Raw genomic sequence first — 57,671 nt, forward strand, 5'->3', positions numbered from 1 at the left:
CATGTAAGTTCTCCAAGTCGCCAGGGAAACCGGGCGGCGGGGACACGAACCAAGCTCTCGCAGAAGCGATTGAGTGGGTGTCCCACCAAAATAGCTTGAAACAATCGCCGAGGTTGAGCCCGCGGGTAACGTGGGTGATTCCAGAGTGTGTTGCTTGAGAACTCAACAGTGTGCTAGTGAACTAAGCCAGTAGAGCTTATGTTTTGAAACCTCGTATGAGGTTCCTTTGAGAGCATTAATTTGCCTCGATTAAACTATTCATTGATGGAGAGTTTGATCCTGGCTCAGGACGAACGCTGGCGGCGTGCTTAACACATGCAAGTCGAACGATGAAGCCTTCGGGTGGATTAGTGGCGAACGGGTGAGTAACACGTGGGTAATCTGCCCTGCACTCTGGGATAAGCCTTGGAAACGAGGTCTAATACCGGATATCACAACTTTTCGCATGGAAAGTTGTTGAAAGTTCAGGCGGTGCAGGATGAACCCGCGGCCTATCAGCTTGTTGGTGGGGTAATGGCCTACCAAGGCGACGACGGGTAGCCGGCCTGAGAGGGTGACCGGCCACACTGGGACTGAGACACGGCCCAGACTCCTACGGGAGGCAGCAGTGGGGAATATTGCACAATGGGCGAAAGCCTGATGCAGCGACGCCGCGTGAGGGATGACGGCCTTCGGGTTGTAAACCTCTTTCGCCAGGGACGAAGCGCAAGTGACGGTACCTGGATAAGAAGCACCGGCTAACTACGTGCCAGCAGCCGCGGTAATACGTAGGGTGCAAGCGTTGTCCGGATTTATTGGGCGTAAAGAGCTCGTAGGCGGTTTGTCGCGTCGGCTGTGAAATCTGGAGGCTTAACCTTCAGCGTGCAGTCGATACGGGCAGACTTGAGTTCGGTAGGGGAGACTGGAATTCCTGGTGTAGCGGTGAAATGCGCAGATATCAGGAGGAACACCGGTGGCGAAGGCGGGTCTCTGGGCCGATACTGACGCTGAGGAGCGAAAGCGTGGGGAGCGAACAGGATTAGATACCCTGGTAGTCCACGCTGTAAACGGTGGGTGCTAGGTGTGGGCGACATTCCACGTTGTCCGTGCCGTAGCTAACGCATTAAGCACCCCGCCTGGGGAGTACGGCCGCAAGGCTAAAACTCAAAGGAATTGACGGGGGCCCGCACAAGCGGCGGAGCATGTGGATTAATTCGATGCAACGCGAAGAACCTTACCTGGGCTTGACATGCGCCAGACATCCCCAGAGATGGGGCTTCCCTTGTGGTTGGTGTACAGGTGGTGCATGGCTGTCGTCAGCTCGTGTCGTGAGATGTTGGGTTAAGTCCCGCAACGAGCGCAACCCTTATCCTACGTTGCCAGCGCGTTATGGCGGGGACTCGTGGGAGACTGCCGGGGTCAACTCGGAGGAAGGTGGGGATGACGTCAAGTCATCATGCCCCTTATGTCCAGGGCTTCACACATGCTACAATGGCTGGTACAGAGGGCTGCGATACCGCGAGGTGGAGCGAATCCCTTAAAGCCGGTCTCAGTTCGGATCGCAGTCTGCAACTCGACTGCGTGAAGTCGGAGTCGCTAGTAATCGCAGATCAGCAACGCTGCGGTGAATACGTTCCCGGGCCTTGTACACACCGCCCGTCACGTCATGAAAGTCGGTAACACCCGAAGCCCATGGCCCAACCCTTCGGGGAGGGAGTGGTCGAAGGTGGGACTGGCGATTGGGACGAAGTCGTAACAAGGTAGCCGTACCGGAAGGTGCGGCTGGATCACCTCCTTTCTAAGGAGCACAACACATCCACTCGGCCGGGATACCCGGAACCACCGTGGTGGGGTGGGCACGGTTTAACACTCGAATGCAGTGTTGCCGGGCTTGCTCAAGGAATTGTGGAACTACTGGTTATGGTCACTCTTGGTTGGCAATGCCTCCTCTAGTACTGAGCATCTTCGGATGATCGTGGAAAAAGGAGCCGGCGCCTCGGAGGGTGATTGTTTGCTATGCACACTGTTGGGTCCTGAGGCAACACGCCTTAGGGCTTACACAGCCTGGGAATGTGGTTTGTTTCTGGTGTGGTGTTTGAGAACTGTAGAGTGGATGCGAGCATCTTTGTGGTCAAGTTGTTAAGGGCACATGGTGGATGTCTTGGCTTCAGGAGCCGATGAAGGACGTAGGAGGCTGCGATAAGCCTCGGGGAGCTGTCAACCGAGCTGTGATCCGAGGATTTCCGAATGGGGAAACCCAGCACCAGTGATGTGGTGTTACCCGCACCTGAATATATAGGGTGTGTGGAGGGAACGCGGGGAAGTGAAACATCTCAGTACCCGTAGGAAGAGAAAACAACCGTGATTCCGTGAGTAGTGGCGAGCGAAAGCGGAAGAGGCTAAACCGATTGCATGTGATACCTGTCAGGGGTTGTGTAGTCGGTGTTGTGGGACCTGTCTTCTCAGAGCTGACACTCTGGGCATGATGCGGCATGGTTAGTGGAACGCCTTGGGATGGGCGGCCGGAGTGGGTGAGAGCCCCGTACGCGAAAACTGTGTTTGTGTTGTGTGATGGTGCTCCCGAGTAGCAGCGAGCTCGTGGAATTTGCTGTGAATCTGCCGGGACCACCCGGTAAGCCTAAATACTTCCTGAAGACCGATAGCGGACTAGTACCGTGAGGGAAAGATGAAAAGTACCCCGGGAGGGGAGTGAAAGAGTACCTGAAACCGTGTGCCTACAAGCCGTCAGAGCTGTAATGGTGATGGCGTGCCTTTTGAAGAATGAGCCTGCGAGTTAGTGCTGCGTGGCGAGGTTAACCCGTGTGGGGTAGCCGTAGCGAAAGCGAGTCTGAATAGGGCGCTTGAGTCGCGTGGTCTAGACCCGAAGCGGAGTGATCTACCCATGGCCAGGGTGAAGCGACGGTAAGACGTCGTGGAGGCCCGAACCCACTTAGGTTGAAAACTGAGGGGATGAGCTGTGGGTAGGGGTGAAAGGCCAATCAAACTCCGTGATAGCTGGTTCTCCCCGAAATGCATTTAGGTGCAGCGTCGCATGTTTCACCACGGGGGTAGAGCTACTGGATGGTCTAGGGGCCTTACCGGGTTACCGAAATCAACCAAACTCCGAATACCGTGGTGTGAGAGTGCGGCAGTGAGACGGCGGGGGATAAGCTTCGTCGTCGAGAGGGAAACAGCCCAGAACACCAGCTAAGGCCCCTAAGTGTGTGCTCAGTGGGAAAGGATGTGGGATTGCCCAGACAACCAGGAGGTTGGCTTAGAAGCAGCCACCCTTGAAAGAGTGCGTAATAGCTCACTGGTCAAGTGGTCCTGCGCCGACAATGTAGCGGGGCTTAAGCACACCGCCGAAGCTGTGTCATTGACACAATAGATCCACTTGGGCTCTTGAAGTCCTTGTGTAGTCGTGTTGATGGGTAGGGGAGCGTCCTGCACCCAGGGAAGCCGTGGCGGAAGCTAGCGGTGGAGGGTGTGGGAGTGAGAATGCAGGCATGAGTAGCGAATGCAGAGTGAGAAACTCTGCCGCCGGATGACCAAGGGTTCCTGGGCCAGGCTAATCCGCCCAGGGTAAGTCGGGACCTAAGGCGAGGCCGACAGGCGTAGTCGATGGACAACGGGTTGATATTCCCGTACCCGAGCATGTGCGCCCATGACGAGGCGTTTGATACTAACCACCCAAAGCGCGCCGGCGAAGTCTTCGGATGGAGTTGGTGTTGTGGAGCGTGGGACCTGATTTCGTAGTAGTCAAGCGATGGGGTGACGCAGGAAGGTAGCTCCGCCAGGCGATGGTTGTCCTGGTGTAAGCGTGTAGGCCGTCGTGTAGGCAAATCCGCACGGCACTAAGGCTGAGACGTGATGCGTAGCCGTTTGAGGCGAAGTAGAGTGATCCTATGCTGCCGAGAAAAGCCTCTAGTGAGTGCATGCACGGCCCGTACCCCAAACCAACACAGGTGGTCAGGTAGAGAATACTAAGGCGATCGGGTGAACTGTGGTTAAGGAACTCGGCAAAATGCCCCCGTAACTTCGGGAGAAGGGGGGCCAAACATCCTGAAGCCTTTTACAGGCTAGGGGTGGGTGGCCGCAGAGACCAGCGGAAAGCGACTGTTTACTAAAAACACAGGTCCATGCGAAGTCGCAAGACGATGTATATGGACTGACGCCTGCCCGGTGCTGGAACGTTAAGAGGACCGGTTAATCCCTTCGGGGGTGAAGCTGAGAATTTAAGCGCCAGTAAACGGCGGTGGTAACTATAACCATCCTAAGGTAGCGAAATTCCTTGTCGGGTAAGTTCCGACCTGCACGAATGGCGTAACGACTTTCCGGCTGTCTCAACCACAGGCCCGGCGAAATTGCACTACGAGTAAAGATGCTCGTTACGCGCGGCAGGACGGAAAGACCCCGGGACCTTTACTATAGTTTGGTATTGGTTTTCGGTTCGGCTTGTGTAGGATAGGTGGGAGACTGTGAAGCGGTGACGCTAGTTACTGTGGAGTCGTTGTTGAAATACCACTCTGGTCGAATTGGGAATCTGAACCTCGGGCCATGATCTGGTTCAGGGACAGTGCCTGATGGGTAGTTTAACTGGGGCGGTTGCCTCCTAAAGAGTAACGGAGGCGCCCAAAGGTTCCCTCAGCCTGGTTGGCAATCAGGTGTTGAGTGCAAGTGCACAAGGGAGCTTGACTGTGAGACAGACATGTCGAGCAGGGACGAAAGTCGGGACTAGTGATCCGGCACCACCTGGTGGAAGGGGTGTCGCTCAACGGATAAAAGGTACCCCGGGGATAACAGGCTGATCTTGCCCAAGAGTCCATATCGACGGCATGGTTTGGCACCTCGATGTCGGCTCGTCGCATCCTGGGGCCGGAGTAGGTCCCAAGGGTTGGGCTGTTCGCCCATTAAAGCGGCACGCGAGCTGGGTTTAGAACGTCGTGAGACAGTTCGGTCCCTATCCGCCGCGCGCGTAGGATACTTGAGGAAGGCTGTCCCTAGTACGAGAGGACCGGGACGGACGAACCTCTGGTGTGCCAGTTGTCCCGCCAGGGGCATGGCTGGTTGGCCACGTTCGGAAGGGATAACCGCTGAAGGCATCTAAGCGGGAAGCCTGTTCCAAGATGAGGTATCCCACCCTTTGTGGGTTAAGGCCCCCAATAGACCATTGGGTTGATAGGCCAGATATGGAAGCACAGTAATGTGTTGTCGAGTTGACTGGTACTAATAGGCCGAGGACTTGTCTACGAAGGTGTTACGCATCCACTCTACGGTTTCTGAGACACCACACGGCTCCCTGTTTTTTGGGGGGTGTGGTTGTTTCGTAGTGTTTCGGTGGTTTTAGCGTCAGGGAAACGCCCGGTCCCATTCCGAACCCGGAAGCTAAGCTTGACAGCGCCGATGGTACTGCAACCGAAGGGTTGTGGGAGAGTAGGACACCGCCGAACATTTTGTTGGGGAAGGGCCTGGTCTGGTTGAGAACCTTTGGTTCTCCCGGCCAGGCCCTTTTTCTATACCCACACCCCCTTTTCCGGCACCCCGGGTGGCCGGTGCTGGCGGTTTGTCGGGTTGCCGCGGTCGGGGTCGTGTCGACCCTCTAAACACGCGAGCCGACTCTCCAGTCGCTGGTGCCGGCGTTCTGATCACGTGTCGACCCGCGGATCACGCGAGTCGACCCCAGAATCACGCGAGTCTGCGCCCGAATCTTGGGTAGTGGCCTGCGGATCCACGCGAGCCAGAGCCCTCAGTCTGGCGAACCGGCCCTCAATTGCGGATGTTTGCCCCCGGATGACGTGTGCGGGCGCCTCAATCGCCTGAGCCGGCGACTCGACCACGCGAGCCGGCGTCCTCATCCGGCCTCGCGACCCCGGGTGATGCCCGCCTGATCACGGGCGATACCCCGCGGATTACGCGTGATACCTCTGTGAACACAAATGATTCTCAGTGGAGCAAGCGGGATTCACGTGATCAAATTCGGGATTGGCGTGATTGCAGGCGGAACTCGCGTGACCCGCGGGGCATCGCGTGTGATTGGGAGGGCATCACTCGTGATTGGAGGGTCGACTCGCCTACCCGGGGGCGCGGGCCTGGAGGGGCGCGGGTGAGTTACGGGGTGGGGCGGCGGAGGAGGTAGGTGTCCATGATCCAGCCGTGGCGTTCCCGGGCCGCGGTGCGGGTTTCGCGGATTTGGGTTGCCAGGGCGGGGGTCAGGGGACCGGAGAGCAGGATTTCGTCCGGGGTGCCTACGTACGCGCCCCAGTAGATCGTCAGGTCGAGAGACGTGTAGCGGTCGAACGTGGTGTGGGCGTCCAGGAGGACGAAGACGTCGTCGACGCCGTCGGGCCAGCCGGTGGCCAGCAGGCGGCCTGTTGTGAGCTGGACGGCTCGGCCGATCTGGTTCATCGTCGTGCGGTGGCGGGCCACCAAGGCCGAGATGCTGCTGATGCCCGGGATCACCTCGTACTCGAACTCGACCTTTCCCCGCGCCAGCACCGCCTCGATCAGCGCGATCGTGCTGTCGTACAGCGACGGGTCGCCCCACACCAGGAACGCGCCCGTCTGGGACGTGGTCAGCGAGGAGAGGATCACGCTCTCGTAGGCCTCGGCGCGAGCCGCGTGCCAGTCGGCTACCGCTGCTCGGTAGTCCGCCGGCCGGCGGTCTCGGGGTGGGTCCGCGACCAGCACCACGCGGTACGGGCGCGTCACGTACCGGTCGAGGATCTCCTCGCGCAGCCGGACCAGGTCGGCCTTCTCCTCGCCCTTGTCGAGCACGAAGAACACGTCGACGCGGTTGAGGCGGTCCACCGCCTGCACCGTCAGGTGCTCGGGGTCGCCGGCGCCGATCCCGATCGCGTAGATCTTCCGCATTCCGCGAGTCTGCCCCGCGGTGCGATCAACGCCACCACGGGGGCTGATGGAGAACCCCTACCCCCGATGGGTATAAAGGAAGGGGGTACGAAAGGAGCGGTCGATGACCGAAGCGACCTACACCGTCGAGGGCATGACCTGCGGGCATTGCGCCAGCTCCGTCCGCGAAGAGGTCTCCGAGCTCGCCGGGGTCCACGGCGTGGACGTCGACGTCGAGAGCGGGCGCGTCACCGTGACCAGCGACACCCCGCTGACCACCGACGCCGTCGCCGCGGCTGTCACCGAGGCCGGCTACCGCCTGGTGGCCTGAGCACCGTGACCACCGCGCAGTCCGCACGCGTCGAGCTCGCCATCGGCGGGATGACCTGCGCGTCCTGCGCGGCCCGCGTCGAGCGCAAGCTCAACAAGGTCGACGGCGTGACCGCGACGGTCAACTACGCGACCGAGAAAGCCCAGGTCAGCTTCCCGGGCAGCCTCTCCGTCGGTGACCTGGTCGGCGTCGTCGAAGCCGCCGGGTACTCGGCGCGGCTCCCGGAGCCCGACGCGCCGGCCGAAGACGGCACGCTGCGCAAGCGTTTGCTGCTCTCCGCCGTGCTCACCATTCCCCTGCTGGTGCTCGCGATGGTGCCCAGCTGGCAGTTCGACTACTGGCAGTGGGTCTCGCTCGCGCTCGCCGCCCCGGTCGTGACGTGGGGCGCGTGGCCGTTCCACCGCGCCGCCGCGGTCAACCTGCGGCACGTCACCGCCACCATGGACACGCTGATCTCGCTCGGCGTCGTCGCGTCGACGGCCTGGTCGCTGTACGCCCTGCTCTTCGGCATGGCCGGCGAGATCGGCATGCGCCACGGCTTCGAGCTGCTCAGCACCGGCATGGCCGGCGACAACCTGTACTTCGAGGTGGCCGCCGCGGTCACCACGTTCATCCTCGCCGGCCGCTACTTCGAAGCCCGGTCCAAGCGCCGCGCCGGCGCCGCCCTGCGCGCGCTGCTGGACCTCGGCGCGAAGGACGTCACCGTGCTCCGCGATGGTGACGAGCAGCAGGTGCCGATCAAAAGCCTGCAGGTCGGAGACGTTTTTGTCGCTCGGCCCGGCGAGAAGATCGCCACCGACGGCGTCGTGACCGAAGGCCGTTCCGCGGTCGACACCAGCATGCTCACCGGCGAGTCGATGCCGGTCGAGGCCGGCCCGGGCGACGCGGTCACCGGCGCGACCGTGAACGTCGGCGGGCGGCTGCTCGTCCGCGCGACACGCGTCGGCGCGGATACCCGGCTGGCGCAGCTGGCCCGGCTGGTCGAGGCCGCGCAGAACGGGAAGGCCGAGGCCCAGCGTCTCGCCGACCGGGTGTCGGCGGTGTTCGTGCCCGCGGTCGTCTTCGCGGCGCTCGCGACACTGGTCGTCTGGCTCGCCACGGGCGGCAGCGAAGACCAGGCGTTCACCGCGGCCGTCGCCGTGCTGATCATCGCCTGCCCGTGCGCGCTCGGCCTCGCGACACCGACGGCGCTGCTCGTCGGCACCGGCCGCGGCGCGCAGCTGGGCATCGTCATCAAGGGCCCCGAGGTGCTCGAGTCCACCCGCCGCGTCGACACCGTCGTGCTCGACAAGACCGGCACCGTCACCACCGGCCGGATGACGCTGGTCGAGGGGGACGGCGAGGTCCTCCGGCTGGCCGGCGCCGTCGAGGCGGCCTCCGAGCACCCGGTCGCCCGCGCGATCGTGGACGCGGCCCGGGCCAGGACCGGCCCGCTCCCCGCCGTGACGGATTTCCGGAGCACCCCCGGGCTCGGCGTGACGGGCGTGGTCGAGGGGCGGCGGGTCGCCGTCGGCCGGGCGGCCTTCGTGGGTGCGGAAGCCGCCGAGACGGCGGGTGCGACCACGGTGCACGTGGCTTGGGACGGCGAAGTCCGCGGCCGCCTGGTCGTCGCCGACACCATCAAGCCGACGTCGGCTCAGGCCGTCGCTGAGCTGCGGGACCTCGGCCTGACGCCGGTGCTGCTGACCGGGGACAACGCGGGCGCGGCCCGGGCGATCGCGGCCGAGGCGGGGATCGACGAGGTCGTCGCCGAGGTGCTGCCCGAGGACAAGGTCGACGTCGTGAAGCGGCTGCAGGCCGAGGGGCGCGTGGTCGCGATGGTCGGTGACGGCGTCAACGACGCCGCCGCGCTCGCGCAGGCCGACCTGGGCCTGGCCATGGGCACCGGCACCGACGCGGCGATCGAAGCCGGCGACCTGACGCTGGTCCGCGGTGACCTGCGTGCCGCCGGCGACGCGATCCGGCTGGCCCGCCGGACGCTGGCCACCATCAAGGGCAACCTGTTCTGGGCGTTCGCCTACAACGTCGCGGCGCTGCCGCTGGCCGCGCTCGGCCTGCTCAACCCGATGATCGCGGGCGCGGCGATGGCGTGCTCGTCGGCCTTCGTGGTGAGCAACAGCCTCCGCCTGCGCCGCTTCCGCTGAAGCTGAGTGACCTGGCCCGATACGTGGGGTGGGTATACTTGCAGGCAGGGAAGCCAACTACGGGGACGGGTGGGCCATGACGGGTTACGGCAGCGAGCGAGAGGCGTACCTCAAGCGCCTGCGCCGGATCGAAGGACAGATCCGCGGGCTGCAGCGCATGGTCGAGCAGGACAAGTACTGCATCGACATCCTGACCCAGGTCTCCGCGGCGACCAAGGCGCTCCAGTCGTTCTCGCTGGAACTGCTCGACGAGCACCTGGCGACGTGCGTGGTCCAGGCGGCCGCGGCCGGCGGGGAAGAAGCCGACCTGAAGGTGCGGGAAGCGTCGGACGCGATCGCGCGGCTCGTGCGCTCCTGACCCGTGCCAGGTGGGGTCGTGAGTGTTCAGGGCGGTGAGAACCCTCCTGAACACTCACGACCGGCCGTGGCAGATCACCGGACCAGTACGGCGAGGGGCAGGCCGCCCGCGTTGGTCGTGAAGTGGACGATCACCGACGCCAGGACGCCCCGGCCCTGGTGGCGCCACCAGTGCAGGAAGATCCCCGCGACGCCGGCCGCGGCCATCGCCAGGATCTGCAGCACCACCACCGGCGTTGTCCCGAACACCGCGTGGACCGCCGCGTTGCGGCCGATCGCCAGGGCCGGCAGGTAGTGCCAGAGGCCGAACAGCGCCGCCGCGCCCAGGATCGGGGGCCAGCGCCAGCGGTCGTCCCGTGCGCCCAGCAGAGCCGGGAGCACACCGCGGAAGGCGATCTCCTCGATCAGCACCGTGCCGAACAGGATCCGGCCGCAGGTCAGCCAGATCAGCTGGCCGAAGTCGGGGGTGCCGACCCGGCCGTCCTGGTAGACCGTCCGCAGCGCCGGCACGGCCAGCGCGATGCCGAACACCACCGCGACCAGCCCGGCTCCGGCCAGTCCGACCAAGGCGGACCGCCGGAACGAGCGCAAGCCCAGGTCGGACCACGACAAGCCGGCCGCACGAGCCAGGCCGATCAGCGCCGCCGCGGCCACCAGCCCGCACACGGGGTACGCCCAGCCGGGCAGCACGCGGTTGGCCAGCGTCGTCGACGCGGCCAGCGTCACGACCGCCGCGACCAGGGCGAACATCCGCGTCAAGGGATGATGTCCCGCGAGTCGAGCGCGTCGGTCAGCCGTTCGCGCAGCTCGGCCGCGGTGGCCTGCGGGTCGATCGCCGACGGCGGGGACAGCACCTTCGAGATCACCGTCGACAGGTTCTGGTACGCCGGGGTCAGCGGCCGGACGGCGGCGTCGGACAGCGCCGCCAGGATGTCCGGCTTCATCGGGAACCGGGCCGCCATCGTCGAGCCGGGGTCGGCCGGGTCGAGCGGCGCCGGGTCGTCGTAGACCGCGCGCGTCGTCGGGGCCAGGCCGTCCTCGATCGCCTGGTACTTCTGGCTCGCCGGGCTGCGCAGGCACAACGCCGCGTCGAACGCCTCCGCCCGGTGTGGCGAGTACGTGCTGATCGCCAGGTTGAAGCCGCCGATCGTGACGCGGCTCGGGCGCCCCGGGACCACCGACGGGTAGCGGGTCCAGCGGACGTGCCCCAGGTCCTGCGGCTTCTCCTTCGCGTAGGCGGCGTAGACGTACGGCCAGTTCAGCTCCAGCGCGCCCTGCCCGCGCTGGAACGCCTGCCGGACCTCGTCCTCCTTCGAGTTGCCCAGTGACGGGTCGGTGATCCCGGCCGTGGTGAGCGTCTTCAGCAGCTCCAGCGCGCGGACGGCGCCGGCGTCCAGCAGCACGGACTTGCCGTTGTCGGACAGGATGTGCCCGCCCGCCGAGGCGACCAGGGTGTTGTAGAACACCACCAGCCCCTCGTACTGGGCGCCGGTGAACAGGACGTTCGCCGGCTTCCCGGCCGCCTTCAGGGCCTGGGCCTGCGCCATCATCTCGTCGAACGTCTTCGGCGGTGACGGCGTCAGCCGGTCGTCGTACCAGAGCAGCTGGACGTTCGTGTGCTTCGTCGCCGCGTACAGCTTCCCGTTCCAGCGCGCGGTCGAGAGCGGCCCGGGCAGCACGTCCCGCGTCGCCTCGGCCTCGGCCGCGCCGGTCCACGGCACCACCCAGCCCGCCTCGGCGAACTCCGGCACCCAGGTGACGTCCAGGCCGAGCACGTCCAGCGACGGGTCCTCCGCGGCGAGCCGGCGCACCATCTGCTCGCGCTGGCCGTCCGCGCCGCGCGGCAGCTTGTGGTACTCGATCCGGTACCGGCCGGCGGCGGCCGCGTTGCAGGTGTCGACGACGTGCTGGAGGTTGTTCTCCGGCGAGACGTACAGGTTGATCGTCAGGCCCGAGCCGCTGCCGCACGCCGTGAGCGTGCCGCCCACCAGGGCGGCGACCAGTACGGACCGCGTGATCGTCGAGCGCATGGGCGTCCCCTCACCTCGGCCGGCGATCACCCGATCATGGGTGCTGCCCGGCCGGGGGACAAGGGGTCAGCCGACCGCGTCGGAAAGATCGTCCGCGGGCGAGCGTCTCTGCACGGGCACCCGCTTCGACATCGGCAGCGTGGCTTCGGGGTCGGACGCCGCCGGCTTTTCGTCGAGGGCAACGGCCGCCTCGGCCAGCAGGGACCGGCAGCCGACGAGGCTCGCGTGGAGCTTGTCGCGGACCTCGGTGAGCGCCGCGACCTCGCGTTCCGCGGCCGTGACCAGCGTTTCGCCGTGCCGGGTGGCGTCGGTGATCGTCTGCTCGGCCGTGGCCCGGGCCGTGGCCAGCTCGCTTTCGCCGGTCGTGACCAGGGTTTCCGTGCGCTGGGTGGCTTCGGCCACGAGCCTGTCCGCCTTCGCCCGGGCGGCCGCGTCCTGCTCGGCCAGTTCGCTCATCGCCTCGGCGCGGCGGAGCGTCAACGCCCGCGTGTGATCCTCTTCCTGCCGGGCCCGGCGGCGCGCCGCGGCCTCGTCGAGCTCACGGCGGCGCTGCTCGGCCGCCCGCAGGAGTTCTTCGTGCTCGGTGCGCTGCCGCTCGCGGTCGGCTTCGGCCAGGGCGAGGACTTCGTGTTCCTTCTCGGTGAGCCGCACGGCCTCGAGCTCCGCCTCCCGGCGGATCCGTTCGGCGGTTTCCCTTGCCCGACCGGTGATTTCGGTCGCTTCCTCGCGGGTGAGCTCGATCATCCGGCGCGAACGCTCCTGCAGCGCGTCCGGCTCGATCGGGGTCCGGCTGATCCGGTCGATCTTCACCCGGAGCTCACGGTTCTCGTCGGCGAACGCGGCCGCGCGCCGGGCCGCGGCATCGCGTTCGTCGGTGAGTCTGCGGATTTCGGCCTCGGCCCACTCGACGTATTCGACGACCTGCGCGCGGTGAAAACCGCGCCACGCCTGGTCGAATCCGGGCTGCGTGCGCGCCACGTCCTCGCCACCGCCGGGGGCCATGCCTCACCTCCGAATTGGATGGTTTCTCCTCGGCCGCACGTTTTCCTTGCGGTGCCGGGGATTTCCGTGTGCACCCCAGTGTGCCGCAAACCGGCCCCCGCGCGCTGCCCGGGCGGGCGATCATTCGTCGAGCGGTTCCCCGGCGCCGGTGGACGTGCTGCGGACGCCGGGCAATTCGGCGAGTTCGGCGGCCAGGTCGTAAAGATCACCCCGGCCGTCGAGGCGCAGGGTGACGATCGCGATCCGTTGCCCCTCCTCGGAAACTCTGCCATCCAGGGCTTCGCCCCGAGCCGGGGGCTCCGCCACCCGGGGCCCCCAATAGGGTTCGTGGTCGACCTCGACGTGGTGCACCGACCAGCCGCGTCCGGTGCACACCGCCAGCGCCGCGCGCAGCACGCCCTGGCCGTCGACGTAGCTCAAGCGCACCACCGGCGGTTCCTTGCGGTGGCGTGCGACGAACCGCTGCAGCGGCGGCAAACCGCGCGTCACCACGAAGTGCCCGATCGTCGTGCCGACCGCGAGCACCGGCAGGCCGGCGCCGCACGCCGTGCCGACCGCGGCGGTGAGCCAGATCGTCGCGGCCGTGGTCAGCCCGCGGACGGCGTCGCGGCGGACGAAGATCAGCCCGGCGCCGAGGAAGCCGATGCCGGAGACGATCTGCGCGGCGATCCGCGACGGGTCGAGCGCGATGTGGTCGGTGGCGAGCAGGTCGGCGAAGCCGTACTTCGACACCAGCATGAACACCGCCGAGCCGACGCCGACCAGGCTGTGCGTCCGCAGGCCGGCGGCCTTCATCCCGGCCTCGCGCTCGAGGCCGATGGCGACGCTGAGCAGCAGGGCGAGCACGACCGGCGGCAGCAGTTCCCACTGCGCCGACGTGGACCACAGAGTGGGCAAGATCACGACCTCCCGAGGTCTCGCGGGTGCCGGCCACCCGGCAAGCGGGAAGAACCGCCGAGGGCCGTCACCAGGGCATACTGAGCCGAGATCACCGATCGTGCCAGGGCGAGGTGGAGCGCGTGACAACGAGTCGGCCGGCCACGGCCCCGGACTTCGTCGGCTACCCGCAGGTGCGGCGCGGTGTGCGCGCGCTGCTCGACGGGCGGCCCGGCCTGCACCACCGCCCGGTCCCCGCGTGTCCCGAGTGGACCGTCACGGACCTGCTCGGTCACCTGACCGTGATCGCCGAACGTGTCCTCGGCCGGCACGGCGGCACCCCGCCGCCGTCGCCGGTCGCTTCGCCGGCCCTGCCCGCGCTGCTCGACCGCTGGGACGCCGTCGGCGCGGAGCTCGACCCGCTGCTCGCCGCCGCGGGCGGGCGCAGTGGCGAGGTCATGGTGATGGACGCCTACACCCACGAGCTGGACCTGCGCGCCGCGCTCGGCGTGCCGCCGCCCGCCGAGCACGTCGCCTGGGCACCGAGCTTCGACGTCCTGGTCCGGGGCCTCTCCGGCTCGATCGCCGGGCGTGGGCTGCCGGCCCTGCTGATCCGCACCGGCGACGGCGCCGAGTGGACGGCGGGCGAGGGACGGCCGGCGGCGTCGGTGACCGCGCCGGCCCACGACCTCTACCGCGCGCTCGCCGGGCGGCGCTCGCTCGGCCAGCTGGCGGCGCTGGACTGGAGCGAGACGCCGGGCCCGTGGCTGCCGGCCTTCAGCTGGGGACCGTTCTCCCCGCCGCTGTCACCCGGCGTTTGAGCGTCCGGGGTCAGCCGCCGGGCGGCGTGACCGTCAGCAGCGCCGCCAAGGCCAGGACGACGACGCTCAGCACGACCTCCACCACCACGGCCTGACGCAGGCGGCGCAGGTTCGTCGTCACCGTCTTCGTCGCGCCCTCCGCCGGCGCGGTCATGCCCCGGCGCACCACCCGGCGGGAGCGGCTCGCCACCACCAGCAGCAGCGCGAAGCCGGCGATCTTCGCCAGCACGAGCACGCCGAAGCCGGTCGTCCAGAGGGACGACAGCGAGGGCATGATGCGCAGCGCCAGCACCGCGCCGCTGAGCGCGATCGCCGTCACGGCGCCGGCCGCGAGCCGGGAGAACCGCGTCGCGACGGGGGCCAGGTCCTCGTCCGCACCCGGGCGGAACAGGGCCAGGGCCAGCTGGACCAGGCCGCCCGCCCAGATGGCGATCGCGCCGAAGTGCACCAGGTCCGCCGTCACCGAGACGAACATGATCGGGTCGGTGACCGGGTGCCCGGTGGCCGAGAACGTCAGCAGCACGAGGAACCCGGTGACCATGGCCAGGTTCTCGTAGCGGGAGCGCAGCCGGTCGGGCAGGCCGGTCCGCAGGAGCCGGGGCACCAGCACCGCCAGCGCGGCGACCGCCACCAGCCGGAGCAGCAGGAGCTTGCCGTACGCGACGCGCATCGTGTCCGCCAGCAGCCCGGTGTCGAACACGGCTTCGAGGTCACGGCCCGCCGCGTACGGGCCCTGCAGCACGAACTGCGCGACGGTCGTCACCACGACGAGACCGGCGCCCCAGCGCAGCAGCCGCCGGGCCCGGCCGTCGGTGCGGGCGCCCGGCCGGCACACCACCACGAACGCCAGCCCGCCGAGCAGCACCACACCGAGGTAGGCGAACCAGCGCACCACCGTCGACACCGTGTTGACCGTCGTGTCGGTGCCGGTCGCCGCGGACACCGCGCCCGCCGACGTCACCAGCGGCCCGGCGCCGACGACGAACGCGAACGTGCCGCGCACCGGGTGCGAGTCGGCCGAGACGAAGGCGTATTCGACCAGGTAGCTCGCGTCCGGCAGGTTCGGCCGCAGGTGCACCGCGACCTGCTCCGCGACGTCGCCGGGCTGGAACACCGGCCCGGTGTCGACCTGGGTGCCCGCCAGGTCGACGACCTTGATCGACCCGGGCTGGATCCCGACGTTCTCCGAGAGCGTCACCGACACCAGGGACGGCGCCGCGCTCAGGCGGGCGCCGTCCCCGGGGGTCGACGAGACGATCTCGACGTGGGCCGAAGCCGGAGTGGCGCTCAGCACCAGCCAGCCGACGAGGAAGGCCAGCAGGGCCAGCGCGCGCTTCACGACGCGGCGAGGGCGGGCTGCTTCGGCTGCCCGCAGACGCAGCCGGTCAGCTCGTGCTCGGCGGCCGAGGCGCGCCGGTGCAGGATCACCGCGACGATCATCGGGATGGTGACGATCGTGTTGTAGAACAGGTGCAGCTCCACCCGCGGGATCAGCAGCTGGATGATGCTGGTGGGTACCTTCTGCCCGGCCAGCCGCCAGCCCGACTGGGCCTGGATGAACAGCAGCAGGTGCTCGATGTGGTGCCAGAACTGGATGCCCAGCGCCAGGTTCCACCACTGCCGCGAACGGCCCGCGAACCCGTGCCGCAGCACCCACAGGAACACCAGCATCACGAGCGCGTAGCCGTAGTGCAGCCACTCCTGGGAGATCAGCCAGGGGAACGGCATGCCGAGCACGCCCCGGGCCCGCGACGTCGGCCAGCCGAACCCGTAGATCTGGATGGCCTGCACGATGTGCTCGGCCCAGTGCGCGAGAACGATGATCATGAACACCGCGAGCGCCCGGTGGTGGTACCTGCTGTTCAGGTTCCCCAGAAAGCCGGACGGCCGAGTCAGTTCGGACGTCGACATGAATGTGCCCCTTATGTGCGGATTGCGGAAAACGGCGGGTCCGCTGAACTTAGCCGCCCGAAGCGCCGGATCCGTTACTCCGGATTGCCGATTCTGCGGCGCGGGGTTGCGCCGTCCGGGGCTAGCGATCGGGGCCGGCACCTGCGTGGGAGCAGGTGCCGGCCCCGATGCCGCGCCGGTGGAGGAGTTCTCAGTGGAAGGCGAGGCCGTCCGGCAGCTCCGGCTTCGGCGGGATGCGGAACAGCTTCGTGAACAGCTCGAGGTGGGCGTAGTCGCCCTCGATCCGCACCTTGCCCGAGGCCATCGCCTCGGCCGCGGTGAGCTGGCCGTTCACCAGGTCGATCAGCTCCGGGCCCTGCGGCTCGATGACCAGGTCGGCGGCCGGGTGGTCGCCGGAACCGACCTTCAGCGTCCCGTCGTCGATCATCGCGTGGATGATCAGCGAGTCGTGGTGGCGCAGCACGTAGGTGACGCTCACGCCGGCCGCGGCCTCCTGCTGGAACGTCGTGTAGAGCGAGAGGATCGCGGCGTCGTTGGTGAAGACTTCGTCGTCCTTCGGGTGCCCCAGCGACCGCGCGCCCCACAGTCCCAGGTCCAGCAGGATGTGGTCGAGCTCGCTGCCGTACTCGGTGAGCTCGTAGACGAGGCTCGCGTCCAGCTGCGGCAGCACCCGGCGGCGGATGACGCCGGCCTGCTCGAGCTCGTTGAGCCGGGCCGACAGGATGCTGACCGGGATCCGCGGCAGACCGCGCTGCAGGTCGGTGTAGCGCTTCGGGCCGAGCACGAGATCGCGGATGACGAGCATGGACCACCGCTCCCCGACGATCTCGAGAGCGCGCGCCAGGCCGCAGAACTGTCCATAGGTGCGAGTGGTGGTCATACTCGATCCTCACTTGTGCGTCTCGTCGAACGGGCCGGGGCGGAAGCCCGCGGGCGCAGTGCCCTCGCGATCCAGGTTGACGAACCCCGGGCGGTGGCGACCAGTGCGGCACACACCCGTCACACGTGCGTTTCACCCGAAAAGTCGTGCGTTTTGCACGTCCGGTTCGGTGTGTCGCGCACTGGCCGCAGGTCCACGCGCCGGAGAAGAATCGAGGTTCTCGGATCGCGCGCACGGGAATCAGGAGTGCAGATGAGCGGATCAGCCGTGCAACCCGCCCCGCACCGGTCGCGCGCCGCGGCCCCGCCGGCCGCCGGCACCCCCGTGCTCGCCTTCAAACGCCACTTGCGCGCCGAGGTCCACGCCGGCAAGGGCGCTTACCTCTTCTCCGAACAGGGTGTCATAGCGATGCGCGGCGCGCGCATCGAGTCGCTCGCGCCGCTGCTCGACGGCACCCGGGAGCTCGCCGAGGTGCTGCGGGCCCGGCCGGCGGGCATGGCGCCCGAAGAGGTCGCCGCGATCCTGGCCCAGCTGATGGACGCCGGCCTGGTGTCGGTCCGCCCGGCGCCCGCCCCCGCGGTCGACGAGCGGGAGCTGGCCTACTGGGACGCGTGCGGCATCGACGCGGCCTCGATCACCTCCCGGGTCACCCGCCCCGGTGTCCGGCTGGTCGCGATCGGCGAGGACGTCGAGACGAGGGCGGTCGAGCGGGCCCTGGCCGACGCCGCGCTGGAGGTCGCCCCGGCCGGGACGGCGGCCGACGCGGCGGACCTGAGCATCGTGCTGTGCACCGACTACCTCGACCCGCGGCTGGGCGAGCTCGACGCCGAGCACCGGCGCACCGGCCGGCCGTGGCTGCTGGCGCGGCCGTTCGGCGCGCAGGTGTGGATCGGGCCGGTGCTGTGCCCCGGCGAGTCGGCGTGCTGGCACTGCCTGACCAACCGGCTGTGGGGGCACCGGCACGCCGAGGCGTGCGCCCAGGAGCTGCTCGGCCACGAAGGCCCCGCGCGCCGGCCCGCCGCCGCGCTGCCGTCGCTGACCGCCGCCGCGGCGCACCTGATCGCGCTCGAGGCCAGCAAGTGGCTGGCCGGCTATCGCCACGACGGCCAGAACAGCGTCTGGGTGCTCGACACCCTGGACCTGCAGGGCACGTTGCACGAGCTGCGCCGCCGGCCGCAGTGCCCCGGCTGCGGGGACACGACGCTGATGGCCGCGCAGGCGTCGCGCCCGGTCGAGCTGCAGCCCGCCCGCAAGACCACCTCGACCGGCGGCGGGCACCGCACCGCGACGCCGGCGCAGACGCTCGAGAAGTACGGCCACCTGGTCAGCCCGGTCACCGGGATCCTCAAAGAGATCCGGCGCGACCCGGCGGCGCCGGCGTTCGTCAACGCCTACCGGTCCGGGATGAACGTCGCGCGCGGCGTCACCGGCATGGCCGGGATGCAGGCCGGCCTGCGCAGCGAGAACGGCGGCAAGGGCGTCACCCCGATCGACGCGGAGGTCGGCGCGCTCTGCGAAGCCGCGGAGCGCTTCTCCGGCAACTACCAGGGCGACGAGCTGCGGATCCGGGCCTCGTTCGACGACCTCGGGGCGAAAGCGGTGCACCCCAACGACTGCATGCTCTTCGCCGAGCGGCAGTACCGCGAGCGGGCCGGGTGGAACGCGGCGCACGGGCTGTTCCAGCACATCCCCGAGCGGTTCGACCCGGCCGCCGAGATCGACTGGACGCCCGTCTGGTCGCTGTCCGGGCAGCGGCGGCTGCTGCCCACCGGCTACCTGTACTACGGGGTGCCCTCGGCCTGCGGTGTCCGGGGCCTGCACGCGGACTCCAACGGCGCCGCCGCCGGCAGCAGCCTCGAAGACGCCGTCCTGCAGGGCACGCTCGAGCTCGTCGAGCGGGACGCCGTCGCGCTGTGGTGGTACAACCGCACGCCGGTGGCCGGGGTGGACCTCGCCTCCTTCGGCGACGGCTGGCTGGAGGAGATGACCGGCCACTACGCCGGGCTGGGCCGCGAACTGTGGGTGCTCGACGTGACGTCCGACCTCGGGATCCCGGTCTTCGTCGCGGTCTCGCGGCGCACCTACGGCCCGCACGAGCACATCATGTTCGGCTTCGGCGCCCACCTCGACCCGCGGATCGCGGTGCGGCGCGCGGTGACCGAGCTGAACCAGATGATCCCGGACGTCCTCGCGCAACAGCACGACGTGGACGACCCGGACGCGGCGCGCTGGCTGGAGTACGCGACGGTGGCCAACCAGCCGTACCTGCGGCCCGCCGCCGGGACGCGTACGCGGACACTGGCCGACTACCCCTTCCTCCATCGTGCGGACGTGCGTGACGACGTCGCGGCCCTGGCGCGGACGCTGGCGGCGGCGGGCAGCGATCTGCTCGTGCTGAACCAGACCCGGCCCGACGTCGGCCTTCCGGTGGTCAAGGTGCTCGCACCCGGGCTGCGCCCGTTCTGGGCCCGGTTCGCCCCCGGCCGGCTGTTCGACGTCCCGGTGCGGCTCGGCCGGCTGGCCGAGCCGACGCCTTACGAGGGACTCAATCCGTTCCCCATGTTCCTCTAGCACACTCGCGTGCGGAGAACGACGTTTTCCGTCGTGGGTATAGGAGTTTGCGGTGGCTGCCGAGAGCCCGGCCGGGCAGGTCGAAACGGTCCGCCTGTGGTCGTTGACCGAAGACACGTTGGTCGAGGCCGGTGACGACGGTTCCCTCGTCGCGATCACGTGGTGGGGCGAATACGAGTTCCCGGGCACGGCCGACGGCGTGCGCGAGTCGCTCGGGCGGCTCGTGCTCGGCCCGGTGTCGATGGCGAACCTCGCGGTGTCCGGCCCCGCGGCCAGTGACGCGTGGCGGCTGTCCCTGCGGAAGGTGCTCACCCGGCTGTCCGGCTCGGTGGTGCACTCCCTGGCGCTCAACGACGGCCGCGGGCCGGTGCTCTCGGCGATCCCCGTGACGCAGTTCCCGGCGTTCCCCGACGGCCCGCTGCCGCCCGGGCGGCAGGTGCGGCTGTCCCGGTTCACCGCGCTGCGGGCCGAGGACGGCGCGCTGCTGGCCGAGTCACCGGGCGCGCGGTACAAGGTCGCGCTGCTCCGCCCGCCCGCCGTGCTGATCGCGACTTCGCTGGCTTCGCCGAAGACGGTGGCGCAGCTGGCGGTGACCACGGGGGTGAGCGAGGCGGTCGTCGCCGACGTCGTGGAGTTCCTCGTCGCGGCCGGCGTCGTGCTGCTCGGGGACGACGAGGGCCGGTTCACCGACCACGGCGACCCGGACACGACCGTCTGGTCGCACGACGACCTGATGTTCCACACGCGCAGCCGGACCTGGCAGAAGGGCTCGCCGCCGGAGCCCGACACCGTCCGGATCGGCGCCGAGCCGCCGGTCGTCAAGCAGGTCACCGCCGGGCCGACGTTCCCGCTGCCCCGGCCCGACGCCGAGGTGCTCGCCGCCGGGGACCCGCCGCTGACGGCGTTGCTGGAGAGCGACCACATCTGCCCGGAGTTCGGCGAGCGGACGCTGACGGCGGGCCAGCTCGGCGAGTTCCTGTTCCGCACCGCCCGGGTGCGGTCGGTGGGGCCGGCGCACGTGCCCGGCGGGCCGTCGCACGAGGCGTCGCAGCGGCCCTACTTCAGCGTGGCCTGCCTGTACGAGCTGGAGCTCTACGTCGGCATCAACCGCTGCGCCGACCTCGCGCGCGGGATCTACCACTACGACCCGCTCTGGCACACGCTCACGCTGATCAACGACGACGCGGCCGTCCTGGACGCGCTGCTGGACATGTCGATGATCGCCGCGGGCAGCCGCCGCCGTCCCGCCGCGCTGCTGACCCTGACGGCGCGGATGTCCCGCATCGCCTGGGTCCTCGGCGGCGCGGCCTACGCGACGACCCTCCTGCACGCGGGCGCGCTGCAGCAGGTCCTGTACCTGGCGGCGAAGGCGATGGGCCTGGCGGCGCACGCGGTCCCGGTCGACTCCGGCGACCGGGTGGACCGGGCGCTCAAACTCGAGTGGCCGGCCGAGGTCAGCGTCGGCGAGTGCGTGCTGGACTTCCCGGGCTGACGCGGTACCGGTGGGGCGCGTGTGACTTCTGGTGCGGCGGGCTCGGCCTGGGCGGCTGGGTGCCGGGCGTGCCCGACGCGGACCAGTGGTACCCGCGTGGGCCGCCGAACGCCGGTCCGCCCGGACCCGGCCGGACACCCACGAGCAGGCGGCGCCCCGGCCGGGCAGCGGCACCCACGATCGGCACAGTTCGGTCAAAATCCCCCGTGACGGCGACCCGGATCCTCAGGAACGGCTGTTAGATTGCAGTTCTGGGGCACTGGGGAGCGTTTCCGGGGAGGCGCTGCGATGGCTGTTACCGCGAGAGCACTCGACACGAGAGTCCGATCGTCGTATCGGGAGGTGGCAAAGGGAGCAACCGGGGCGAAGTCGCGTTCGGACGCCGCGGCTCGGCTGCCGGGCAAGGCTTTTCCGGCTCGGCTGGTCTACACCATGCACGCCGGCGTCTGCCTGGGCATCGGTGTGCTCGGGCTGCTGGGCCCGCTGCGGGACGTGCGGTCGTGGCCCGTCGCGCTCGTCGCGTGCGGGTACGCCGTGGCGCTGATCGCCGTGCACCTGGTCGGGTTCGGCTACGGGCGGATCCGCTTCCGCGGGCCGGCGCTGGTGCTGCAGGCCGTGCTCGGCCTGCTGCCGATGCTGCAGCTGGGCCCCGACTGGTGCGTGCTCAGCAGCTTCTTCGTGGGCAGTGTCCTGCTGGTGGCCAGGCCCGCCGTGTCGGTGCCGGTGCTCGTGCTCGTCTCGAGCGGGGTCGGCGTGCTGGCGGCCGCGACGGGGGCACCCGGCGTGTCCATTGCGGATGGTCTGCACGGCGTCGCGCTCACGGCCGTGGCCGCGGTGGCCGTGTTCGGCCTGGCCTGGTTCGTCCGGCTGGCGGCCGAACGCGAGGACGTCCGGCGTGAGCTGACCGCCCGGGTCGTCGCCGAGGAGCGGCTGCGGTTCAGCCGGGACACCCACGACCTGCTCGGGCTGAGCCTCTCGGCCATCACCCTCAAGGTCGAGCTGATCCGCCGGCTGGTCGAGGCCCGGCCGGCGCAGGCCCAGCTGGAGCTCACCGAGCTGGTGACGATGTCCCGCAAGGCCCTCGCCGACGTGCGTTCGGTGGCGGCCGGGAAGCGCGAGCTCTCGCTGGTGGAGGAGTGCCGGTCGGCGGCCGCCGTGCTGGCGACGGCCGGGGTGACCGTGCGGTTCGACCCGGCGCAGTCCGTGCAGCTGCCCGCCGCGGTGGACACGACGCTCGCCACGGTGCTGCGCGAGAGCGCCACGAACGTGGTGCGGCACAGCAAGGCTTCGTGGTGCGAGTTCGCCGTCGGGGTGTCCCAGGGCGAAGCGTGGCTGCGCGTGTTCAACGACGGCGTCGTGCCGGGCGAAGCCGAGGACTGCGAAGAGGAGCACGGCCGGGGACTGCGGAACCTGGCCCACCGCGTGAGCCTGCTCGGCGGCGAGCTGACGGCCGGAACCCGGCCCGGTGGCACCCATCTGGTGTGTGCCACCGTCCCCTTGGCACGGTTCGGCGCGGATCCGCGGGACGCTCAGCCGGGGGGCCCGGCGCCGGCGTCGCTCAGAGCCATTCGGCGTCGGTGGCGATCCGGATCGCGTGCACCCGGTTGCGGGCGTTGAGCTTCGTGACCGACGCGGCGAGGTAGTTGCGCACGGTTCCCGGTGACAGGAACAGATCCGCGGCGATGTCGGCGACGTTGCGCCCGCGCGCGGCCAGCGCCAGGATCTCCAGCTCCCGCGGGGTGAGCGGGCAGTCGTCGGCTTCCCACGCCGACAGCGCGAGCTCGCTGTCGATGACGCGCCGGCCGATCGCGACCGAGCGCACGGCGTTGGCGAGCTTGTCCGAGGGCGCGTCCTTGAGCAGGAAGCCGTTCACCTTCGCGTCGAGCGCGCGGCGGACCGTGCCCGGGCGGCCCAGGCTGGTGAGGATCAAGGTGTGGCAGTCCGGCACGTGCTCGTGGAGCTCGGTGGCCGCGGTCAGCCCGTCCTTGCCCGGCAGGTCGATGTCGATGACCGCGACGTCGGGCCGGGATGCCTTGGCGGCGGGCAGGATCTCGTCACCGGAGTCCACTTCGGCGACGACCTCGATGTCGGACTCGAGACTGAGGAGGGCGACGAGGGCGCCGCGGACCATGTCCATGTCCTCGGCCAGCAGAACCTTGATCACATCGGTCCCTCGCTTCCCCCGGTCGTGCATTTCCCCCACGCGGAATTGTACGCCATTGGGCGATCCCGCCGGGGCATTCGCCCGGTGCAGCGGGATGACCCCGGACGGCGAATGGGTTTCCCCCATTCCGGTTCGCGACGGTAGAACTGCCGTCGCCGTGGCGACGGTCAGGTGTCGGCTCCGCACGGATTCCCCTTTCCCCGGATACGGACCCGGCGGGCGTCCCTCCCCGGGACGCCCGCCGGGGGTGGACTCAGACCGCGACCGCCCGGCGGGCCGGCGCGTGCCGCAGGTCGGGCAGCGCCAGCAGCACCGGCGGGTCGAAGCCGTGCCGCGGCCGCAACCGGACGTCGAGCAGGCTCGCCGCGACCCCCCGGTGCACCGTCACGGGCCCGGACAACCCGGTCAGCGGCCGCGGTCCGCGGTCGTCGTGCGGGGAAGAGCCGTAGGCGTGCGAGATGACGTACCACGAGCCCAGGGGCACGTCGGTCAAGGTGTACTGGCCCGCGCCGGGCAGGATCGCGTAGCGCGCGGGCGCGCCCTCGGCGATCTTGGCCGGGAAGAGCCCGACGAACACCTGGCCGGCGTCCCCGCCCGGCGGCCGCCAAACGTTCCCGCGCACGGTCATCTCGGACCCCGGCTGACCGGTGCGTTCGGCGATCCGCGGGGTCATCCCGCGCAGCTGCCGGTACCCCGTGGGGGAGTAGCCGACGCTGCCGCTGAAGCGGGCACTGAAGGTGCCCACGCTGTTGTACCCGACCTGGTGGCTGATGTCCGCCACCGAGATCCCCGTGGTCGCGAGCAGCCGCTTCGCCTCGGCCAGGCGCAGTGCCGAGAGGAACCGCCCCGGCGAGAGCCCGGTCGCCCGGAGGAAGACCCGGGTGAAGTGGAACTTGCTGAACATCGCGGCCCGGGCGAGGTCGTCGATCGTCAGGCGATCGCCCAGGTTGTCCCGCATGGTCATGATGGCGCGTGCCACGGCCTGCCGCACGATCTCGTCCATGGTGGCCGTCCCTCCAGTCCCCAGGCCGGCCGGTGCGCGTTCCCCTGCGAACGCGATCGGCGACGGCGAATTGGTATGGCAGAACTGTAGGTCGGCCGGCGTCTACTTCTTAAGTGCTCAGTGCACCGTTCCGAATGGGTTTCACAGGGCGCGGACATGCGTTTTGCATATGCGCGCCGCAGGGGCGTGACCAGGCCGCTCAACGGGCACATGCACATGTGACATCCGCATGTGCACTGTCGCGCATCGCGCCCGGTCGACCGCGCCGAGTGACCAAAATGGACGCCGTGGCCGCTCCTCGCACCTCCTGATGCCCCGTTCGGCGGCATGCCGGGCACTGCACGGAGTAGGCATAAAGCACGGTGGCCCGATGATGCGGACACTGGCTCGGGAGCCCTTCTCGGCGGACTATTTGAGTCACGTGAAGCTTTCATCTTCGCCACTGGGGAGCACATAATGTCCGCACACTTTTCCGCCGACGTCCGCGCGCTTTTCGACGACCTGGGTATCGAGTTCGGGAACTCGGCGAACGCCGAGACCGGTCTCGTCATCGACCGCTTCGAGCTGTGGGGTGACACCGCGGCCCGCGGGGCCGCTCCCATCCGGGCGAGCATCTGCCGGATGGACGTCCTCGAAGCGGCCTGACCGGGTCTTTTCGCAGCTGATGTCCGCCCGGACGAAGCCGGCTGTCGCCTCCGCGACGGCCGGCTTCGCCGTGTCGGGGCGCAACTCTCGCACGTAAAATCGCCATGTGGAAAATTTCCACCCACGGTGCGCGGCCGTCTTTGCGCTACATCAAGTAGTGGTCCGGTCGCTAAAAGACAATCCAGTCCACCGGCGCCAGTGGTCCGTGTCATTGTGCGTGCAAACCGAGACGGAATCCCCGATTGGGGTAACCGAGGTGCCGGTCGGAATGTTTAACTGGGCTTCTGGGGAATGTGAGTGCGGAGGCGCCTCGTGATCAGAGTGCTCGTGGCGGAAGACATGCACATCGTGCGGGGGGCCCTGGTGGCGCTGCTGCGCCTGGAGCCGGACATCGATGTCGTCGCCGAGGTGGCCACGGGCCTGGACATCCTGCCGATGGCCCGCGAGGCACGGGCCGATGTCGCGGTGATCGACATCGACCTGCCGGGCAAGGACGGCCTGACCGCCGCCGGTGAGCTGCACGAGCAGCTGCCGGGCTGCCGCACGCTGATCCTGACCAGCCTGGGCCGCCCGGGCACGCTCCGGCGCGCGCTGGACGCCAAGGTGGGCGGTTTCCTGCTGAAGGACGCGCCACCGGACCGGCTGGCGAACGCCGTCCGCGGCGTCGTCGCCGGGCGGCGCATGGTCGACGGCGATCTCGCGCTGGCCGCCTGGGACAGCGTGGACTGCCCGCTGACCGGCCGCGAGCTGGACGTGCTCCGGATGACGGCCCAGGGTTACGGGACGGTCGAGATCGCCGCTCGTCTCTACCTCTCGGCGGGCACGGTCCGGAACTACCTGACGACGATCGTCGCCAAGCTCAACGCCCGCAACCGGGTGGACGCCATCCGCATCGCGCAGGATTCCGGCTGGCTCTGAGCCGGGCACGGCGCCGGGAGCCGCCGCGGGGGCCCGCCGAAGCCGCGCACCCGCCTCGACCGGACCCCGGCAACGTCGTGGATTCGCGCTGGACGCCCTCAGCGCCTCTGTAGGCCTTGAGGGCGTCCGGATCCCCGAAGGCGGCCTTCGGAGCGTGAGAGCGGCTGTGAGGCGCGGGAATCGTGTGGCTCGGGACCCTCGGCTGCCTCGCGGGCCGCGCGCGGGTGCCAGGAGACGGGTTCGCCCGCCGGGCTCGTGGACGGATCAGGCCGGGACGACCGCGCACAGCCGGAAGCGGCCGTCGGACTCCACGCCGGCCGTCAGCTCGCCGCCGAGGTCGGCCACGCGGTGGGAGAGGTTGCCGATCCCGCTGCCCGGGGACAGGTGGCGGGAGCCGGAACCGTTGCCCGTGCCGTTGCCGCTCGGGGCCACGACCGCCTTCGCGGCGCGGTCGGGGCCGCCGACCCCGTCGTTGACGATCTCGAGGCTGATGCCGCCGTCGACGCGGCGCATCGCGATCTCGCAGCTCTCGACGTTGCTGTGCCGGAGGACGTTCGTGACGCCCTCGCGCAGCACCACGGCGAGCACGGTGCGCACGGCCGAGGGCAGCTCTTCGGAAAGCGTTTCCATCCGGACCCGGACGTCGGCGGCGGCCAGCACCGAGCGCACCGTGCGGGACTCGCTGTCCAGGGACAGTTCGCGGTAGCCGCTGGCCACCGACCGCACGTCCGACAGCGCCTGGCGGGTCAGGCCGAGGATCTCGGTCAGCTCCCCGGTCGCGCGGTCACGGTCGATCGGGAGGATCCGGGACGTCAGTTCGCTCTTCAGGGCGATGGCCGACAGGCTCATCCCGAGCAGATCGTGCAGGTCGCGGGCGAAGCGCAGCCGCTCCTCGGCGATGGCCATCTCGGCCAGCCGCCGCTGGGTGTGGTCCAGCTCGGTCACCAGCCGGACCAGCCAGAGCAGGCCGAACACCGTCAGCCCGGTCATCACCGTGGCGGCCGTGTAGAAGACCAGTGAGATGTCGCTCGCGCCGGCCGCGTGCTGGATCCACGCGTACGCGGCGGCGTTCAGGGCGAAGAAGGTCCAGCCGGCCACCGGCGGCAGGATCAGCAGCGCCGTGCCGATCAGGAGGCCGGGCACGCTGACCCAGTTGTGCTTGAGCGGCAGCAGCGGCAGGTAGGTCAGGCAGGCCTGGACCAGCAGCATCGCGTAGGTCTGGGCCGAACGCAGCGGCGTCGCCGGCCGGTTGAAGTACGACAGCTGCAAGGCCAGGAGCGCCACGACCGAGCCGACCACCAGGGCGACCTGCCAGGCCTCCGTGGTCAGCTGGAGCACGTGCAGGGTCGCGCCGATGCCCATCAGGCACATCGTCGTCGGCATCAGCCAGCGGATCAGCGTCGACTCGGGCCGGTCCGCCCGGACACCGCCGGTCGCCGGCCCGTCCAGCCGGGTGGGGACCGGGAGCTCGACGCGCAGCCGGAAGCGGCCGTCCGCGTCCATCCCGGCGGTCGCGACACCCCCGAGCGCCGCCACCTCCTCGGGCAGCCTGGTCAGCCGGCTACCCGGCTCGAGCGCCACCTCGTCGGCCGCCACGCCGTCGTTGACGATCTCCAGCGTGACCTTGTCACCCTGCTGGCGCACGTCGATCTCGCAGTGTTCGACGTCGCTGTAGCGGAGCACGTTCGTGACGCCTTCACGGAGCACCTTCGCCAGCATCGTCCGCGCCTGGACCGGGAGATCGCCCTGGTCGAGGTGGACCTGGACGGCGATCTCCGAGGCGGCCAGCAGCGATTCGGCGGTGCGGGACTCCTTCTCCAGCGACAGCTCCCGGTAGCCGTGGGAGACGGCCCGGACGTCGGACAGCGTGCGTTGCGCGGTCGCCGTGATCTCCGCCAGTTCGACCATGGCCAGGTCGGCGGACTTGCGCATCAGGTGGTGCACGAGCTCGCCCTTGAGCGCGATCGCGGAGAGGCTCAGCCCGAGCAGGTCGTGCAGGTCGCGGGCGAACGCCAGCCGCTGCTCGGCGACGGCCCGCTGCGCCAGTTCGGTGCGGGCCTGGTGCAGCTCGTTCACCATCCGGGCGAGGCGGGTGAGCTGGTAGAACACCAGGCAGTAGAAGATCGAGGAGATCGTGCCGTAGACCGTCGTCAGCGGGTTGCCATCGAAGACCGTGTAGGTCCAGCCGATGCTCGCGCACACCGCGGCGAACGCGGGCAGGGCGTACCGGCGCGGCAGCATCAGCAGGACGACGCCGCCGACGAAGTCCGGCATGTCGGCCCAGAGCAGGCCGAACGTCGGGATCGGCAGGTAGGCCAGCACCACCATCACCGCGAGCAGGACCCGGCTGGTCGTCGAATCCAGCTCGGTGGAGGGGCGGCAGAACCACAGCAGCTGGATCGCCAGCAGCCCGGCGATGCCCACGACGCCGTAGACGGCGTGGAGCGGGTCGACGGAGGTGGGCAGCAGGTTGGCCAGGCCGATCACGGAGAACCCCGCGGCGACCACGACGATGATGCCGGCGGCCAGGACGGTGGCGAGCCGCGGCCGCCGGTCCACCCCGGTGGTGCCCCGCGGCTCGGCGGGCGACGAGAGCGGGGTGGGATCGAGTGCGGCTACCGGAGACATGTGCTGCGGTCCTCCGGCGGGTCGGCGGCGCACAGGTCGGGCCGGGCGGTCCGGGCTGAGCTCTGTCTGCATGCTTCTGGCCGATCCTATCTCATGCCGACCGTCGGTCGGTACGTCGAAGAGTGGCCGTGCCGCAGCGTTTCCCGCCGGATCGGGCCGTTCTGGTCCAATACTGGTTCAGTCGCGGTGGTGATCGCCCGTGACGCCGACGAGGTCGAGGAAGTCCAGGTACGGCACGGCGATCGTGCCGAGGTGGAGCACGAAGGGACCGTCCAGGGTGAAAAGGCTCAGCCCGGGGGCGTCGTCGCCGCCGGCGCCTTCGAGGTACCGGGTGGCCGGGAAGTCCGCGCCGAAGCCGGTGCCCGCAGCGGAATAGCACGGCAGGTCCCAGCCGAAGTGGCGGCCGTACTGCGCGAACTTCGCGTACGGAGCGTGAGAAACCAGCACGAGGCGGGTGCCCTCGGTGTGCAACGCCGCGGCGATCTCCGCGGCCGGCACGGCGGCGCCGGGCCGGCTGCGGTCCGGCGCGGGGTGGTGCACGGCGAGCCGGCGGTGCCCGCCGAACAGCTCCGGCAGGCCCGCCGGGCCGGCGGGCCCGACGAACCGGTACTCCGCCGACGGCACGGCGCGGGGCCGGGGCAGCGTCGGTCCGATGAGGTCGGGCAGTACCAGTTCGGTCATGATCGCCTCCGGGGTGGCAGCGCACGGTCGCACCGGGGATTGTGCGTCCTGCGCGGGCCCCCGGTCACCGGTTCGGGGGTGTTCGCAGCAAGGTGGGAGACGCGCGGGCCCGCCGGGCGTACTCCGGGCCCGGGGCCTAGGCTCGCGGGCATGGCCAGGTACTTCGACGTGCACCCGGAAAACCCCCAGCGGCGCGCCATCGGCCAGATCGCCGATCTCGTGCGGCAGGACGGCCTGATCGCGTACCCGACGGACTCCTGCTACGCGCTGGGCTGCCGGCTGGACAACCACGACGGTCTCGAGCGGATCCGCTCGATCCGCAAGCTCGACAAGCGGCACCACTTCACGCTGGTCTGCCAGGACTTCGCGCAGCTGGGCCAGTTCGTCATCGTGGACAACGCCGTGTTCCGCGCGATCAAGGCGGCCACCCCGGGCAGCTACACGTTCATCCTCCCGGCCACCAAGGAGGTGCCGCGGCGGCTGATGCACGAGAAGAAGAAGACCGTCGGCGTGCGCATCCCCGACCACGTCGTCACCCAGGCGCTGCTGGCGGAGCTCGGCGAGCCGCTGGTGTCGAGCACGCTGCTGCTGCCGGACGTGGCCGAGCCGCTCACCCAGGGCTGGGAGATCAAGGAGGAGCTCGACCACGTCGTGGACGCGGTCGTGGACTCCGGCGAGTGCGGGGTCGAGCCGACCACGGTGGTCGACTTCTCCTCGGGCGAGGCCGAGATCGTCCGGCGCGGTGCCGGCGATCCCGACCGCTTCGCCTGAGCCGTCAGTCCACTTCGGACGTCCAGAGTGGATCGCGGCGCACCTGGGCCAGGCCCAGCCAGCGGGTGGCCTCGGCGCCGGTGGCCGTGACCGCCAGTTCGGTCAGCGGGCGCCGGCCGGTGAACAGCAGGCAGAAGTCCTCGGCCGGGCCCCGGACGCGGTCGGCCGCGTCGGCCGGCCCGAACTCCCACCGGTCGCCCGAGGGCGCGGTGAGCTCGAACCGGAACGGCCCGGCCGGCGGTGCGCCGTGGCCGGCGTAGGCGTCGTCGCGGGTGCGGACGCCGTAGTAGGCCACGTGCCCGACGCTGTCGTCGCGCTCCAGCCGCGCGCCCAGCGCGTCGGCGATGTCCTGGCCGCGGGCGAACACCGCGGTCAGCAGGGCCGCCGCGAGCGCCGAGGGCCGCATCGGCCCGCCGGGCCACCGGACGTCCACGGTCGCGGTGGCGAGCAGGTCGGTGGCCTTGCGGTGTTCCGAGCGCCAGGCCACCACGGCATCGCCGAGCATCCCCGAGTTCGTGATGCGCGGCGCGGACGCGCTTTCGTCGCCTTCGACACCGAGCACGATCCGGCGGGCGACGACGGTCAATTCGGCGAGGTGCCCGGTGATGACCCGGCCGACGGGCAGCATCACCGTTGTTTCGTGGCCGCGGATCAGCTCCGCGAGCTTGTCCGCCTCGGAGGCGAGGTCGGCGTGCACGTCTTGCATGGGGGGTGTCCTCCGAGCGGGGTTTTCGAAGCCGAGGCGTAGATGCTGCCCGGATGCCGGGGTCCGTGACCACTCGTGGATTGCGGTGCAGGATCGGTTATGTTTCGCGGGTACCGAACGTGGGGAGAGGGCATGAAGTTCTTGCTGACGATGCACATGAACCCCGAGGTCTGGGACGGCCTGACGGAGCAGGACAAGGACGACGTGATGACCGGCCACGGCGAGTTCATCCGCCGGATCCGGGAGTCCGGCGAGATGATCAGCACCCAGGCGCTCGGCGGCCCGGCCGACAGCGCGGTGGTCCGGGTGACCGGTGGCGTCCCGGCCGTCACCGACGGGCCGTTCGTCGAGTCGAAGGAGTTCCTGGCGGGCTTCTACCTCGTCGAGTGCGAAAGCCGGGAACGCGCCTGCGAAGTGGCCGCGATGATCCCGGACGCGAAGGTCGAGGGACTCGGCATCGAGGTCCGGCCGGTGGTGTTCTTCGCCGACGCGCGGACCGAGTCCGAGTTCACCGGGTGACCGGTCCGGCCGCGCTCGGCGAGCTGCTGCGGCCGCTGGTGCCGCGGGTGCTCGGTGTCCTCGTGCGCCGGTACGGCCAGTTCGACGCCTGCGAGGACGCCGTGCAGGAGGCGCTGATCGCCGCGTCGGCGCAGTGGCCGGCCGAGGGCGTGCCGGACAACCCGCAAGGCTGGCTCGTCACGGTCGCCACGCGCCGGCTGACCGACCTGTGGCGCAGCGAAAGCGCGCGCCGGCGCCGGGAAGAGTCCCTGGCCCTGCGGGAACCCGCGGACGCCGCCGCGGTCGCGGGGCCCGGCGAGGACCGGCCGTCCGATCGGGATGACACGCTCACGGTGCTGTTCCTGTGTTGCCACCCGGCGGTTTCCCCGCCGTCGCAGGTGGCGCTGACCCTGCGCGCGGTGGGTGGCCTGACGACCGCCCAGATCGCGAAGGCGTTCCTCGTACCGGAAGCGACGATGGCCCGGCGCGTCACGCGCGCCAAGGAGAGCATCGCGGCCGCGGGGTCGAGCTTCGGCGAGCCCGCGGCGGCCGAGTACACCGAGCGCCTGCGCGTCGTGCTTCAGGTGCTGTACCTGATCTTCAACGAGGGGTACACCGCGACGTCCGGCACCGACCTGCAGGTGCCCGAGCTCGCGCACGAGGCGATCCGGCTGACCCGCGCGGTGCGCGCCCTGCGCCCGGACGACGGCGAAGTGGCCGGCCTGCTGGCGTTGCTGCTGCTCACCGACGCCCGCCGGGAAGCCCGCACGGGCCCCGGCGGCGAGCTGGTGACGCTGGCCGAGCAGGACCGCGAACACTGGGACCGCGCGATGATCGCGGAGGGCGCGGCGTTGATCGGCCGCACGCTCGGCCGCGGCCCGGTCGGCGTCTACCAGGTCCAGGCGGCGATCGCGGCCCTGCACGACGAGGCCCCGAGCACGGAGACCACCGACTGGGTGCAGATCGCGCAGCTGTACGAAGTGCTGCAGGAACTCGCGCCCAGCCCGGTGGTGACGCTGAACCAGGCGATCGCGGTCTCGATGGTCGATGGCCCGACGCGTGGCTTGGAGCTGCTGGACACGATCGCCGGCGACAGCCGGATGCGGCAGAGCCACCGCCTGGACGCGGTCCGGGCCCACCTGCTGGAGCGCGCGGGCGACCCGGCGGCCGCCCGCGAGCACTACCGCCGCGCGGCGGCGCGCACGGCGAGCGAGCCGGAGCAGCGGTACCTCGAGAACCGGGCCGCACGCCTGGACTGAGCCCCCCGAGCGCCACTTCGGGTGCGTGGGGCGCACCGAACGCCACAGTGGGTGCGCCGGACGCACCCACCGTGGCGTTGGGGCGGCTCCCGGAATCGGGGCCGGCCACCGGAATCAGTGCAGGACGACACCTTCCTGCGGTTCCGGGGCCGCCGTCAGGCGGAACAGGCGGGTGAACAGCTCCAGGTCGCGCAGGTCGCCCTCGATCGAGACCTTGCCCGCGATCACCGCTTCCGCCGGGGTGATCTGGCCGCCGATCACGTCCAGCAGGGCCGGGCCCTGGCTGGAGCGGATGATCAGGTCGGCGTCGGAGTGGCGGCCCTCGGAGACCTTGAGCGCGCCGTCGTCGACCATCGCGTGCAGGATCATCGAGTCGTGGTACTGGATCTCGAACGTCACCTGGACGCCGGCCGCGGCTTCGCTCTGGAACGTCGTGTACAGCGAGAGGATCGCCGCGTCCAGGGTGAAGACGTCGTCCGGGCCCGGGTGGCTCAGCGAGCGCGCGCCCCACAGGCCGAGGTCGAGCAGGATGTGGTCGAGCTCGCTGCCGTACTCGGTCAGCTCGTAGACCAGACCGGCGTCGAGATCCGGGCGGATGCGGCGGCGGATCACGCCCGCCTCTTCCATCTCGTTGAGCCGCGCCGAAAGGATGCTCGGCGGGATCTTCGGCAGGCCGGCCTGCAGCTCGGTGTAGCGCTTCGGGCCGAGCACCAGGTCGCGCACGATGAGCAGGGCCCAGCGTTCCCCGACGAGCTCCATGGCGCGGGCGAGTCCGCAGAACTGTCCGTAGGTGCGGGTGCGTGCGGTCATTGATCCTCATTTCCGTTCGTGCGGTGGAAAGTAAGAGTTAGTGGTGGTCGCCCTCGGAGATGAGGTCGCGGTGCAGCAGCTGCAGCTCGTCGCACGGCTCGACGCCGAGCTCTTCGCTCAGCCGCTTGCGCAGGCTGCGGTAGACGGCCATCGCGTCGGACCGGCGGCCGCTGCGGCCCAGGGCGCGCATCAGCTGTCCGTGCAGCGCCTCGTCGAGCGGGTTGCCCGCGGTCAGCGACCGCAGTTCCCCGATCAGCTCGCGGTGGTTGCCGCTGGTGATCTCGGCTTCGATCAGCATGTGCAGGGTGTTGCGCCGCTGCTCCAGCAGCTCCATCGTGTACGGTGCGAGCACCGGTCCACAGTGGACGTTCGCCAGCGGCGGGCCGGCCCACAGGTCGAGCGCCGAGCGGAACTTGGCGGCCGCGGCCGGGTGCTCGCCGTGGCGCAGCAGGTCCTGGCCTTCCTGCTGGAGCCGGCCGAACCGGAAGACGTCGACCTGGGCCGGGTCGATCCGGAAGACGTAGCCGGGCGCCTTGGTGACGAGCAGCGACTCGTCGCCTTCGGCGAGACCGTTCTGCTCGATGCACCGGCGCAGGTGGTAGATGTAGGTGTGCAGCGTGGTCCGCACCGTCCGCGGTGGATCACTCGCCCACAGCTCCTGCGTGATCGAGTCGACGTGCACCATCTTGCCCGGCCGCATCACGAGCAACGCCAGCAGCTGCAGGATCTTCGGTGTCGTCGGCGCGTAGTCGACGCCGTCGCGCAGCACGCCGAGCGGGCCGAGTACGGTGAACTGGACCACACGTTCGGGTGGTCCGACGGGCTGTTGAGTCACGCCGACCAGTCCGTCCGATAGCTTGTTGTCGGAGTACATGCCGGGCGCCTCCAGTGTTCCTGCTCCGATGTCTCGAGCTCCCCAGTAAGCCTTGTCGAGCCGGATAAGTCCGACCCCGGGCTGTCCACTGTCGAATGTGACAGAGTGGCCGGGCACCAGCCAGTGAGCTGTCCACCAGAGTCAAGATGTGTTCTGCTCGGTGGTCCCGTGCGTTCCGCATGTCCCCCGCGGTCGTGCCGCACCCCTCGTGACCCGCTCGAGCCGGGCAAACCCCAGGTCCCGATCATCTCTGCAGGCCGTCGCGGGGGATCCGTGGCCGCTATCACTCGCCGTATCCGCGCGTCTGTCAGACCGGTCCCGTGCGCCGCGCACGCGCGGGGTATGCGTTACGCACACCCGGAACCGGATCCCCGCACGGGCGCCGCTCCGATCCTGCGGCGGCCTCCTGCGACTCTCCATCGGAGGTCCACCGACCTGCAAGGGACGGCGTCTTACCTGACGGAGATGGATTCTGACGCCGTAGGAAATTCGAGGTTGGACTGATGATCTTGCGATCGGTTGCGTCCGGGGGCGCCGACGGCGGCGAGCAGTCGGCTGGTGCAGAGCGGTACAGGCAGGAGCACGACCATGTGGTTCCGCCGGCCGTGCTGCGCGCGATCGAGATGATCCTGGATCGCTACTTCGAGCCGATCACGTTGTCGGCTCTGGCATCCGAGGTGTACGTGAGCCCGTTCCACTTCTCACGCATCTTCGCCAAGGCGACCGGGGTGACGCCCGGCCGGTTCCTCACCGCGGTGAGGCTGTTCGAAGCGAAGAGGCTGCTGCTGACCACCTCGCTGACGGTGTCGGACATCGTCTGCAGTGTCGGCTACAGCAGCGTGGGCACGTTCACCAGCCGGTTCGTCCGCGCGGTCGGGATGACCCCGACCGAGTACCGCGAACCCGAGGTCGGTGAGCTCCTGGTGGCTCACTCGGCGTACTTCCAGCGGCTGCCGTCGCTGCGGTCCCTGCGGGAGGCCGGCAGTTCTTGCGCGTCCCTGCAGTCGGGCAGCGGACGGCTGACCGTGCGGCTGGCGATGCCCGAGAACGCGGCGCCGGCCAACGTGCTCGTCGGGGTCTTCGCCGACGCCGTGCCGCAGAGCGGCCCGGTGGCGTTCGGCGGCCTCGCCGACACCCTCTCCGGTGAGGTGACGATCGACGGGGTGCCCGAGGGCAACTGGACGGTGATCGCGGTCGCCGACCACGGTCCCGTGCGGCAGACGCAGTCCGGTCCGCCGTTCACCATCGCCACCGGCTCGGCGACCGTCGCCGAGTTCGAGCCGGCCGAAGTGCGGATGAAGCTGCGTCCGCCGTCCCTGATCGACCCGCCGATCGCGATCACCCTGGCGTCGCGCCAGACGCCCGCCGGCCAGCGGATGGTCGCCGCCCAGCGGTCGCACCTGCGCTCCGTGGCCTGACCACCCAGACGAAGACGAGGACTTCCGATGTCGACTTTCTTCGGTGTGCTGCGCAAGCGGATGCTCGCACCGTCCCTGGCCTCCGTCGGTTTCGCGGAGCGCGGTTTCCCCGTCACGCCCACCACGGCGACGGCCCGGCTGGAGGCGGTGCCGCAGGCCGTGGTGTGCGGGTTCGAGTGGGCGATCGAGGGCGCGTCCCTGTGGGAGCTGCAGCGACGGCTCGCGCTCGTCGAACCCGAGCAGCGCGGGTTCGCGTACGAGGGCGCCACGATGGGGTACACGATCCTGGACGCGATGCCGGGCGGCGGCCGCGACCGCACGAAGGCACTGCTGGAGGGCCCAGGGGAGCCGCACATCTTCCTCACCTACATCGGGATCGGGTTCGCGATGGCGCGGCTGCCGCGTCCACTGTGGAAGAACATCCTGCCGGAGCTCGACGGCGTCCACCACCACCCGGTCATGAGCTGGCTGGCGGTGGACGGCTACGGCTTCGACCGGGCGTACTTCGACACCCGCAAGTGGGTCGACGAACAGGCCGAGCCGGCACCGTACCCGTGGGCGGGACGCGCGGACTACTTCTCGCGTGCTTTCGACCAGGGGGTGGGCCGGGCGCTGTGGTTCATCCACGGCGGCGTGCCCGAAGCGGTCGGGGCGGCGGTGGAGGCGTTCGCCGAAGCCCGCCGCCCGGACCTGTGGAGCGGGGTCGGGCTGGCGGCGACGTTCGCCGGCGGCGCGGACAAGGCGGGGCTCGAGACGCTGCGCCGCCTTTCCGGGACGCACTACGCGGAACTGGCGCTCGGGGTGGTGTTCGCGATCAAGGCGCGCACCTACTCGACGTACGTGCCGGAGCACAGCCGGCTGGCCGCGGGCGTGCTCGCGGGGCTCACGGTCGAGGCGGCCGAGGCGCTCGCGGACGGCACCGAGGTGCCGTTCGAGGACGTCGGCCCGGTGCCGCCGTACGAGCTGTGGCGGGCCCGGATCCGCGCCGAGTTCGGTGCGGAGTCCTTGCGCGAAGCCGGCTGAAGCGGGCGCTCGCAACTGTGGAGTAGACCCGTGACCACGGCTTATGTGAGCGTGGAAGGACACAGTGGAACTCGTTATGGAGTCCCGTTCCCACCCGATAAGGGGGAGAGTGCGTTGGGCAATGGTTGGCGTGCGCTCAGGCGCCGAATCCTGACACCGGACGTTTCGGAGACCTCGCTGGTCAAGCGTGGCTTCCACAGGAAGAGCCCAGCCGCTCAGGAATTGCTCGAGACGGTCGGCGAGAAGTTCCTCCTCGGCTACGCGCACGCGGTCGAAGCGCGTTCGCCCGAGCAGGCCGAAGAATGGCTCCAGCAGATTCCCCCGAAGTTCCGCGGGTTCGCCTACGAAGGCGCGGGAATGGGCTACGGCGTGCTCGACGGGCTGCCGTTCGGCAAGAGCTCGAACACCGCCGAGTTCCTGGCCGGCCCGGGTGACAAGCAGAACTACATCATCTACGTCGGCGTCGGCTGGGCGATGGCGCGGATCCCGCGGTTCGCGTGGCCGAAGGCCGAGGCCTTCGACCCGCTGCTGCGCTGGCTCGTGCTCGACGGCTACGGCTTCCACCAGGCGTACTTCAAGACCGCGAAGTACGTCGGGGAGCAGTTCCAGGACCGGAACTTCTCCTGGCCGGACCGGCGTTACGACGGGTACGCGCTGCGCGCCATCGACCAGGGCATCGGCCGGGCGCTGTGGTTCATCAACGGCACCGACGTCTCCCTCGTGGCCAAGGCGATCGAGGCGTTCCCCGAGTCGCGCCACGGCGATCTGTACGCCGGTGTCGGGCTCGCCTCGACCTACGCCTGCGGCGTGACGTCCGAGGAGCTGGGGGAGCTCGTCGACCGGGCCGGGATCCACCACGGCCAGCTCGCGCAGGGAAGCGCTTTCGCGGCCGAGGCCCGGATCCGCGGGGGCCTGCTGATCCCGGAGACCGACGTCGCGACCCGCGCGATCTGCGGGCTGCCCGCCGAGCGGGCCGCGGCGATCACCCAGGAGGTGCGTCCCGCGGTCGTCGTCGACGGCGACGACGTTCCGGCGTTCGAAACCTGGCGACAGCGGATCGCCGAGGAAGTGCTCACCCACGGAGGTAAGAAGAAATGACCGCGACCTTCGGCTGGCTGCGCAAGCAGCTGGCGGGCATCGTGGCGCTGGTGCTGATCCTCGGCCTGTTCCTGGTCGCCCGGCTGCCCAGTGTCTCCGCCGCCGAGCAGGATTCGATGGCGAGCAAGTTCCACTTCACCCCGATGGCGATCGCGCTGCCCGCGGCGACGAAGCAGCAGTCGGTCCGGACGGTGAACAAGGAGTACGAGCACATCTCGGCGTGGATCTCCTCGGTCGGCGCCGCGATCGCGCTCAACGACATCAGCGGCAGCGGCAAGGCCAACGACCTCTGCCTGGTCGACCCGCGCAGCGACCAGGTCGTCATCACGCCGGCGCCGGACTCCGGGCCGCGCTACGCGCCCTTCGCGCTCGACCCGGCGCCGGTGCTGCCGACGTGGGACTACATGGCGCCGATGGGCTGCGTCCCGGGTGACTACAACGAGGACGGCCGGACCGACATCCTGGCCTACTACTGGGGCCGGACGCCGGTGCTGTTCCTGCAGAAGGCCACCGCCACGAAGCTCGACGCCTCGGCCTTCCAGCCGACCGAGCTGGTGCCGGGCAACCACCGCGGGCCGGACGGGAAGTACAACGGTCCACTGTGGAACACCGACTCCGTGACCATCGGCGACTTCGACGGTGACGGGCACGTGGACATCTTCGTGGGCAACTACTTCCCGGACAGCAGGGTCCTGGACCCGAACGCCGACGGCGGCATCACGCTGAACCAGTCGATGTCGCACGCGACGAACTCGGGTGCGAAGTACATCTACCGCTGGACCGGCGCCACGTCCGGGGCGAACCCGACCGCGAAGTTCATCGACGCCTCCCAGGGCATCCCGGAGTCCGCGCGGCTCGGCTGGACGCTGGCCTCCAGCGCCACCGACGTCGACGGGGACAGCCTGCCGGAGCTCTACATCGCCAACGACTTCGGCCACGACCACTTCCTGTACAACAAGTCCACGCCGGGGCACATCGAGTTCGGCGAGGTCACCGGGGTCCGCGGGTTCGACGACCCGAAGTCCAAGGTGCTGGGGCACGACTCCTTCAAGGGGATGGGCGTCGACTTCGGCGACCTGAACCACGACGGCCTCTACGACCTGTTCGTCAGCAACATCACGACGTCGTGGGGCATCGAAGAGTCGAACTTCCAGTTCATGAACACCGCGAAGAGTGCCGCGGACCTGCGCACGCAGCTGAACGACGGCGTCGCGCCGTTCGACGACGTGAGCGGCTCGACCGGGACGGCGTGGTCCGGCTGGGGCTGGGACGTCAAGATCCAGGACTTCAACAACAGCGGGGAGAACCAGATCGCCCAGGCGACCGGGTTCGTCAAGGGCCAGGTCAACCGCTGGCCGAACCTGCAGGAGCTGGCCACGGCCAACGACGGCCTGCTGTCGAACCCGTTCTGGTGGCCGAACGCGCGCCCCGGTGACGACATCGGCGGCGACCAGACGTTCCACTTCTTCGTGAAGAGCCCGGACGGCCGCTACACCGACCTCGGCCCGCAGCTGGGCCTGGCCGTGCCGGTGCCCACCCGCGGCATCGCCGTCGGCGACACCGACGGGGACGGCCTGCCCGAGTTCGCGGTGGCGCGGCAGTGGGAAGCGCCGATCTTCTACCACAACGACAGCCCGAACCCCGGCAAGTTCCTGCAGCTGAAGCTGACCACGGACGCCCCGGTGGCGCCCGGCCCGCTGCCCGCGGCCGGCGTGCCCGCGATCGGCGCCCAGGTCACCGTGACGACCCAGGACGGCAAGAAGTACCTCGGCCGGGTCGACGGCAGCAGCGGGGAGGCCGGCCGGCGCAGCTTCGACGTCCAGATCGGCCTCGGGCAGAACGTCAGCGGTCCGCTCGACGTGCACCTGCAGTGGCGGGACCGGACCGGGCAGCTGCGGACGCAGGACCTGAAGCTCGCACCCGGTTGCCACATGTACCAGCTCGGCACCACGGCGATGGAAGAGATGTGACGGCATGACCACCCCGACGCTCACCAAGGTGGACACGGCGCCACCGAAACGGACGAACAAGGTCGTGACCGCGCTCAAGCGGTTCGCGATGTCGATCACGATCTTCAACATCCTCGGCTACACGATCCTGGGCTTCGAACAGCCGTGGCTGTACCCGTTCATCGCGCTGGCGACCGCGTACACCACGGAGATCCTGCTCGAGATCGTCAACGCCAAGGTGACCAAGCGCGACGTGCGGTTCACCGGCAACGGTTTCAAGGGGCTCATGGAGTTCCTGCTGCCGGCGCACATCACCGGGCTCGCGCTGAACATGCTGACCTACGTCAACGACCGGATCTTCGTGATGATCTTCGGGGTCGTCGTGGCGGTCGGCGCGAAGTGGATCCTGCAGGCGCCGGTGTACGGCCGCATGCGGCACTACATGAACCCGTCGAACTTCGGCATCACGATCATCCTGCTGGTCTTTCCCTGGGCCAGCATCGCCCCGCCGTACCACTTCAGCGAGCAGATCGCGACCTGGGGCGGCTGGCTGATCGTCGCGATCATCCTGATCTCGGGCACGGTGCTCAACGCGCTGCTGACCGGCCGGATGGTCCTGATCGCGGGCTGGCTGAGCTTCTTCGTGATCCAGGCCTTCGTCCGCGGCTGGCTCTTCGGCACGTCGATCCCCGGCGCGCTGGCGATGGGCACCGGGATCGCGTTCGTGCTCTACACCAACTACATGGTGACCGACCCGGGCACGTCGCCGTCGAAGAAGGGCTCGCAGTTCGCCTTCGGGGCCGGCGTGGCGCTGGCGTACGGCTTCTTCACCGCCGTGCACGTCTCGTACGGGCTGTTCCTGGCCACCGCGACCGTGTGCCTGATCCGCGGGGCGTTCCTGTGGAGCCTGCACTTCTCGAACAAGGCGCGGCTGAAGTTCGAGGCCGAGCAGGCCGACCAGAAGGCGAAGCTGGAACTCGCCCCGCCGGTCGAGGAGACCGACGACGGCAAGACCCCCGGAGCCATCGCAGCATGACCGGCTCGCAGCACGAAGCCCGGGCGGCGCGCACCGCGCCGCCCGGGCCGCCGCGCCGGGCGACCTTCCGGTTGCTGAAGCAGCTCTTCACCGACCGGCTCGCGCTCATGGGCGACAACGCCGAGGAGTACGGCGACGTCGTCCGCATCGCCATCGGGCCCAAGACCATGTTCCTGGTCAACCACCCGGACCTCGCCAAGCACGTGCTCGCGGACAACGCGGCGAACTACCACAAGGGCATCGGCCTGCAGGAGGCCCGCCGGGCCCTCGGCGACGGCCTGCTCACCAGCGACGGGGAGACCTGGCGCACGCAGCGCCGGACCATCCAGCCGGTGTTCCAGCCCAAGCGGATCTCCCGCCAGGCCGCCGTCGTGGCGTCCGAAGTGGACGGTCTGATCGAGCGGCTCGCCGCGCGCGAGGGCGCCGGGCCGGTCGAGATCCTGCACGAGATGACCGGGCTGACGCTCGGCGTCCTGGGCAAGACGCTGCTGGACGCCGAACTCGGCGGCTACGAGACCCTCGGCCACTCGTTCGAGGCCGTGCAGGACCAGGCCATGTTCGAGGCGGTCACGCTCAGCATGGTCCCGCAGTGGGTGCCGCTCAAGAAGCAGGTGCAGTTCCGCGCGGCGCGTGACGACCTGCGCCGCATCGCCGAAGAGCTGGTCGACCAGCGGCTCGCGAACCCGGTCGAGAACGGCGAAGACGTGCTGTCACGCCTGATCGCGACCGGCACCGCCGACAGTGCGTCACGCGAACGCATGCGCGACGAGCTGATCACGTTGCTGCTGGCCGGGCACGAGACGACGGCGAGCACGCTCGGCTGGGCGTTCCACCTGGTCGACGAGCACCCCGACGTCGCGCAGCGGCTGCACGAGGAAGCCGTGGAGGTGCTCGGCGACCGGCTCCCGGAGTACGAGGACCTGCGGAAGCTGACCTACACCGCCGCGGTGGTCGAAGAGGTCATGCGGATGTACCCGCCGGTGTGGCTGCTGCCGCGGGTCGCCCAGGCCGACGACGAGATCGGCGGGTACCACGTGCCGGCCGGGTCCGACGTCGTCGTCGTGCCCTACACCCTGCACCGGCACCCGGACTTCTGGACCGACCCGGAGCGCTTCGACCCGGGCCGGTTCGACGCGGCCAACCCGGCCGGGCGGCCGCCGCGCTACGCCTACATCCCGTTCGGCGCCGGGCCGCGGTTCTGCATCGGCAACAGCCTCGGCGTGATGGAGGCGGTGTTCGTGCTGGCGATGGCGTCGCGGGACCTGGAGCTGCGCAAGGTGCCGGGCAAGGTCGTCGAACCCGAGGCGATGCTCTCGCTGCGGGTGCGCGGCGGGCTGCCGATGACCGTGCACCGGCGGGCGGCGGAGCACCGCCGCGCCGCTTGACCCACACCCGACGAGGAGGTAGGCCCGTGGAACCCGAGGCCAAGCCGGAAGTTTCCGAAGAAGAACGCGTCAAGAACCTGACCCTCGAGGCCTACGCGGACACGATCGTGCCGGGGGAGAAGCGGTTCCCGGACGACCACGCGATCGCGGGCGTCTCGCCCGGCCCCGGAGCGGTGGCGGCGGGCGCGCTCGACCTGCTGCACTTCGACGCGACCGGCGTCACCGTGGGCCTGCCCTACCTCGCCCAGTCGCTCAACGACCACGCGAAGTCCTACGCCGGGGAGGCCGGCGTCGAGCTCGACAGCGAGCTCCCGGCGTTCGTCGGACTGCCCTACGCGCACCGCCGCGAGCTGGTGCGCCGGCTGACCGCGCCGGGGCACCCGGAGAAGGACGGCTGGGTCAGCCTCGCGCTGTTCTGCAACATGTCCTTCGACAGCGCGGCGCACCTGCACACCGCCGACGCCATCCGCGACGGCCACCCCGGCCTGCTGGCGCTGGGCTACACGGCGCCGGACGACGACGGGTTCTGGCGGTTCAAGAAGTTCTCCTACGGCCGCAAGCTGGCCGAACTCCACCCGGACACCACGGAATCGGGGAGCCCCGCATGAGCGCGATCGAAAAGACCGACGTCGTCATCGTCGGCAGCGGCTTCGGCGGCTCCATCCCGGCCTACCACCTCGCCGCCGGCGGGGCGAAGGTCGTCGTGCTGGAACGCGGCCCGTGGCTGGCGGCCGCCGACTTCGAGCACGACTACCTGCTCGGCTCGTCCTACACCCGGGCGTTCGACTTCGTCGTCGGCGACGGGATGAGCGTGCTGGGCGGCAACTGCGTCGGCGGCGGCAGCGTCGTGTACTTCGCCGCGATGCCGCGGGCACCGAAGTTCGTCTTCGACCGGCACGGCAGCATCGGCCGCCGGATGTGGCCCTCGGCCATCAGCCGCGACTCGCTCGAGCCGTGGTACGACCGCGTCGACGAGTCGCTCCCGGTGTCCAAACAGGACTGGAGCGACGTCTCCTACTCCGGCGGGCTGTGGGCCGCGGCGTGCAACCACTCCGGCCGCACGGCCAACCCGGCGCCGGTCGCGGTGGACAACGACACCTGCGTCAACTGCAACTTCATGATGGCCGGCTGCAAGTTCGACGCCAAGCGCTCGATGCTGACCAACTACCTGCCGGCGGCGCTCTCGCACGGCGCGCAGATCCGCCCGCTGCACGAGGTCCAGCGGCTGGAGCGCACGGAGGACGACGGCTACCGCGTCTACTTCGACCAGATCGACGAAGAGGACTACCGGGTGCACACCGGCAGCGGGGTGATCGAGGCGAAGATCGTCATCATCGCCGCGGGCGCCGGCGCGACGCCGGTCATCCTGCAGCGCTCGGAGGCGGCACTGGGCACCATGCCGCACGGCGTCGGCCGGTACTTCTCCGGCAACGGCGAGCGGCTCAACACCGCGATCATCGACGAGGACCGCGTCCGCGAGGTGCTCGGGCTGTCCCGTGAGGACGGTCCGGTCTACTCGGCCAACCACATCGGCAAGGGCCCGACCGTCGCGAACTGGGACAAGCTCGACGGCTCGCTGCCGGAGTACGAGCGCTACTCCCTGGAGCAGCTGTACTTCCCGCCCGGCCTGGGCACCATCCTCGCCCAGGTGCCCGGCGGCGAGGAGCCGCGCTGGTTCGGCGCGGAGAAGAAGGAAATCCTCAAGCAGTGGTCCAACTGGCTGACGATCTTCCTGATGACCGAGGACGACAACGAAGGCGTCTTCGGCGCGCCGCCGCCCACCGGCAACGCCTACCGCATCTCGCAGCAGATGCTCGGGCGCGGCCCGCTGCGCTACGAGCCGACCACGAACACCCGGCGCGGCTGGGCGCTCGCGGACGCCGACTGCAAGTCCATCATCGAGAAGGACGGCATCGCGAAGGTGGCGCCGTGGACCAACGACGTCGTCGGCGCGTACACCGTGCACCCGCTGGCGTCCTGCCGGATCGGTGACGACCCGGCGACGTCGGCGCTGTACGCGAACCACGAGCTGCGCAACCACCCGGGCATCTTCGTCACCGACAGCTCGGCGGTGCCGGGCGCGCTCACCGTGAACCCGGCGATGACCATCGCCGCGCTCGCCGAGCGTTCGGTGCCGAGCATCGTCCGGGCCGCGCAGGCCCGCGGCATCGACGTCAAGTACGGCGCGCCGGCCCCCGACGGGTCGATCACGGGCCGCCGGGCGGTGTCCAAGCTGGACCTCGTCGCCGGCAACTGACCGACCACACCCGCGAACTCGCGTACCTGGACGGCGAACACGCGTACCCGGGCGGCGAACTCGCGTACCCGGACGGACGACACGATGCCCGTGGCTGTGTCGTCCGTTCCGGTACGCGTGTCGTCCGTCCGGGTACGCGTGTCGTCCGCTCGGGTACGCGAGTTCGCTTGTTTTCTGGAGGTAGAGATGGCGCCCGGGTTGGTGCGGGTCGCGCTGCGGCGGACCCTGAAGGACGTCAAGCACGTCGAGGCCGTGCGGCCGCGGCGGGCGCGGGGCCTGGTGCGGGAGGTGTACCGGCAGGTCGAACGGGACTTCGGGATGCTCGCGCCGCCGATGGCGCTGCACTCGCCGTCGCCGGAGGTGCTGGCCGCGGCGTGGCTGATGCTGCGGGAGTCGCTGGTCGCGGCCGGGGTGTCGGGCCGGGCGGACCGGGAGGTCGTCGCGGCCGCGGTGTCGGCCGCCAACGACTGCCCGTACTGCGTCGAGGTGCACGCCATGGCGATCGGCTCGCTGGGGCAGCCGGACGCCGCCGCGGCCCTGGCCGCGAACGCGCCGGGCGAGATCGCCGACGACGCCACGCGCGCGCTCGCGGGCTGGGCGCGGGGCGCCGGCGACCTGCCCGAGGGGGTGTCGCCCGCGGCCGCCGCGGAGTTCACCGCCGTGGCGACCGCGTTCCACTACCTCAACCGGGTGGTCACCGTCTTCCTCGGCGACTCGCCGCTGCCGGACCAGGTGCCCGAATCGGCCCGCGGGACGGCGAAGGCCGTCCTCGGGCACTTCCTCCGGCCGGGGACACCGCCGCCCGCCGGGCAGTCGCTGGAGTTCCTGCCGGCCACCGGCGCCGACGGTCCGGACTGGGCCGAACCGGGCAGCACCCTGGCCGACGCCTTCGCGCGCGCGGGCGCGGCCTTCGAGGCGGCCGGCACGGACGTGCTGCCGCCGCGGGTGCGCGAGCTCGTCCGGCGTGAGCTGAAGGCGTGGGACGGCCGGCCGCCGGGGCTGGGCCGGTCGTGGGCCGACGGCCCGCTCGACGAGCTGCCGCCGGCGGAGCGGCCGGCCGCGCGGCTGGCGCTGCTCGTGGCGAAGGCGCCGTACCAGGTCGACGACCTGGTGGTCGCCGCCGCCCGCCGGGACCCGGCCGGCGACCGTGGCTTGATCGAGCTCGTCTCGTGGGCGGCTCACGCCGCGGCCGAGGAGCTGGGCCGCCGCCTTTCCCTGCGCCCACGAGGAGAAGACGTGTCCCGCGACGGCGGGTGATGATTCGGGAGTAGCTGATCGACCGGCCGGTCGAGCGCAGCACCGGGACACAGCCGAGAACGCGCCCGGGGTGCCGTCGTCGTCCCGGCCGATCGACCCGCTCCCCGGCGGCCGCCGCACCGCGGCTCACCCCACCCCCGCCCGTGCGCGGCGGCCGCCGGCCCCGACCTGACTGTCCACAACGGACCGACGATGGAAAGGACATCCGGTGACTGACACGACGGCCGTGATCGCCGACCTGACGACCGAGGCCGAGGGCGTGGACGCGCTCGTCGCCGGTCTTTCCGAGACGGAGTGGGACACCCCGACCCCGGCGCCCGGCTGGACCGTGCGCCACCAGGTCGGGCACCTCGGTTTCATCTTCAAGATCGCGGGCCTCGCCGCGGCGCAGCCGGACGCGTTCGTCGCGATGACGAAGTCGATCGGCGGTGACCTCGACGCCGCCGTCAACGGCGCGCTCCAGGAGTACCTGGGCGGCCCGGCGGAGGTCCTGCTGAACCGCTGGCGCGCCGAGCGCGACCAGGGCATCAAGGCGCTCGCCGCGGTGCCCGGCACCGAGCTGGTCCCGTGGCTGGTCAACCCGCTCCCGCCGTACGTGCTCGCGTGCGCCGGGATGATGGAGGTCTTCGCCCACGGCCAGGACATCGCCGACGCGCTGGGCGTCCGCCCGGTCCGCACCGATCGTCTCGCGCACCTCGTCGGCTTCGCCGTGCGGGTCCGCGACTTCGGGTACCAGGCCCGTGGCCTGACGCCGCCCGAGCAGGAGTTCCGCTTCGAGATCACCACGCCGTCCGGGCGGCTGCTGGCCTTCGGGCCGGAGGACTCGCCCGAGCGCGTCACCGGCAGCGCCGAGGACTTCTGCCTGCTGGTCACGCGCCGGCGGCACCCCGAGGACCTCGACGTGCGCACCGAGGGTGGCCTGGCCCGGCAGTGGCTGGAGCTGGCCCAGGCCTACCGGGGCCCGGCGGGCGAGGGACGCAAGCCGGGGCAGTTCACGGCTTGACTGTCCTGAATGGACGAACGGGGGCGCGGTGGCGGATTTGTCCGCCGTTGCGCAACTGGGCGCCGGGGCAGGCAGAAAGAAGAGGCTAGGGGCGCGGGAGTCCATGCTTGACGGGACTGCGCCGGGTGCCGGCGGCGGAATCCGCCGCCGGCGCCGAACAGAAGACTCGGCCGGGGGCGAGACCCGCGCCGGACAGCACCGGGAACCGTCGCCCCGGGCGACGGACGGGCTCGAGAGCTATATGGGAGTGCGGTGGCATGAGCGTTGAGCGGATAGCGATCGTCGGGATCGGCCTGCGGTATCCGGACGCCCGTTCGCTGGAAGAGCTCTGGGAGAACGTGCTGGCGGGCCGCCGCGCGTTCCGCCGGCTGCCCGACGAACGGATGAACCGGGCCGACTACTACTCATCGGACCCGTCCGCCCCGGACCGGTTCTACGCGCAGAAGGCCGCGGTCCTGCGGGACTTCGAGTTCGACCGCGTGGCCTACAAGGTCGCCGGCAGCACCTTCCGCGCGACCGACACCACACACTGGCTCGCGCTGGACGTGGCCGCGCAGGCCCTGGCCGACGCCGGGTTCCCCGAGGGCGAGGGCCTGCCGCGCGAGGCGACCGGTGTCGTCATCGGCAACAGCCTCACGGGCGAGTTCTCGCGCGCCAACATCATGCGGCTGCGCTGGCCCTACGTCCGCCGCACGGTGGCCGCCGCGCTGGCCGAACGCGGCTGGGGCGACGAGGAGACCGGGTCCTTCCTGCGGGAGCTCGAGGTCCAGTACAAGGAACCGTTCCCGGAGATCAACGAGGACACCCTCGCCGGCGGGCTGGCGAACACCATCGCCGGGCGCGTCTGCAACTACTTCGACTTCGCCGGCGGCGGTTACACGGTGGACGGCGCCTGCTCGTCCTCCCTGCTGTCCGTGGTGAACTCGGCGAACGCGCTGGCCCAGGGCGACCTCGACGTCGCCATCGCCGGCGGTGTCGACCTCTCGATCGACCCGTTCGAAGTGATCGGCTTCGCCAAGACCGGCGCGCTCGCCAAGCGCGAGATGAAGGTCTACGACGCCGACTCGAACGGCTTCTGGCCGGGCGAAGGCTCCGGCATGCTGGTGCTGATGCGCGAATCCGACGCCATCGAGCAGGGCAAGCGCATCTACGCCTCGATCGGCGGCTGGGGGGTGTCCTCCGACGGCAAGGGCGGCATCACCCGGCCCGAGGCGGCCGGGCACCGGCTCGCCCTCAAGCGCGCCTACGACCGCGCCGGTTACGGCGTCGAGACCGTCTCCTACTTCGAGGGCCACGGCACCGGCACCGCGCTCGGTGACGCCACCGAGATCGAGGCGCTGTCGACCGCGCGGCACGACGCCGACCCGCTGGCCGCGCCGGCCGCGTTGTCGACCATCAAGGGCAACATCGGGCACACCAAGGCCGCGGCGGGGGTCGCCGGGTTGATCAAGGCGACCCTCGCCGTGTACCACCAGGTCATCCCGCCGGCCACCGGCCACTTCGACCCGCACGAGAAGCTCACCGGCGACTCCGCCCGGATGTACGTGCCGCGCGAGGCGCAGCTGTGGCCGTCCGACGCCCCGGTCCGCGCCGGTGTCTCGGCGATGGGCTTCGGCGGGATCAACTCGCACGTCACGGTCACCGAGGCGCCCGGCGCCGCGCGCCGTCCCGAGATCGACGAGCGGACCCGCGCGCTGGTCTCCGGCCGGCAGGACGCCGAGCTGCTGCTGCTCGACGCCGACGACGTCGACGCGCTGCGGGCCCGGGTCACCGGGCTGCTGGAGATCGTGCCGAAGCTGTCGATGGCCGAGCTGACCGACTTCGCCGGGCAGCTGGCCGGCGAGCTGAGCGGCAAGCCCGTGCGCGCCGCGGTCGTCGCGACCGGCCCGGAGGAGGCCGACCGCAAGCTGACGCGGCTCTTGGAGCTGCTGGGTGACGACGGGTCCGTCTTCGCCGCCACCGACGGCATCTTCGCCGGCCAGGGTGTCGGGCAGCCGCGCGTCGGCTTCCTGTTCCCGGGCCAGGGATCCGGGCGCGCCACCGACGGTGCCGTGCGCCGCCGGTTCACCGCCGCCGACGACATCTTCCGCGCCGCGGGCCTGCCCGCCGGTGCCGACCACGTCGCCACCGAGGTCGCCCAGCCGCGGATCGTCGCCGGTTCACTGGCCGCGCTGCGGGTGCTGCACCTGCTCGGCATCGAGGCGCACACGGTCGCCGGGCACAGCCTCGGCGAGCTGACCGCGCTGCACTGGGGCGGTGCCCTGGACGAGCGCGCGGTGCTGGGGCTGGCCAAGATCCGCGGCAAGGTGATGGCCGAGACCGCCGCCACCGAGGGTGGTGGCGCGATGGCCGGCATCGCCGCGTCGCCGAGCCGGACCGAGGAGCTCGGCCTGGGCTCCGACGTCGTCATCGCGGGCTACAACGCCCCCGAGCAGACGGTGATCTCCGGCCCGGCCGTCGCCGTCGACCGGGTGATCGCCCGGGCCCACGCCGAGGGTGTCACCGCGACCCGGCTCAAGGTGTCGCACGCGTTCCACTCGCCGCTGGTCGAACCGGCCGCGGCCGCGATGACCGAGCGGCTCGAGGAGATCCCGTTCGCCCGCCTCGAGCGCGCGGTCGTCTCGTCGGTGACCGGCGACGTCCTGCACGCCGCCGAGAACCTGCCTTCCCTGCTGCGCGACCAGATCGTGCTGCCGGTCCGCTTCCGCGAGGCCGCCGCCAAGGTGGCCGAGCGCAGCGACCTGGTGATCGAGGTCGGCCCCGGCCGGGTGCTCTCGGGCCTGTTCGAGGAGATCGCGCCGGGTACGCCGGTGCTGGCCGTCGACACCGACAGCACCACGCTGAGCGCGGTGCTGCGGGTGGCCGGCGCGGCCTTCGCGGCCGGTGCGCCGCTGACGCCCGCGCCGCTGTTCGAGGGCCGCGTGGTCCGCCCGCTGCCCGAAGACGGCGTCTTCAACTTCCTCGCGAGCCCCTGCGAGGCGGCGCCGGAGATCGACAGCGAGCTGGCCGCCGAGCTGGCCCAGGAGAAGGCCGAGTCCGTTTCGTCGGCCGCGGCCGACCACGACGGCAGCGCGAACGCCACGCTCGACCTGCTGCGCAAGCTCGCCGCCGAGCGCGTCGAGCTGCCGCTGGAGACCGTCACCGCGGACACCCACCCGCTCGACGACCTGCACCTGTCCTCCATCACGGTCGGGCAGCTGGTCAACGACGTCACCCGGGCGCTCGGCCGGCCCGCGCTGGAGGGCATGCCGAACTTCGCGACGGTCTGCCTCGGTGAGCTCGCCGAGATGATCGACGAGCTGGCCCAGACCGCGAAGCCCGCCGACGCCAACGGCGGCAGCGAGGTCCCGGGCGCCGGCCCGTGGGTCCGCCCGTTCGCCGTCGAGTACGTCCCGGCACCGCGGCCCGCGGCCGACCTGACCTCGGGTGCCGGCAACGCGCGCTGGGAAGTGTTCTCGACGCCGGGGCACCCGCTGGCCGAGCCGCTGCGCGCGGCCCTGGCCCGCGCGGGCGCCGGCGACGGCGTGCTGCTCTGCCTGCCCGCCGACTGCGACGCGAGCCACACCGGGTTGTTCCTGGAAGCCGGCCGCACCGTCATGGCCGCGGCCAACGGCACGCGGTTCGTCGTCGTGCAGCACGGTCTCGGCGCGTCCGGCCTGGCGAAGACCCTCCGGCTCGAGGACCCGTCGGCCCGCACCACGATCGTCGACCTGGCCGACCCGACCCCGGCCGACCCGGCCGCGGTCAGCGAGGCCGTCCGGCTCGTCGTCGCCGAAGTCGCCGCCACCACGGACTTCGCCGAAGTCCGCTACGGCGCCGACGGCGGGCGCACGGTGCCGCGGCTGGTCGCGGTCGACCCGGCGCCCACCGGCCCGATCCCCGAGTCGCTGGACCCGGGCGACGTCCTGCTCGTCACCGGTGGCGGCAAGGGCATCACCGCGGAAAGCGCGCTGGCGCTGGCCAAGGACTCCGGCGCGAAGCTGGCCCTGCTCGGGCGCAGCGACCCGGCGGACGACAGCGAGCTGGCCGAGAACCTCGACCGGATGGCGGCCGCGGGCATCGACTACCGCTACGAACGCGCCGACGTCACCTCGGGCACCCAGGTCGCGGACGCGATCGCCCGGATGCAGGCCGAGCTCGGCCCGGTCACGGCGGTGCTGCACGGCGCCGGGCGCAACGAGCCCGCCGCGCTGTTCAGCCTCACCGAGGAGGCCTTCCGCAAGACGCTCGCCCCGAAGATCGGCGGCCTCAACGCCGTGCTGGACGCGGTCGACCAGGACCGGATCAAGCTCCTGGTCACCTTCGGCAGCATCATCGGCCGGGCCGGCCTGCGCGGCGAGGCGCACTACGCCACGGCCAACGACTGGATGACCGAGCTGACCCTGCGCTTCGGGCGCAAGCACCCGCAGGCGCGGGCGGTCGCGCTCGAGTGGTCGGTCTGGTCCGGCACCGGCATGGGCGAGAAGCTCGGTGTCGTCAGCGCCCTCAAGCGCGACGGCATCACGCCGATCCCGACCGAGGACGGCATCGCCATCCTCAAGCAGGCCCTGGCCGACCCGGCGGTGCCGCCGGTGCTGGTCGTCTGCGGGCGCACCGGCGGGCTGGCCACGCTGCCGATCCAGCGCAAGGAGCTGCCGCTGACCCGGTTCGTCGACCGCGCGGTCGTGCACTACCCCGGCGTCGAGCTGATCACCGAGGCGGACCTGTCCGACGGGTCCGACCCGTACCTGACCGACCACCTGCTCGACGGGCAGCTGCTCTTCCCGGCGGTGATCGGGATGGAGGCGATGACCCAGGTCGCGGCGGCCACGCTCGACCGGACCGGCACGCCGGTGCTGTCCGACGTGGAGTTCCTGCGCCCGATCATCGTCTCGCCGGGCGGGTCCACCACGATCCGGCTGGCCGCGGTCGCCGCCGACGCCGACACCGTCGACGTCGTGCTGCGCAGTGACGAGACCGGGTTCAGCGCCGATCACTTCAAGGCGCGGCTGAACTTCGCGCGGCCCGCGGAGATCGGCCCGGCCGTGCTGCGGGACACCGACGTCCCGTCGGTCCCGGTGGAGCCGATCACCGAGCTGTACGGCTCGGTCCTGTTCCAGGGCAAGCGGTTCCAGCGGGTCGTGGGCTACCGCCGGGCGAGCGCGCGGCACGCGGTGGCGGAGATCGCCACCACGGCGGACAACACGTGGTTCGCCCCGTTCCTGCCGCAGGAGCGGCTGCTGGCCGACCCGGGCACGCGGGACGCGATGATGCACGCGATCCAGTGCTGCGTCCCGGACGCGACCCTGCTGCCGCAGGGGATCGAGAAGCTCTACCTGGCCGAGCCCGGCGCCCAGCACCCGGAATACGTGCTGCTGGACGCGAAGGAGCGGCTGCAGGACGGCGACAGCTACATCTACGACCTCGACGTCCGGAACCCGGACGGCCGGCTCGTGGAACGCTGGGAAGGCCTGATGCTGCGGGCGGTCCGCAAGACCGACGGGGCCGGGCCGTGGGTGCCCTCGATGCTCGGCTCGTACCTGGAGCGGGCCTGCGAGCGGATGCTCGGCGGCACCCGCGCGGTCGTGCTGGAGCCCGACCCCGCCGGCGTCGAGGTGGGCGGCATCGCGGAGCGGCGCGCCCAGACCGCGCTGGCGGCGAGCCGGGCCCTCGACCGGCCGGTCGAGATCCGCTACCGCCCGGACGGCAAGCCGGAGATCGACGGCGGCGAGATCACCGCGTCGCACAGCTCCCGGCTGACCCTGGTCGTGGCGGGCACCGGCCAGGTGACCTGCGACGTCGAGACCGTGCTCGAGCGCAGCGACGAGGACTGGGCCGGGTTGCTCGGCGAGGACCTGCTCTCGGTCGGCCGGCTGCTGGCCGCCGACGCGGGCGAGTCGGTCGCGGTGGCGAACACCCGGGTCTGGAGTGCGCTGGAATGCGTCCGCAAGACGGGCGCGATGACCGAGTCCCTGACCGTGCGCCGGGTGGAGGCCGACGGCTGGGCCCTGCTCGCCTGCGGCCCGGCCCGGATCGCGACCTGGGCCACGACCGTCAACGACCGGACCGAGCCGGTGGTCTTCGCGGTGCTGCAGGCAGAGGAGAGCTGAGCAATGTCCGACTACTACGAGATCCGCCACACGGTCGGCTTCGAAGAGACCAACCTGGTGGGCAACGTCTACTACGTGAACTACGTGCGCTGGCAAGGCCGGTGCCGCGAGATGTTCCTGAAGGAGAAGGCGCCCGCGGTCCTCGAAGAGGTCCGGCACGACCTGAAGCTCTTCACCCTCAAGGTGGAGTGCGAGTTCTTCGCCGAGATCACCGCGTTCGACGAGCTGTCCATCCGGCTGCGGCTGGAGGAGCTGACCTCGACGCAGATCCAGTTCGCCTTCGACTACGTGCACCTGCACGACGACGGTGAGCGGCTGGTCGCCCGCGGCCGGCAGCGGATCGCCTGCATGCGCGGCCCCAACACGGAAACCGTGCCGTCGCGGGTGCCCGAGCAGCTGCGCGAAGCGCTGGCGCCCTACGCGGTGACGACGGTGAACGGCAAGGGAGCGTGACGTGGCGGACGCCGGGGAAACCATCGACCGGACGGTGCTGAAGCGGCTGCCGACCCCGCCGGGCCGCCGGCACCTGTCCACCCAGACCGGGCTGCGCGAGGTGATGGCGCAGTTCGCCACCGGGGTCACGGTGCTCACGGCCGGGGGCGAGGACGGGCACGGGATGACGGCCAACGCCTTCTCCTCCGTGTCGCTCGAGCCGCCGATGGTGCTGTGCTGCGTGGCCCGGGCCGCCCGGATGCACGACGCCATCGTCAGCGCCGGCTCGTACGCCGTGAACATCCTCGCGGCCGACCAGCAGGAGCTGTCGAAGTACTTCGCCGACTGGCGCCGCCCCAACGGGATGGCGCAGTTCGACTCGGTGAACTGGACGCCGGGCGCGAAGACCGGGTCGCCGCTGCTGACCGGGGCGCTGGCCTGGCTCGAGTGCGAGCTCGAAGCCGTTTACGAGGGTGGTGACCACTCGATCTTCCTGGGCCGGGTGCTGACCTCGAGCCGGGGGTCGGGGGACGACGCCCTGGTGTTCTACGGCGGCCGCTACCACGAGGTCGACGGCCGCGCCCGCGCTGCTTGAGTGACAGGGGGACACGATGTTGGTGGCGGTGACCGGGGGGACCGGTTTCCTCGGTGCGCACACCGTGGCGGCGTTGCTGCGCCACGGGCACCGGGTGCGGGTGCTGGCGCGGGATCCCGCGCGGGTGCCGGCCGCGCTCGTCCCGCTCGGCGTCGCGCCCGGCGCGGTCGAGGTCGTCCGGGGGGACGTCACCGACCCGGCCGCCGCCGCCCGGTTCGTGTCCGATGTGGACGGTCTGCTGCACGCCGCCGGCGTCTACACCTTCGACCCCCGGCGGCGCACCGAACTGCGGCGGGTTAACGAGCACGGCACCGACGTCGTGCTCGGGGCGGCCCGCCGCGCCCGCATCAGCCGGATCGTGCACGTGTCCACGGTCGGGGCCCTGTACCCCGCCGCGGCCGGCACGATCGGGCCGGGCTCCCCGGCCGGCGCGTCACGAGAGCCTTACCTGGCCTCGAAAACGGCCGCCGAGACGATCGCCCGCCGCCACGGCGCGACGATCACCCGGCCGCCGGCGCTGCTCGGCCCGCACGACCCGCACCTGGGCGACCAGAACGCCCGGCTGCGGGACCTGCTGCGCGGTTTGACACCGATCTGGCCGACGGGCGGCCTGCCGATCGGCGACGTCCGCGACAGCGCCGAACTGCACGCGCGCCTCTTCGACGGCGGCGCTTCCGCCGGCCGGGAGTACTTCGGCCCGGGCACGTTCGTGACGACGCGGGAGTACCTGGCGACCGTGCGGGCGGTCACCGGTCTCCGGCTCCCGGCGGTGTTCCTGCCGCCTGCCGCGCTTTCCGGCGTCGGCCGCGCGGCCGACGCCCTCCAGCGGATCTGGCCGCGTCCGGTGCCCGTGCAGTACGGCGCGATCCACGTGTGCGCGGTCGCCGTCCCGGTCGAGGCGGGGGCCCCGGACGCCGGGGTGGCGCCCCGGCCGCTCGCGGAGACCGTGGCGGACACGGTGAACTGGCTGGCCGAGAGCGGCGCCCTCAGGGCGCGGCGGGCCGGCGCGGCTTTCGCACGGGAGAGCGCACTGCGTCGCCGGGGTGCGCCGGAAGCCGGGGACACCGCGGCGGGCGGCGCCGGCCCGGCCGCGCCGCCGACGTCAGCTCCTTCGACAGTCCCAGCAGCCGGATCCGGCACCACCGGGTCCGGACCGATCGGAAAGGCAGTGGCATGACCGCGCACGAGGAGACCGAAGGCACCGCTCGCCCGTTCCGGCTCGTCCGGGAACCGATCGCCGCGCCGGCCGCCGTGCAGGCGACGCCGGAGCCCGCTCCGGAGCCGCCGCCGGTGGTGGCCCGCCCGATGCCGCGTCTCGGCCGCGGCATCGTCTGGAGCACCATCGTCGCCGAGATCGAGCAGGACCACCAGGAGCGCCTCGGCCGCCTTCGGGACGCGGCGTGAGCGGTCCGTCCGACGCCGGCGCCCAGCGCACCGACGAAGCCGACGTGGTGCCCCTGTCCGACGGCGAACGCCGCGGGCCGGGGCACCACCGCCGGTCGCTGCCCGCCGGCGAGGCCCAGGTCATCTCCCTGCACCCGCAGGCCGACCCCGAGCCCGGCATGCCGTTGCTGCGCAAGCGGCGCGACGAACTGGCCGCGCACGTGGCCGACGGCAGGCTCGACGCCGTCCGGCGGCAGCACTCCCTCGGCAAGTTCACCGCCCGCGAGCGGCTGGCCCTGCTGCTGGACGAAGACTCCTTCACCGAGCTCGAGCCCTACCGGCGCCACCAGTCCCGCGGGCTCGGGCTCGAGGACAACCGCCCGTACACCGACGGCGTGGTCGCCGGTTCGGGCACGATCGACGGCCGCCGGGTGTTCGTCTACGCCCAGGACTTCACGCTGTTCGGCGGCTCGCTCGGCGAGGCGCACGCGGCGAAGATCCACAAGGTGCTGGACCTGGCCGTGGCCACCGGTTCCCCGGTGATCGCGCTCAACGACAGCGGCGGCGCGCGCATCCAGGAAGGCGTGATGGCGCTCAACGGCTACGGCGGCATCTTCCGCCGTCAGGTCGAGGCGTCCGGGGTGATCCCGCAGATCAGCGTCATCCTCGGCCCGTGCGCCGGCGGCGCGGCGTATTCGCCCGCCCTGGCCGACTTCACGTTCATGGTGCGCGACACCGGCTGGATGTTCCTCACCGGCCCGGACGTCGTCGAATCGGTGACCGGGCGGCGGGTCACCGCCGACGAGCTCGGCGGCGCCGACACCCACGGCCGGCACTCCGGCGTGGCCACCGTCGTGCACGACGACGAGGAGAGCTGCCTGGCCGACGTCCGGTACCTCGTTTCGCTGCTGCCGCGCAACTACCTCGAGCCGGCCCCGGCCACGCGCGAAACCGGCGCCACCGCCGACTGGCGGCCGCGGCTGGCCGAACTGGTGCCCGCCGAGCCGAACCGGCCCTACGACATGCGCGACGTCTTCTCGGAGATCGCCGACGACGGCGAGTTCTTCGCCCTGCACGAAACCTGGGCGCCGAACGTGCTGTGCGCGCTGGCCCGCGTCGACGGCCGCGTCGTCGGCCTGGTCGGCAACCAGCCCGCCGTGCTGGCCGGCGTGCTCGACGGCCCGGCCTCCCAGAAGGCGGCGCGGTTCGTGCGGTTCTGCGACGCCTTCGGCATCCCGCTGGTCACCCTGGTCGACGTGCCCGGCTTCCTGCCCGGCGTCGACGAGGAGCGCGGCGGCATCATCCGCCAGGGCGCGCAGCTGCTGCACGCCTACTGCGAGGCCACGGTGCCGCGGATCCAGGTCATCCTGCGCAAGGCCTACGGCGGCGCGTACATCGTGATGGACTCCCGGTCGATCGGCTGCGACCTGTCCCTGGCCTGGCCGACCAACGAGATCGCCGTCATGGGCGCGGAAGGGGCGGTCAACGTCCTGTTCCGCCGCGACCTCGCCGCCGCGGCCGACCCGGCCGAACTGCGCGCCCGGCTGGTTCGCGAGTACGTCGCCGAGTACCTGGACCCCCAGTACGCGGCCGAGCGAGGCCTGGTCGACGACGTCATCGACCCGGCCGACACCCGCGGCGCGATCGCCCGCGGGCTCGCCATGCTGCAGGACAAGCGCAAGCCCGGCCCGCAGCGCAAGCACGGCAACCACCCGATCTGAGGTATCCCATGGGGCCAACCGACCCGACCGCGCCCGGCATCCGGGTGGTCCGCGGCCTACCGGACGACGCCGAGCTGGCGGCCCTGATCGCCGCCCTCCTCGCGGCGTCGGCGGCGCCTGCCGAGGCCCCAGCGCGGTCGCCCTGGGCGGACCCGGCCTTCCGCCGGGACACACCCCTGGCGGCCCGCCAGGGCGCCTGGCGGCTGTCGGGGCTGCCCCGCTGACGCCTCTGCCTCGCGGAAAGCCGTGAAGGCCCCTTACCGGCCCAAGACGCCGGTAAGGGGGCCTTCACGGCTTTCGCCTGACCCAGGAGGATTCGCGGCCGCCCTCGCGCTCGCCCGGATGTCCGGGCGCGGCAACTCGCAGTCCGAGACGCCGCGACTCGGCGACCCCGGAACCCGTGGGCAGCCGAATGCCGTGAGGGGCACCCTCAGGGACATCCGGTCCCTGAGGGTGCCCCTCACGGCATAGGCTGGCCAGCCGGCTTTCGCGGGAGCCCCGCCTTCTGCTGCTGGACGGCCGGGAACCGCCAACACACCGCCCGCAGCGGCCAACACACCGCCTGGAGCGGCCAACTCGCCGGGGGCGGCCGATGAGCAGCCGGGCGCGGCCAACTCGCGGCTAGGAACGCCAACACCGCCGGCAGCGGCCAATTCGCTGCCGGCAGCGGCCGACATGCGGCCGAGAACGGCCAAACTCGCTGCCCGCAGCGGCCAACACATGGCCCGGAATCGCCAACACACCGCCCGCAGTGGCCAACTCGCCGGGGGTGCCGGCGTGACGGCCGTTCCTGCGGCTGTGTCGGCCCTTCCGGGCGCCGTGCCG

The 57,671-nt window shown here is 70.6% G+C and carries 44 protein-coding genes and 3 rRNA genes; 32 read left to right on the forward strand and 15 right to left on the reverse strand.

Annotated elements, in window-relative coordinates:
- Positions 1-261 precede the first annotated feature (261 nt).
- The 3 genes from OG494_RS00005 (at position 262) to rrf (ending at position 5,429) form a co-directional block, all read left to right on the forward strand.
- Positions 262-1,777, forward strand: a 16S ribosomal RNA gene (locus tag OG494_RS00005).
- Positions 1,778-2,108: 331 nt separating this feature from the next.
- Positions 2,109-5,229, forward strand: a 23S ribosomal RNA gene (locus OG494_RS00010).
- 83 nt (positions 5,230-5,312) lie between these two features.
- Positions 5,313-5,429, forward strand: a 5S ribosomal RNA gene (gene rrf / locus OG494_RS00015).
- Together the 16S, 23S and 5S rRNA genes form the textbook arrangement of a ribosomal RNA operon.
- A 658-nt stretch (positions 5,430-6,087) precedes the next feature.
- Here rrf and cobF read toward each other — a convergent pair.
- Complete coding sequence (gene cobF, locus OG494_RS00020; RefSeq protein ID WP_328450609.1) at positions 6,088-6,849, reverse strand: precorrin-6A synthase (deacetylating); 762 nt, start codon at positions 6,847-6,849, stop codon at positions 6,088-6,090.
- A gap of 103 nt (positions 6,850-6,952) precedes the next feature.
- Between cobF and OG494_RS00025 the strand changes: the two genes are divergently transcribed.
- The 3 genes from OG494_RS00025 (at position 6,953) to OG494_RS00035 (ending at position 9,661) form a co-directional block, all read left to right on the forward strand.
- Positions 6,953-7,159, forward strand: a complete 207-nt coding sequence (locus OG494_RS00025; protein ID WP_328450612.1) for a heavy-metal-associated domain-containing protein — start codon at positions 6,953-6,955, stop codon at positions 7,157-7,159.
- Complete coding sequence (locus OG494_RS00030; protein WP_328458838.1) at positions 7,156-9,303, forward strand: heavy metal translocating P-type ATPase; 2,148 nt, start codon at positions 7,156-7,158, stop codon at positions 9,301-9,303. Before OG494_RS00025 ends, OG494_RS00030 begins: the two co-directional genes overlap by 4 nt.
- 76 nt (positions 9,304-9,379) lie before the next feature.
- Positions 9,380-9,661 (forward strand): metal-sensitive transcriptional regulator, encoded by a 282-nt coding sequence (locus OG494_RS00035; RefSeq protein WP_072477203.1) that lies wholly within the window; start codon positions 9,380-9,382, stop codon positions 9,659-9,661.
- 74 nt (positions 9,662-9,735) lie between these two features.
- Here the strand turns inward: OG494_RS00035 and OG494_RS00040 are convergent, their stop codons facing one another.
- The 4 genes from OG494_RS00040 to OG494_RS00055 all read right to left on the reverse strand — a co-directional run bounded on the left by OG494_RS00040 (position 9,736) and on the right by OG494_RS00055 (position 13,595).
- Positions 9,736-10,410 carry a CPBP family intramembrane glutamic endopeptidase gene (locus OG494_RS00040; RefSeq protein ID WP_328450619.1) on the reverse strand — a complete coding sequence of 225 codons (675 nt, stop codon included), beginning with the start codon at positions 10,408-10,410 and terminating at the stop codon, positions 9,736-9,738.
- A 5-nt stretch (positions 10,411-10,415) separates the two neighbouring features.
- The gene (locus OG494_RS00045) at positions 10,416-11,690 is read right to left on the reverse strand and encodes an ABC transporter substrate-binding protein (protein WP_328450621.1); all 1,275 of its coding nucleotides are present in this window, start codon (positions 11,688-11,690) and stop codon (positions 10,416-10,418) included.
- 66 nt (positions 11,691-11,756) lie between these two features.
- A complete protein-coding gene (locus OG494_RS00050) occupies positions 11,757-12,692 on the reverse strand; it encodes a M protein (RefSeq protein WP_328450623.1) in 936 nt (311 codons plus the stop codon).
- A gap of 120 nt (positions 12,693-12,812) precedes the next feature.
- Positions 12,813-13,595: an MgtC/SapB family protein gene (locus OG494_RS00055; protein WP_442874366.1), complete on the reverse strand. Its 783-nt coding sequence runs from the start codon at positions 13,593-13,595 to the stop codon at positions 12,813-12,815.
- Positions 13,596-13,711: 116 nt separating this feature from the next.
- On the opposite strand from OG494_RS00055, the gene OG494_RS00060 reads away from it, so the two are divergent.
- Positions 13,712-14,389, forward strand: coding sequence for a maleylpyruvate isomerase family mycothiol-dependent enzyme (locus tag OG494_RS00060; protein WP_328450627.1), 678 nt, complete (start codon positions 13,712-13,714; stop codon positions 14,387-14,389).
- A 10-nt stretch (positions 14,390-14,399) separates the two neighbouring features.
- On the opposite strand, the gene OG494_RS00065 is transcribed toward OG494_RS00060, so the two are convergent.
- From OG494_RS00065 to OG494_RS00075, 3 genes are all read right to left on the reverse strand, one after another.
- Positions 14,400-15,728 (reverse strand): copper resistance CopC/CopD family protein, encoded by a 1,329-nt coding sequence (locus OG494_RS00065; protein WP_328450629.1) that lies wholly within the window; start codon positions 15,726-15,728, stop codon positions 14,400-14,402.
- A complete protein-coding gene (locus tag OG494_RS00070; protein WP_328450631.1) occupies positions 15,725-16,300 on the reverse strand; it encodes a hypothetical protein in 576 nt (191 codons plus the stop codon). The genes OG494_RS00065 and OG494_RS00070 overlap by 4 nt, the downstream gene beginning before the upstream one ends.
- A 190-nt stretch (positions 16,301-16,490) precedes the next feature.
- Entirely contained in the window at positions 16,491-17,180 is a 690-nt protein-coding gene (locus tag OG494_RS00075) for a winged helix-turn-helix transcriptional regulator (protein ID WP_328450633.1), read from the reverse strand.
- Positions 17,181-17,432: 252 nt separating this feature from the next.
- On the opposite strand from OG494_RS00075, the gene OG494_RS00080 reads away from it, so the two are divergent.
- From OG494_RS00080 to OG494_RS00090, 3 genes are all read left to right on the forward strand, one after another.
- Positions 17,433-19,751, forward strand: coding sequence for a TOMM precursor leader peptide-binding protein (locus OG494_RS00080; RefSeq protein ID WP_328450635.1), 2,319 nt, complete (start codon positions 17,433-17,435; stop codon positions 19,749-19,751).
- Between the two features lie 52 nt (positions 19,752-19,803).
- Complete coding sequence (locus OG494_RS00085; RefSeq protein ID WP_328450637.1) at positions 19,804-21,243, forward strand: SagB/ThcOx family dehydrogenase; 1,440 nt, start codon at positions 19,804-19,806, stop codon at positions 21,241-21,243.
- Between the two features lie 342 nt (positions 21,244-21,585).
- A complete protein-coding gene (locus OG494_RS00090) occupies positions 21,586-22,860 on the forward strand; it encodes a sensor histidine kinase (protein ID WP_328450639.1) in 1,275 nt (424 codons plus the stop codon).
- On the opposite strand, the gene OG494_RS00095 is transcribed toward OG494_RS00090, so the two are convergent.
- A complete protein-coding gene (locus OG494_RS00095; RefSeq protein WP_328450641.1) occupies positions 22,802-23,407 on the reverse strand; it encodes a response regulator transcription factor in 606 nt (201 codons plus the stop codon). The two genes, OG494_RS00090 and OG494_RS00095, sit on opposite strands and share 59 nt — an antisense overlap.
- Positions 23,408-23,660: 253 nt before the next feature.
- Positions 23,661-24,410 (reverse strand): AraC family transcriptional regulator, encoded by a 750-nt coding sequence (locus OG494_RS00100; protein ID WP_328450643.1) that lies wholly within the window; start codon positions 24,408-24,410, stop codon positions 23,661-23,663.
- Positions 24,411-24,866: 456 nt separating this feature from the next.
- Here OG494_RS00100 and OG494_RS00105 point away from each other — a divergent pair, with 456 nt between their 5' ends.
- Both OG494_RS00105 and OG494_RS00110 read left to right on the forward strand, forming a co-directional pair.
- The gene (locus tag OG494_RS00105; protein ID WP_328450645.1) at positions 24,867-25,055 is read left to right on the forward strand and encodes a hypothetical protein; all 189 of its coding nucleotides are present in this window, start codon (positions 24,867-24,869) and stop codon (positions 25,053-25,055) included.
- 312 nt (positions 25,056-25,367) lie between these two features.
- The gene (locus OG494_RS00110) at positions 25,368-25,973 is read left to right on the forward strand and encodes a response regulator transcription factor (protein WP_328450647.1); all 606 of its coding nucleotides are present in this window, start codon (positions 25,368-25,370) and stop codon (positions 25,971-25,973) included.
- Positions 25,974-26,237: 264 nt separating this feature from the next.
- Here the strand turns inward: OG494_RS00110 and OG494_RS00115 are convergent, their stop codons facing one another.
- Both OG494_RS00115 and OG494_RS00120 read right to left on the reverse strand, forming a co-directional pair.
- Positions 26,238-28,601 carry a sensor histidine kinase gene (locus OG494_RS00115; RefSeq protein WP_328450649.1) on the reverse strand — a complete coding sequence of 788 codons (2,364 nt, stop codon included), beginning with the start codon at positions 28,599-28,601 and terminating at the stop codon, positions 26,238-26,240.
- A 177-nt stretch (positions 28,602-28,778) separates the two neighbouring features.
- Positions 28,779-29,282 (reverse strand): DUF899 family protein, encoded by a 504-nt coding sequence (locus tag OG494_RS00120; RefSeq protein WP_328450651.1) that lies wholly within the window; start codon positions 29,280-29,282, stop codon positions 28,779-28,781.
- Between the two features lie 150 nt (positions 29,283-29,432).
- On the opposite strand from OG494_RS00120, the gene OG494_RS00125 reads away from it, so the two are divergent.
- Positions 29,433-30,053 (forward strand): L-threonylcarbamoyladenylate synthase, encoded by a 621-nt coding sequence (locus tag OG494_RS00125; RefSeq protein ID WP_328450653.1) that lies wholly within the window; start codon positions 29,433-29,435, stop codon positions 30,051-30,053.
- A 4-nt stretch (positions 30,054-30,057) separates the two neighbouring features.
- Here OG494_RS00125 and OG494_RS00130 read toward each other — a convergent pair whose 3' ends face one another.
- A complete protein-coding gene (locus OG494_RS00130) occupies positions 30,058-30,759 on the reverse strand; it encodes a maleylpyruvate isomerase family mycothiol-dependent enzyme (RefSeq protein ID WP_328450655.1) in 702 nt (233 codons plus the stop codon).
- Between the two features lie 132 nt (positions 30,760-30,891).
- On the opposite strand from OG494_RS00130, the gene OG494_RS00135 reads away from it, so the two are divergent.
- Both OG494_RS00135 and OG494_RS00140 read left to right on the forward strand, forming a co-directional pair.
- Complete coding sequence (locus OG494_RS00135; protein ID WP_328450657.1) at positions 30,892-31,278, forward strand: YciI family protein; 387 nt, start codon at positions 30,892-30,894, stop codon at positions 31,276-31,278.
- Positions 31,275-32,516, forward strand: a complete 1,242-nt coding sequence (locus OG494_RS00140; protein WP_328450659.1) for an RNA polymerase sigma factor — start codon at positions 31,275-31,277, stop codon at positions 32,514-32,516. The genes OG494_RS00135 and OG494_RS00140 overlap by 4 nt, the downstream gene beginning before the upstream one ends.
- A gap of 114 nt (positions 32,517-32,630) precedes the next feature.
- Here the strand turns inward: OG494_RS00140 and OG494_RS00145 are convergent, their stop codons facing one another.
- Both OG494_RS00145 and OG494_RS00150 read right to left on the reverse strand, forming a co-directional pair.
- Positions 32,631-33,326, reverse strand: a complete 696-nt coding sequence (locus tag OG494_RS00145; RefSeq protein ID WP_328450661.1) for a winged helix-turn-helix transcriptional regulator — start codon at positions 33,324-33,326, stop codon at positions 32,631-32,633.
- A 37-nt stretch (positions 33,327-33,363) separates the two neighbouring features.
- A complete protein-coding gene (locus tag OG494_RS00150; RefSeq protein WP_442874367.1) occupies positions 33,364-34,200 on the reverse strand; it encodes an AfsR/SARP family transcriptional regulator in 837 nt (278 codons plus the stop codon).
- A 590-nt stretch (positions 34,201-34,790) separates the two neighbouring features.
- On the opposite strand from OG494_RS00150, the gene OG494_RS00155 reads away from it, so the two are divergent.
- The 17 genes from OG494_RS00155 to OG494_RS00235 all read left to right on the forward strand — a co-directional run bounded on the left by OG494_RS00155 (position 34,791) and on the right by OG494_RS00235 (position 57,070).
- Complete coding sequence (locus OG494_RS00155) at positions 34,791-35,618, forward strand: helix-turn-helix transcriptional regulator (protein ID WP_328450665.1); 828 nt, start codon at positions 34,791-34,793, stop codon at positions 35,616-35,618.
- 27 nt (positions 35,619-35,645) lie between these two features.
- Positions 35,646-36,641, forward strand: coding sequence for a DUF1702 family protein (locus OG494_RS00160; protein WP_328450667.1), 996 nt, complete (start codon positions 35,646-35,648; stop codon positions 36,639-36,641).
- A gap of 114 nt (positions 36,642-36,755) precedes the next feature.
- A complete protein-coding gene (locus OG494_RS00165) occupies positions 36,756-37,739 on the forward strand; it encodes a DUF1702 family protein (protein ID WP_328450669.1) in 984 nt (327 codons plus the stop codon).
- A complete protein-coding gene (locus OG494_RS00170) occupies positions 37,736-39,709 on the forward strand; it encodes a CRTAC1 family protein (RefSeq protein ID WP_328450670.1) in 1,974 nt (657 codons plus the stop codon). Before OG494_RS00165 ends, OG494_RS00170 begins: the two co-directional genes overlap by 4 nt.
- A gap of 4 nt (positions 39,710-39,713) precedes the next feature.
- Positions 39,714-40,724, forward strand: a complete 1,011-nt coding sequence (locus tag OG494_RS00175; RefSeq protein ID WP_328450672.1) for an enediyne biosynthesis protein — start codon at positions 39,714-39,716, stop codon at positions 40,722-40,724.
- Entirely contained in the window at positions 40,721-42,109 is a 1,389-nt protein-coding gene (locus OG494_RS00180) for a cytochrome P450 (RefSeq protein WP_328450674.1), read from the forward strand. Before OG494_RS00175 ends, OG494_RS00180 begins: the two co-directional genes overlap by 4 nt.
- A gap of 26 nt (positions 42,110-42,135) precedes the next feature.
- Positions 42,136-42,717 (forward strand): DUF5987 family protein, encoded by a 582-nt coding sequence (locus OG494_RS00185; protein WP_328450676.1) that lies wholly within the window; start codon positions 42,136-42,138, stop codon positions 42,715-42,717.
- On the forward strand, positions 42,714-44,366 hold the full coding sequence (locus tag OG494_RS00190) for a GMC family oxidoreductase (RefSeq protein WP_328450678.1): 1,653 nt from the start codon (positions 42,714-42,716) through the stop codon (positions 44,364-44,366). The genes OG494_RS00185 and OG494_RS00190 overlap by 4 nt, the downstream gene beginning before the upstream one ends.
- 186 nt (positions 44,367-44,552) lie before the next feature.
- On the forward strand, positions 44,553-45,623 hold the full coding sequence (locus OG494_RS00195; protein ID WP_328450680.1) for a carboxymuconolactone decarboxylase family protein: 1,071 nt from the start codon (positions 44,553-44,555) through the stop codon (positions 45,621-45,623).
- 208 nt (positions 45,624-45,831) lie between these two features.
- Positions 45,832-46,626 carry a TIGR03084 family metal-binding protein gene (locus OG494_RS00200; protein ID WP_328450683.1) on the forward strand — a complete coding sequence of 265 codons (795 nt, stop codon included), beginning with the start codon at positions 45,832-45,834 and terminating at the stop codon, positions 46,624-46,626.
- Positions 46,627-46,883: 257 nt separating this feature from the next.
- Positions 46,884-52,715 carry a type I polyketide synthase gene (locus OG494_RS00205; protein ID WP_328450685.1) on the forward strand — a complete coding sequence of 1,944 codons (5,832 nt, stop codon included), beginning with the start codon at positions 46,884-46,886 and terminating at the stop codon, positions 52,713-52,715.
- A 3-nt stretch (positions 52,716-52,718) separates the two neighbouring features.
- Positions 52,719-53,168 (forward strand): acyl-CoA thioesterase, encoded by a 450-nt coding sequence (locus tag OG494_RS00210; RefSeq protein WP_328450687.1) that lies wholly within the window; start codon positions 52,719-52,721, stop codon positions 53,166-53,168.
- A 1-nt stretch (position 53,169) separates the two neighbouring features.
- Complete coding sequence (locus OG494_RS00215) at positions 53,170-53,742, forward strand: flavin reductase family protein (protein WP_328450689.1); 573 nt, start codon at positions 53,170-53,172, stop codon at positions 53,740-53,742.
- A 28-nt stretch (positions 53,743-53,770) separates the two neighbouring features.
- A complete protein-coding gene (locus OG494_RS00220) occupies positions 53,771-54,919 on the forward strand; it encodes an NAD-dependent epimerase/dehydratase family protein (RefSeq protein WP_328450691.1) in 1,149 nt (382 codons plus the stop codon).
- Positions 54,916-55,146 carry a DUF6222 family protein gene (locus OG494_RS00225; protein WP_328450693.1) on the forward strand — a complete coding sequence of 77 codons (231 nt, stop codon included), beginning with the start codon at positions 54,916-54,918 and terminating at the stop codon, positions 55,144-55,146. The genes OG494_RS00220 and OG494_RS00225 overlap by 4 nt, the downstream gene beginning before the upstream one ends.
- Positions 55,147-55,304: 158 nt before the next feature.
- The gene (locus OG494_RS00230; protein ID WP_442874454.1) at positions 55,305-56,846 is read left to right on the forward strand and encodes an acyl-CoA carboxylase subunit beta; all 1,542 of its coding nucleotides are present in this window, start codon (positions 55,305-55,307) and stop codon (positions 56,844-56,846) included.
- Between the two features lie 8 nt (positions 56,847-56,854).
- Complete coding sequence (locus OG494_RS00235; RefSeq protein ID WP_328450696.1) at positions 56,855-57,070, forward strand: acyl-CoA carboxylase epsilon subunit; 216 nt, start codon at positions 56,855-56,857, stop codon at positions 57,068-57,070.
- Positions 57,071-57,671: the final 601 nt, after the last annotated feature.

Origin of the sequence: Amycolatopsis sp. NBC_00438 (genome assembly GCF_036026695.1) — a bacterium.
Taxonomy (GTDB): Bacteria; Actinomycetota; Actinomycetes; order Mycobacteriales; family Pseudonocardiaceae; genus Amycolatopsis.

What these genes read in the sequence shown, in the direction of transcription:
- OG494_RS00230 (WP_442874454.1), top strand. Translation starts at nt 55,305, where the DNA reads ATGCCGTTGCTGCGCAAGCGGCGCGACGAACTGGCCGCGCACGTGGCC.
- OG494_RS00235 (WP_328450696.1), top strand. Translation starts at nt 56,855, where the DNA reads ATGGGGCCAACCGACCCGACCGCGCCCGGCATCCGGGTGGTCCGCGGC.
- OG494_RS00125 (WP_328450653.1), top strand. Translation starts at nt 29,433, where the DNA reads ATGGCCAGGTACTTCGACGTGCACCCGGAAAACCCCCAGCGGCGCGCC.
- cobF (WP_328450609.1), bottom strand. Translation starts at nt 6,849, where the DNA reads ATGCGGAAGATCTACGCGATCGGGATCGGCGCCGGCGACCCCGAGCAC.
- OG494_RS00040 (WP_328450619.1), bottom strand. Translation starts at nt 10,410, where the DNA reads ATGTTCGCCCTGGTCGCGGCGGTCGTGACGCTGGCCGCGTCGACGACG.
- OG494_RS00160 (WP_328450667.1), top strand. Translation starts at nt 35,646, where the DNA reads ATGTCGACTTTCTTCGGTGTGCTGCGCAAGCGGATGCTCGCACCGTCC.
- OG494_RS00045 (WP_328450621.1), bottom strand. Translation starts at nt 11,690, where the DNA reads ATGCGCTCGACGATCACGCGGTCCGTACTGGTCGCCGCCCTGGTGGGC.
- OG494_RS00120 (WP_328450651.1), bottom strand. Translation starts at nt 29,282, where the DNA reads ATGACCGAACTGGTACTGCCCGACCTCATCGGACCGACGCTGCCCCGG.
- OG494_RS00205 (WP_328450685.1), top strand. Translation starts at nt 46,884, where the DNA reads ATGAGCGTTGAGCGGATAGCGATCGTCGGGATCGGCCTGCGGTATCCG.
- OG494_RS00100 (WP_328450643.1), bottom strand. Translation starts at nt 24,410, where the DNA reads ATGGACGAGATCGTGCGGCAGGCCGTGGCACGCGCCATCATGACCATG.
- OG494_RS00080 (WP_328450635.1), top strand. Translation starts at nt 17,433, where the DNA reads ATGAGCGGATCAGCCGTGCAACCCGCCCCGCACCGGTCGCGCGCCGCG.
- OG494_RS00175 (WP_328450672.1), top strand. Translation starts at nt 39,714, where the DNA reads ATGACCACCCCGACGCTCACCAAGGTGGACACGGCGCCACCGAAACGG.
- OG494_RS00150 (WP_442874367.1), bottom strand. Translation starts at nt 34,200, where the DNA reads ATGTACTCCGACAACAAGCTATCGGACGGACTGGTCGGCGTGACTCAA.
- OG494_RS00035 (WP_072477203.1), top strand. Translation starts at nt 9,380, where the DNA reads ATGACGGGTTACGGCAGCGAGCGAGAGGCGTACCTCAAGCGCCTGCGC.
- OG494_RS00130 (WP_328450655.1), bottom strand. Translation starts at nt 30,759, where the DNA reads ATGCAAGACGTGCACGCCGACCTCGCCTCCGAGGCGGACAAGCTCGCG.
- OG494_RS00070 (WP_328450631.1), bottom strand. Translation starts at nt 16,300, where the DNA reads ATGTCGACGTCCGAACTGACTCGGCCGTCCGGCTTTCTGGGGAACCTG.
- OG494_RS00105 (WP_328450645.1), top strand. Translation starts at nt 24,867, where the DNA reads ATGTCCGCACACTTTTCCGCCGACGTCCGCGCGCTTTTCGACGACCTG.
- OG494_RS00025 (WP_328450612.1), top strand. Translation starts at nt 6,953, where the DNA reads ATGACCGAAGCGACCTACACCGTCGAGGGCATGACCTGCGGGCATTGC.
- OG494_RS00145 (WP_328450661.1), bottom strand. Translation starts at nt 33,326, where the DNA reads ATGACCGCACGCACCCGCACCTACGGACAGTTCTGCGGACTCGCCCGC.
- OG494_RS00135 (WP_328450657.1), top strand. Translation starts at nt 30,892, where the DNA reads ATGAAGTTCTTGCTGACGATGCACATGAACCCCGAGGTCTGGGACGGC.
- OG494_RS00190 (WP_328450678.1), top strand. Translation starts at nt 42,714, where the DNA reads ATGAGCGCGATCGAAAAGACCGACGTCGTCATCGTCGGCAGCGGCTTC.
- OG494_RS00170 (WP_328450670.1), top strand. Translation starts at nt 37,736, where the DNA reads ATGACCGCGACCTTCGGCTGGCTGCGCAAGCAGCTGGCGGGCATCGTG.
- OG494_RS00115 (WP_328450649.1), bottom strand. Translation starts at nt 28,601, where the DNA reads ATGTCTCCGGTAGCCGCACTCGATCCCACCCCGCTCTCGTCGCCCGCC.
- OG494_RS00225 (WP_328450693.1), top strand. Translation starts at nt 54,916, where the DNA reads ATGACCGCGCACGAGGAGACCGAAGGCACCGCTCGCCCGTTCCGGCTC.
- OG494_RS00180 (WP_328450674.1), top strand. Translation starts at nt 40,721, where the DNA reads ATGACCGGCTCGCAGCACGAAGCCCGGGCGGCGCGCACCGCGCCGCCC.
- OG494_RS00195 (WP_328450680.1), top strand. Translation starts at nt 44,553, where the DNA reads ATGGCGCCCGGGTTGGTGCGGGTCGCGCTGCGGCGGACCCTGAAGGAC.
- OG494_RS00075 (WP_328450633.1), bottom strand. Translation starts at nt 17,180, where the DNA reads ATGACCACCACTCGCACCTATGGACAGTTCTGCGGCCTGGCGCGCGCT.
- OG494_RS00210 (WP_328450687.1), top strand. Translation starts at nt 52,719, where the DNA reads ATGTCCGACTACTACGAGATCCGCCACACGGTCGGCTTCGAAGAGACC.
- OG494_RS00050 (WP_328450623.1), bottom strand. Translation starts at nt 12,692, where the DNA reads ATGGCCCCCGGCGGTGGCGAGGACGTGGCGCGCACGCAGCCCGGATTC.